Annotated in this window: 41 protein-coding genes and 1 CRISPR repeat array; of the genes, 25 read left to right on the top strand and 16 right to left on the bottom strand. The window is 45.6% G+C overall.

Features of this window, described 5'->3' with window-relative positions; genetic code table 11:
• Nucleotides 1-18 precede the first annotated feature (18 nt).
• A complete protein-coding gene (locus QUA74_RS12075; RefSeq protein ID WP_333328687.1) occupies nt 19-318 on the bottom strand; it encodes an antibiotic biosynthesis monooxygenase in 300 nt (99 codons plus the stop codon).
• A gap of 73 nt (nt 319-391) precedes the next feature.
• Here QUA74_RS12075 and menD point away from each other — a divergent pair, with 73 nt between their 5' ends.
• Nucleotides 392-2,308: a 2-succinyl-5-enolpyruvyl-6-hydroxy-3-cyclohexene-1-carboxylic-acid synthase gene (menD, locus tag QUA74_RS12070; protein WP_333328684.1), complete on the top strand. Its 1,917-nt coding sequence runs from the start codon at nt 392-394 to the stop codon at nt 2,306-2,308.
• A gap of 121 nt (nt 2,309-2,429) precedes the next feature.
• Here menD and grxC read toward each other — a convergent pair whose 3' ends face one another.
• On the bottom strand, nt 2,430-2,744 hold the full coding sequence (gene grxC / locus QUA74_RS12065) for a glutaredoxin 3 (RefSeq protein ID WP_333328681.1): 315 nt from the start codon (nt 2,742-2,744) through the stop codon (nt 2,430-2,432).
• Nucleotides 2,745-2,995: 251 nt separating this feature from the next.
• Between grxC and QUA74_RS12060 the strand changes: the two genes are divergently transcribed.
• Nucleotides 2,996-3,211: a hypothetical protein gene (locus QUA74_RS12060; protein WP_333328678.1), complete on the top strand. Its 216-nt coding sequence runs from the start codon at nt 2,996-2,998 to the stop codon at nt 3,209-3,211.
• A 173-nt stretch (nt 3,212-3,384) separates the two neighbouring features.
• Here QUA74_RS12060 and QUA74_RS12055 read toward each other — a convergent pair whose 3' ends face one another.
• On the bottom strand, nt 3,385-4,251 hold the full coding sequence (locus QUA74_RS12055; protein WP_333328675.1) for a WYL domain-containing protein: 867 nt from the start codon (nt 4,249-4,251) through the stop codon (nt 3,385-3,387).
• Between the two features lie 88 nt (nt 4,252-4,339).
• Between QUA74_RS12055 and QUA74_RS12050 the strand changes: the two genes are divergently transcribed.
• The 11 genes from QUA74_RS12050 to QUA74_RS12000 all read left to right on the top strand — a co-directional run bounded on the left by QUA74_RS12050 (nt 4,340) and on the right by QUA74_RS12000 (nt 23,559).
• The gene (locus tag QUA74_RS12050; RefSeq protein WP_333228775.1) at nt 4,340-4,549 is read left to right on the top strand and encodes a hypothetical protein; all 210 of its coding nucleotides are present in this window, start codon (nt 4,340-4,342) and stop codon (nt 4,547-4,549) included.
• Nucleotides 4,550-4,618: 69 nt separating this feature from the next.
• Nucleotides 4,619-7,159, top strand: a complete 2,541-nt coding sequence (locus QUA74_RS12045) for a hypothetical protein (RefSeq protein ID WP_333328672.1) — start codon at nt 4,619-4,621, stop codon at nt 7,157-7,159.
• 2 nt (nt 7,160-7,161) lie between these two features.
• Nucleotides 7,162-8,106 (top strand): hypothetical protein, encoded by a 945-nt coding sequence (locus tag QUA74_RS12040; RefSeq protein ID WP_333328669.1) that lies wholly within the window; start codon nt 7,162-7,164, stop codon nt 8,104-8,106.
• 3 nt (nt 8,107-8,109) lie between these two features.
• The gene (locus tag QUA74_RS12035) at nt 8,110-8,922 is read left to right on the top strand and encodes a hypothetical protein (protein WP_333328667.1); all 813 of its coding nucleotides are present in this window, start codon (nt 8,110-8,112) and stop codon (nt 8,920-8,922) included.
• Between the two features lie 4 nt (nt 8,923-8,926).
• The gene (gene cas3 / locus QUA74_RS12030) at nt 8,927-11,644 is read left to right on the top strand and encodes a CRISPR-associated helicase Cas3' (RefSeq protein ID WP_333328665.1); all 2,718 of its coding nucleotides are present in this window, start codon (nt 8,927-8,929) and stop codon (nt 11,642-11,644) included.
• A gap of 43 nt (nt 11,645-11,687) precedes the next feature.
• The gene (cas6, locus tag QUA74_RS12025) at nt 11,688-12,524 is read left to right on the top strand and encodes a CRISPR-associated endoribonuclease Cas6 (protein WP_333328661.1); all 837 of its coding nucleotides are present in this window, start codon (nt 11,688-11,690) and stop codon (nt 12,522-12,524) included.
• A 100-nt stretch (nt 12,525-12,624) separates the two neighbouring features.
• Nucleotides 12,625-13,218, top strand: coding sequence for a CRISPR-associated protein Cas4 (gene cas4 / locus QUA74_RS12020; RefSeq protein ID WP_333328658.1), 594 nt, complete (start codon nt 12,625-12,627; stop codon nt 13,216-13,218).
• A gap of 22 nt (nt 13,219-13,240) precedes the next feature.
• Entirely contained in the window at nt 13,241-14,245 is a 1,005-nt protein-coding gene (cas1d, locus tag QUA74_RS12015; protein ID WP_333328655.1) for a type I-D CRISPR-associated endonuclease Cas1d, read from the top strand.
• Nucleotides 14,246-14,260: 15 nt separating this feature from the next.
• Entirely contained in the window at nt 14,261-14,533 is a 273-nt protein-coding gene (gene cas2 / locus QUA74_RS12010; RefSeq protein ID WP_333328652.1) for a CRISPR-associated endonuclease Cas2, read from the top strand.
• A gap of 254 nt (nt 14,534-14,787) precedes the next feature.
• Nucleotides 14,788-22,052: a CRISPR direct-repeat array (repeat unit 37 nt; unit sequence GCCGAAAACAACCTAAAACCCTATCAGGGATTGAAAC).
• 108 nt (nt 22,053-22,160) lie between these two features.
• Complete coding sequence (locus tag QUA74_RS12005; RefSeq protein WP_445302143.1) at nt 22,161-22,316, top strand: transposase; 156 nt, start codon at nt 22,161-22,163, stop codon at nt 22,314-22,316.
• Nucleotides 22,317-22,440: 124 nt separating this feature from the next.
• Nucleotides 22,441-23,559, top strand: a complete 1,119-nt coding sequence (locus QUA74_RS12000; protein ID WP_333328647.1) for an alkene reductase — start codon at nt 22,441-22,443, stop codon at nt 23,557-23,559.
• A gap of 71 nt (nt 23,560-23,630) precedes the next feature.
• On the opposite strand, the gene QUA74_RS11995 is transcribed toward QUA74_RS12000, so the two are convergent.
• On the bottom strand, nt 23,631-24,065 hold the full coding sequence (locus tag QUA74_RS11995) for an ATP-grasp domain-containing protein (protein ID WP_333328644.1): 435 nt from the start codon (nt 24,063-24,065) through the stop codon (nt 23,631-23,633).
• Between the two features lie 7 nt (nt 24,066-24,072).
• Nucleotides 24,073-24,462 (bottom strand): hypothetical protein, encoded by a 390-nt coding sequence (locus tag QUA74_RS11990; protein ID WP_333328641.1) that lies wholly within the window; start codon nt 24,460-24,462, stop codon nt 24,073-24,075.
• A 207-nt stretch (nt 24,463-24,669) separates the two neighbouring features.
• Here QUA74_RS11990 and QUA74_RS11985 point away from each other — a divergent pair, with 207 nt between their 5' ends.
• The 3 genes from QUA74_RS11985 (at nt 24,670) to QUA74_RS11975 (ending at nt 28,487) form a co-directional block, all read left to right on the top strand.
• The gene (locus QUA74_RS11985; protein WP_333328638.1) at nt 24,670-25,677 is read left to right on the top strand and encodes a protochlorophyllide reductase; all 1,008 of its coding nucleotides are present in this window, start codon (nt 24,670-24,672) and stop codon (nt 25,675-25,677) included.
• Nucleotides 25,678-25,875: 198 nt separating this feature from the next.
• A complete protein-coding gene (locus tag QUA74_RS11980; protein WP_333328636.1) occupies nt 25,876-26,085 on the top strand; it encodes a hypothetical protein in 210 nt (69 codons plus the stop codon).
• Between the two features lie 338 nt (nt 26,086-26,423).
• Nucleotides 26,424-28,487 carry a ShlB/FhaC/HecB family hemolysin secretion/activation protein gene (locus QUA74_RS11975; protein ID WP_333328633.1) on the top strand — a complete coding sequence of 688 codons (2,064 nt, stop codon included), beginning with the start codon at nt 26,424-26,426 and terminating at the stop codon, nt 28,485-28,487.
• Between the two features lie 244 nt (nt 28,488-28,731).
• On the opposite strand, the gene QUA74_RS11970 is transcribed toward QUA74_RS11975, so the two are convergent.
• Together QUA74_RS11970 and QUA74_RS11965 are read right to left on the bottom strand one after the other, a co-directional pair.
• A complete protein-coding gene (locus QUA74_RS11970; RefSeq protein WP_333328630.1) occupies nt 28,732-30,180 on the bottom strand; it encodes a hypothetical protein in 1,449 nt (482 codons plus the stop codon).
• Nucleotides 30,177-30,392: a hypothetical protein gene (locus tag QUA74_RS11965; RefSeq protein ID WP_333328628.1), complete on the bottom strand. Its 216-nt coding sequence runs from the start codon at nt 30,390-30,392 to the stop codon at nt 30,177-30,179. Before QUA74_RS11965 ends, QUA74_RS11970 begins: the two co-directional genes overlap by 4 nt.
• A gap of 319 nt (nt 30,393-30,711) precedes the next feature.
• On the opposite strand from QUA74_RS11965, the gene QUA74_RS11960 reads away from it, so the two are divergent.
• The 7 genes from QUA74_RS11960 to cruG all read left to right on the top strand — a co-directional run bounded on the left by QUA74_RS11960 (nt 30,712) and on the right by cruG (nt 45,646).
• Nucleotides 30,712-31,329 (top strand): Uma2 family endonuclease, encoded by a 618-nt coding sequence (locus tag QUA74_RS11960; RefSeq protein WP_333328625.1) that lies wholly within the window; start codon nt 30,712-30,714, stop codon nt 31,327-31,329.
• A 52-nt stretch (nt 31,330-31,381) separates the two neighbouring features.
• Complete coding sequence (locus QUA74_RS11955; RefSeq protein ID WP_333328622.1) at nt 31,382-34,285, top strand: two-partner secretion domain-containing protein; 2,904 nt, start codon at nt 31,382-31,384, stop codon at nt 34,283-34,285.
• Nucleotides 34,286-34,350: 65 nt separating this feature from the next.
• Nucleotides 34,351-37,245 (top strand): two-partner secretion domain-containing protein, encoded by a 2,895-nt coding sequence (locus QUA74_RS11950; RefSeq protein WP_333328619.1) that lies wholly within the window; start codon nt 34,351-34,353, stop codon nt 37,243-37,245.
• 65 nt (nt 37,246-37,310) lie between these two features.
• Nucleotides 37,311-40,232, top strand: coding sequence for an S-layer family protein (locus tag QUA74_RS11945; RefSeq protein ID WP_333328616.1), 2,922 nt, complete (start codon nt 37,311-37,313; stop codon nt 40,230-40,232).
• 110 nt (nt 40,233-40,342) lie between these two features.
• Complete coding sequence (locus QUA74_RS11940; RefSeq protein WP_333328614.1) at nt 40,343-42,958, top strand: CHAT domain-containing protein; 2,616 nt, start codon at nt 40,343-40,345, stop codon at nt 42,956-42,958.
• Nucleotides 42,959-43,093: 135 nt separating this feature from the next.
• Complete coding sequence (cruF, locus tag QUA74_RS11935; RefSeq protein WP_333328611.1) at nt 43,094-44,035, top strand: gamma-carotene 1'-hydroxylase CruF; 942 nt, start codon at nt 43,094-43,096, stop codon at nt 44,033-44,035.
• A 399-nt stretch (nt 44,036-44,434) separates the two neighbouring features.
• The gene (gene cruG / locus QUA74_RS11930) at nt 44,435-45,646 is read left to right on the top strand and encodes a 2'-O-glycosyltransferase CruG (protein ID WP_333328609.1); all 1,212 of its coding nucleotides are present in this window, start codon (nt 44,435-44,437) and stop codon (nt 45,644-45,646) included.
• A 77-nt stretch (nt 45,647-45,723) separates the two neighbouring features.
• On the opposite strand, the gene QUA74_RS11925 is transcribed toward cruG, so the two are convergent.
• Nucleotides 45,724-46,362, bottom strand: coding sequence for a pentapeptide repeat-containing protein (locus QUA74_RS11925; RefSeq protein WP_333328606.1), 639 nt, complete (start codon nt 46,360-46,362; stop codon nt 45,724-45,726).
• A 57-nt stretch (nt 46,363-46,419) separates the two neighbouring features.
• Here QUA74_RS11925 and QUA74_RS11920 point away from each other — a divergent pair, with 57 nt between their 5' ends.
• Nucleotides 46,420-46,965, top strand: a complete 546-nt coding sequence (locus QUA74_RS11920) for a dual specificity protein phosphatase family protein (RefSeq protein ID WP_333328603.1) — start codon at nt 46,420-46,422, stop codon at nt 46,963-46,965.
• Nucleotides 46,966-47,228: 263 nt separating this feature from the next.
• On the opposite strand, the gene blaOXA is transcribed toward QUA74_RS11920, so the two are convergent.
• The 6 genes from blaOXA to rnhA all read right to left on the bottom strand — a co-directional run bounded on the left by blaOXA (nt 47,229) and on the right by rnhA (nt 51,492).
• Complete coding sequence (blaOXA, locus tag QUA74_RS11915) at nt 47,229-48,101, bottom strand: class D beta-lactamase (protein ID WP_333328600.1); 873 nt, start codon at nt 48,099-48,101, stop codon at nt 47,229-47,231.
• Nucleotides 48,102-48,252: 151 nt separating this feature from the next.
• Nucleotides 48,253-48,666, bottom strand: a complete 414-nt coding sequence (locus QUA74_RS11910) for an MAPEG family protein (protein ID WP_333328597.1) — start codon at nt 48,664-48,666, stop codon at nt 48,253-48,255.
• Between the two features lie 80 nt (nt 48,667-48,746).
• Nucleotides 48,747-49,007, bottom strand: coding sequence for a hypothetical protein (locus tag QUA74_RS11905; RefSeq protein ID WP_333328595.1), 261 nt, complete (start codon nt 49,005-49,007; stop codon nt 48,747-48,749).
• Nucleotides 48,973-49,437 (bottom strand): DUF3037 domain-containing protein, encoded by a 465-nt coding sequence (locus tag QUA74_RS11900; protein WP_333328592.1) that lies wholly within the window; start codon nt 49,435-49,437, stop codon nt 48,973-48,975. The genes QUA74_RS11905 and QUA74_RS11900 overlap by 35 nt, the downstream gene beginning before the upstream one ends.
• On the bottom strand, nt 49,415-50,203 hold the full coding sequence (locus tag QUA74_RS11895) for a HipA family kinase (protein ID WP_333328589.1): 789 nt from the start codon (nt 50,201-50,203) through the stop codon (nt 49,415-49,417). Before QUA74_RS11895 ends, QUA74_RS11900 begins: the two co-directional genes overlap by 23 nt.
• Nucleotides 50,204-50,586: 383 nt before the next feature.
• Nucleotides 50,587-51,492, bottom strand: a complete 906-nt coding sequence (rnhA, locus tag QUA74_RS11890) for a ribonuclease HI (RefSeq protein WP_333328586.1) — start codon at nt 51,490-51,492, stop codon at nt 50,587-50,589.
• An 81-nt stretch (nt 51,493-51,573) separates the two neighbouring features.
• On the opposite strand from rnhA, the gene QUA74_RS11885 reads away from it, so the two are divergent.
• Nucleotides 51,574-56,529 (top strand): CHAT domain-containing protein, encoded by a 4,956-nt coding sequence (locus QUA74_RS11885; protein ID WP_333328583.1) that lies wholly within the window; start codon nt 51,574-51,576, stop codon nt 56,527-56,529.
• Between the two features lie 287 nt (nt 56,530-56,816).
• On the opposite strand, the gene QUA74_RS11880 is transcribed toward QUA74_RS11885, so the two are convergent.
• On the bottom strand, nt 56,817-57,074 hold the full coding sequence (locus tag QUA74_RS11880) for a hypothetical protein (protein ID WP_333328580.1): 258 nt from the start codon (nt 57,072-57,074) through the stop codon (nt 56,817-56,819).
• A gap of 38 nt (nt 57,075-57,112) precedes the next feature.
• Nucleotides 57,113-57,550, bottom strand: coding sequence for a hypothetical protein (locus QUA74_RS11875; RefSeq protein ID WP_333328578.1), 438 nt, complete (start codon nt 57,548-57,550; stop codon nt 57,113-57,115).
• Nucleotides 57,551-57,671 lie beyond the last annotated feature (121 nt).

Raw genomic sequence — 57,671 nt, 5'->3', positions numbered from 1 at the left:
TAATTGATTGAGTCTGTGTTAATGTTTAATTTTCACCTCCTCAAAATGTTCTACTATGGGAAAAGGATCGTAAAAATGGTGAAGCATTCTTTTCCACTCTTGATATTCAGCGGAATTCCTAAATCTAATTGTATGAGCTTCTAAATTTTGCCATCTCACCAATAATAGATATTTTCCTTGAACTTCTGTGCAGCGATGAAGTTCGTGAGATAAATATCCATCTATAGACGCTATCAGACTAGAGGCTTCTCTAAAAGCTATCTCAAAATCACCCTCACAGCCCGATTTGACATTCAGCACAACCGCCTCAAGAATCATAACAATGTATCCTGATAACTATTTGGGTATAATATCCTAGCACAATACAGAGTTGAGCTACTCCGATTTAGCAATGCCAATAGATTTTTGCAACACAAATACCGTCTGGTCTTCTATATTAGCAGAGACATTGCAGCGTCTGGGACTAACTACAGCCGTGATTTGTCCCGGTTCGCGATCGGCACCGCTAACAATAGCCTTTGCTCAAAACAAAAAAATAGAAACTATTCCCATACTCGACGAACGTTCAGCTAGCTTTTTTGCATTAGGAATTGCCCAAAAATCCCGTTTACCCGCCGCACTGATTTGTACATCGGGAACCGCCGCAGCCAACTTTTATCCTGCAATAATAGAAGCCAGAGAAAGTCGAATTCCGCTGCTAATATTCACAGCCGATCGACCTCCCGAACTGCGGGACTGTCACGCCGGACAAGCGATCGACCAAGTGAAAATATACGGCAATTATCCCAACTGGCAAGCCGAATTAGCGATCCCTTCTGCGTCCAGAGGAATGCTAGACTATCTGCGGCAGACGATCGTGTATGCTTGGGAGCGATCGCAATTTCCAACACCAGGTCCCGTCCACCTCAACATCCCCTTTCGCGACCCGCTTGTACCCGTTCCAGACATAGCTGTAGAAGCTTTAGAAACACAATTCAATCCCGAAGATTTTTTTGCAGGATTAGAACCATTTTTTGCAGGAGAAAGCTCTACCCCCCCCAGCCCCCCCTTGTTAAGGGGGGGAGAAGAAAGTACAATGCAACAATGGCACAAGTGCAGCAAAGGGATAATTATTGCAGGCGTTGCACAGCCTCAATTTGCAGAAAAATACTGTAGTGCGATCGCTCAAATTTCCAAATCCTTAAACTGGCCAGTTTTAGCAGAAGGACTATCCCCAGTCAGAAACTACGCCCAACTAAACCCTTATCTAATTTCGACCTACGATTTAATCCTGCGAAACCGCGAACTAGCAGATAAATTAACTCCAGAAATCGCCATTCAAATCGGAGACTTACCCACAAGCAAAGAACTGCGAAACTGGCTAGACAAAACCCAACCAAAACGCTACATAATCGACCCCAGCCACCACAACTTCGATCCCCTACACGGCCAAACAATTCACCTGCGAACCTCCGTAGAAAATCTCGCAACTAATCTCGCAACTATATTAACTCTTGTCCCCCCCCTTATTAAGGGGGGGTTAGGGGGGGATCGAGCCCCTGCTACCACTGCTATTTCCCCTCAAATCCCCCCCCTAAACAAGGACGAATCAACTCTTGTCCCCCCCCTTAACAAGGGGGGGTTAGCGGGGGTTCAAACCTCTCCATCAAACGAATACCTCCAACTTTGGCGCAACACCGAAATCCAAGTCAGACAAACAATAGACCAAAAAATATCAGCAATTAACAACATAATCGAACCCAAAGTTTCCTGGCTGCTTTCCCAAATTTTGCCACCAGCAACACCGATATTTATTGCTAACAGTATGCCCGTCAGAGATGTAGAGTTTTTTTGGAAGCCGAACAACTTAGAAATAAAACCTTTTGTCAATCGCGGCGCTAATGGTATAGACGGCACATTATCAACAGCGTTGGGAGTTGCTCACCGCAATCAAAGCAGCATCATGCTAACAGGCGATTTAACACTTTTGCACGATACAAACGGTTTTTTAATTAAAAATAAATTTGTTGGTCATCTGACAATCATCTTAATTAATAACAACGGCGGCGGAATTTTTGAAATGTTGCCAGTTGCCAAATTTGACCCGCCCTTTGAAGAGTTTTTTGCCACGCCACAGCAGATCAATTTTGCTCAGTTGTGTGCAACTTACGGGGTGGAACACGAGATAATTGAGGATTGGGAACAGTTCAAAGAAAAATTAAATTTGCTGCCAAATAGCGGGATTCGCGTCTTAGAATTGCAAACAGACAGGCGATCGGATGCTAAATGGCGGCAAGACAATCTAAGTAAATTTGCCAAAGATTTGTAGTCAGGACTTTTGTCAATAAGCCTTTCGCGGGCGGGCTTTCCGGCCCACCCCACAAGCAGAAAATTCACTCTTTGTGGAACAGGCATCTTGCCTGTTCTTGCGAATGATGCAATATCTCAGTTTAAACTGCTGGTTGAGCTAGCAGCGGATCTAACTGTCCTTCTGCATCGAGTTTGTGAATGTCATCGCAGCCGCCTACGTGTTGCTTATTAATGAAAATTTGGGGTACGCTGCGGCGTCCGTTAGCGCGCTCGGCCATTGCCTTTCTAGCGGCTTCGTCGCCATCAATTTTGTATTCCGTGAAATTTACGCCTTTCCACCACAGCAAAGTTTTGGCGCGGATGCAGTAGGGACAGGTTTGCCAAGTATAGATTTCCACATTGGCTTTGATGCGATCGGGCTTGCGGCCCAAGATGGGATTGAGAAAATCAAGCATTTTCGGTACTGGGGTAAGGGTGGAACTCATTTAGAAATCATACCAAGTGTATAAATTCCGCTGGTATTGGCGCATCTGCCAGAGGTGGGTTTTAAGCTGTGGGGCGATCGCCCTGTGACCGAAGTCACAACTTTACTCTACTCGGATCACTTGCTTTCACCCTAGAGAATCACCTTCGCGGCCTCATTAATATCACCGATCTTTTCGGGAAACAAGGAGATGATAAATATATCGAATTCAACCGCACTGCCATGCACCCCGTACAACTCCTCCCCGGCGCTATCTCTGAAATCCTCGCTTCTGTAACCGATACAGGCGTTTTGACTCTGGCGGATCGCTACGGTTTGATGGCCGCCACCTTCGACGACTCTCTGAATGACGAAGACAGAGGCTGTGTCAACCGCTTGTTGCGGGCGGTGCTCAGAGGCCGAGTGACAGTAGTCAACGAACTTTCAGCAGCATTCTAATCGGGATTTGAAGTTTTGTTCTGAAGGCAAGGTGAGTCAGCGGTAGATGAAAATAGTGGAAACTCAGGCAGGAGTTGAAACAGCAGTAATTTGAATTCGATTTAAAGTTTTCTCCTCTAACTCAACAACGGTTTATTTGTCAAAGCAGCCTTTACAGGCTGCTTTTTTTTGATCTAATCGCGGATTTCGAGGTTGTACTGGCGGCAGAGGGCGATCAGTTTTTGTTGGAAGCGATCGCGCACGCTGTCTGGAGACACAATGACGCAATCTTCGCCGTAACGGAATACCTCCCGAATCAGCCAAAAGGGATTAGAGACGCGCCGCACGACTTGGCGGACATCTGCGATGACTTGATCTTCCTCACTGATATCTTTTTGCCTGCGTTCGTAAGCTTTTACCATGCCACGGTAAAAGTGTAAGTACACTTTTACAAAATCTAAGCCTTCCTCGCGCCACAGTCCGTCCATTGGCTCAATAGCCTTGATGCGATCGAACCGCAAACACCGATTGTGAACAAGTTCGGGATAGTCGGGATTTTTGAGATCGTTAGTCTCTTCGCACCAGATTTCCAAGTAAAAGCGCTTTTCTTCAAAGGAAATCTCCGCGTAGCGCACTCTAAACTCCAGTTCCTCGTCTTGAGCGTTCAGGTAGAGCAGGCGGAAAGGTTGCTGGTTATTGATGTGTCGATCGACGTGAGTTCGCCATGCCACGCTAGGCTGATTAGCTAATTGCCAAAGCGATTGGCGCATCGGCGCTTCAAGCTCTCCTTGGTCTAACAGCAGGCTTAAAAGGGTTTGAGCTTGTCCGGCGTGACCTGAATCTGTCAGGATTTTAGTGGCTTGCAGTAGCGCTTCCACCTGAGTCGGGTTCAGGGTAAAGAGTTTGCGGACTTCCGGCGTTTGTTGGGCGATCGCGACGATCAACCCCGAAGGACTGGGACTTTTGCCCCAGAAAATGTTCAAGCGGCGAGCTAGCTCCTCTAGCTGCTCCTTGGTTCCCGGCGGAACTGACAGTGTAAGTGTTTCTTTTTTCCTAGACATTTTTAAAATATACTTGCATTATTCATAATAATCTGCAATACTCTACTTATTGTACTTAAGAAAGCCTGACAGCTTAAGGCAGCCTGCCATGAAAGAAAGTCTTACTGATCGCCTACTGCAACTGATGTCCGATGGGCAGTGGCACTCAACAGAGGAACTGGTGGCAAAAATCAGTCATCGGTTTTCCGCAACGCAGCACGTTTTGAAGAAGCGGGGTTACAAGTTTGATAAGCGACGGATAGAAGGACAGCACCACGAATATCGGTTGGTGACGAGTCCGAAAGCGAGCGCTTCTTAAATAAACTTTCTCAGATATTGGGGGTAGTATCTACTACTCCTAATATTCAGCTACTGGAGGTAAATGACTGTGAATTGGAAGCAACTCTCTTTGTTTGATGATTTGGATGAACAGCCTCAAAAAGTCTCAAATGAAGACGCTATGGATGAGATTACTAACTCTGACATCAGCATTCTTTTGAGTGCCTTAGCTGCTAAAGTTATTTCTGACCGTCAAAAATCAGAAGTAATTAGTAAATTAGCAAATCAGTCAGAGGCGGTAGCGATCGCGCATTCCTTCAGCGACTCTGGTCTAGTTAGAGAACTCAGACTCAGGCGCAGTCAAGAAAAAACTCAGCTACCAAAACTCACTTTCACAGGTGATCGCGTTATCTATCAAAATCAAGAAATTGGCAAAACTCAGATTCTGTACAAATCGGCGTTACCAGGAGAGCTACAGGCAAGATTATCTATTGAAAGCGCCATAGATAGATTTTTAGAGTATTTGCAGAAGCAATATCAAATAGCGGTACTCCATGAAAGTGACTATCACGTACAGGTTTTTATTCCTCATCGAAAAGCACCAGCCGACTTTAGTCAATATTGGCGAGAGTTCATCGAAAACATTGCTTTCTCAACTTATGGTCATACCAAGCACAATTTACCAGGATTAGTACAGACATTCATTGTCATGCTCAATAGTGTCACTCTAGCCGGACGCGGTTTCAGTACCTTGGAAATTCCGATTTTGACACAAGAGCAATCTAATGTTTTAGCCGCTTGGTATTTGGCAGTTGTTAGGGAGGTAAAAAAGCGTCAAACAGAGCGTCAGAAGCAAATTAAGTCTCTCCAAATAGAAATAGATAATCCTGATACAACTGATAAAGACCGCAATTCTTCAGAAAAAAAATTGCTAGAAAAGGAGGAGATGCAGTTAAAGGAAGCGAAAAAGTACAACGAAGCTTTTCAAAAGTCCTTTGGTAAAGTCCTGGAGGATCAACAGTCTATAGGGCAAGAGCTAAATCAAATTAAAAGTGAATTGGCCGACTCAGGGTTAACGAAAGCACAGAGGAATAAGTTACACAAACAGCAAGACAAGCTAGTTCCTCAAATTATTTTTACTCAAGAGTCAGTCCAGCAAAAAATTCGATTGCTCGCAGAGTCAGATGGTGAACCATTTAAGTTTATTCAGTGCGATCGCCAACAAAACCCCGCTCGGTTCAAAGACATTGTTAACATTTCTAAAAGTTTCACTAAAACGGCTACAGACCAGATCAATGCAACTCGTGGAGATATTTTTACTCAGTGTATTTTAGAGATGTATCGCCTGTTGGAAAATCCGCCAAGCGATCCACGCCCTGAACCATTGCTGAGTGAACAGCCAAGTATCAAAGAAGTGCGCTCGGCTGGAGATGACGGGAAAGATTTTTGCTATTCCTGCGGCGTTACTCTCCCAAATGCTAAATGGAAAGTGGCCAGATTTATGTTCGAGCGACCCTCCCAGCGTCGTCAATCGTCATCAAGCGAAGATCGACCCTATATTTGTGCTTCCTGTTCAGCTTTAGCATTTGCTTCACCCCTAAAAGTTACTGATGAAAGCATCATTTTGAAACTTGAACCTGTCAATCAAAGGGAGGCAGAAAAGTTAAAAGTTAAAGACTACATTAGAATGTTAACCAATAAAGAGTTACATTTAAGTGCAGGTCGATATGTAGTCCTAGCCTCAGATCGAACAGGTGGCGGTGATTTAGCATCCCAGAAACTCGGTCAGGTTCAATATGCACTAGCCAAAGTAGCTTCAATTTTTCCCCTTGAGGTTTTAGCTGATTTTAAATTCTCGCTAATTATTCAGGGAAGTCAGCCAAAACAGTTAGCCAGCAGACATCTAGTTTTTATTAAGGGATTTATTGAAGGCTACAACCAATCAATTGTAATTACTGGCAAGGAAATTAATATGACTCTAGGCGATGCTGTTCGTTATATAGAGGATGATTTACCATTTCTGGCTGAATATGCTGTGACAAAGGCTGCCACTAAAGTTAACTATTTGCAACTAGAGAAAGTTCGCCAACGTTACTGGGAAATCTTTGAAAACAACTTAGAATCACAACGAGTAAATATGAATTCATCAAATCAACCGGCTCCACGAGCAAAATTATATAGGGATGTCACGGCTTTAACTGGCTTAACCTATGCCTTTGCTCAATCTTTAGAAAGTACAGCTAAAAAGGCAATGAAAATAGAAGATGCAGAAAGAGAAGTAAGTAAAATCATTGAAAAAGTGGATGATGCCGTTGCTTTTTGCTACTACGCCACCCTTGGCGATGAGAAAAAAACAAATGTCCAAGCAAGACTTTATTGCAACCCTGAAAACTACTTTGTTTATGAACAGACAAAGAAATTATTGGAGGAATTGAAAATTTTCAACCGAGAAGACAAAGATAACGAAAAACAGCAAACGTGGCTAACGCTCTACGCTGATGATGTCATGAAAGCTTATACCTACTTTGCTGAAAATGGCTACAGTCAAGAGCGAGAGTGGAAGGAGTTAACTTATAACTTAAAACTTTCTCTCTACACTCGTTTTCCTGAATTGGTTCGCCCAGTGAAATCTACAACGGATAAAAACTAATCATGGCTGCTAAAAAATCTCAAACAACTAACGATCAAACTGAAAACGGTTCTGAGACGGCTAAGGAATTCAAAGTAACCAGTGGATTACCCAGAACAGATGAAAAGAACCCTCGTATGCACTTTGATATTTATGCCATTCTTGAAGGTTCGCAGGAGCTTTATTTTGGACATGAAGTACAAGTCAATGTCAATTTAGTGGAGATAGTGAAGCTAACTACTAAGGATGGGAAATCTATCGAAAAATGTTATATTTCCCCAACGAAACGGCGAGGCGTGGAGCGACGTTGCTTGCTTTGGGCACCTGTGAAAAGTGGGGAATTGCTAGGAGATAAACAACAGTGTGGCATTCCCAAAACTTGCGCTAAACCTGCCTGTCCTATTTGCGCTTCCTATGGCGCACTTGACCCAGGAAAAAGCACTTTAATTGGTCGTGTTACTCACGGTGGCGGTGTTGCTGTCCAAGATATCTACCCAGTAGAGAAGCAACGGGCAATGCACCCGGCACGTCTAGTAAATCAAAAAGATGAAACGCCGATACCATTTAAGCGTCAGTACAATCAGCCCGGTATCCTCTATCCAGTTTCTAACCATGCGTTGAGTGTTACTGATAAAGATTTTTCCTCTGTTGCCTATGCTTTTCTGGATTCCTTACCACGCATTGGTTCAGGAAATCCCAAGGGAATCGCGATCGCAGAATCTGAGAACCAAACGCCTCTGCTAGTTATCGATCGCTACTTAGTACCCAGAGGAAAACGCCCGATTATTTCTCCATCTGTAACCGATCCAGAACAAGCGATCGCAGACTTTATGCGCCTTGCCCAATATCCAGAAGATAATACCGATCGCATCCAAGCAACTTACTTCGATCGCTGGATTGGAAATGCAGCATTAGAGAAATTACAAGAATACGCCGCGAACTTCGTTGAAACTGTTTTACAGGCGTGATCTATGTATTGCATAAAACTCACCATCACACCTACGGCAGCCATGACATTCCGCATTCTGCCGGGATCAATTCTCAATATTACCACCTATCCTTTTGTCCCACCGACAACTCTATCGGGATTCTTACGAAGGCTAGGAATGCTCAGTGTAGGGTTAGAAATTCCTGAAACTCGAATCAACAAAGATGACCCCCCATTTTATGCTTTACCCCGTCATTATGTTGCGCTAGGAGCCTATCCTAGCTTAAACACTTGGCGGGGAGTGCATAAAACCTATCGCAAAGGAATGCGCGAATTTAATCACGATGTATTTTCCCGCTTGTATGTGGAAAAAGACAAAGCAAACTTTCAACTTCACACTTGGGAATATTTAATTGTAGAGGAACTGACGGGCTATGTCGTCAGCGCATCTTTACAAGGTTTAGAACATTTCCAAGACTTAGAAACCTACGGCTGCAAACTGGGTAAAGAAGGCTTTGCCGTTGTGACAGAAGTTTTTCAGCCCATTGAGTTAAAGCGCGAAACAGTTACAGCTTATCCATCAACAATTGTCCCGATGGAAGCACTGTTACAGAGTTCTCAGTTTGTTGGAGGTTGCGATATTTACAACTTGTACCGTTACAACTGGTCTGCTGGTTCTGAAATTGATTCAGAAACAGAGGGATTTTTAGACCAAAATCGCACTCCTGTAGATGGATTTATTCCTTTTGTTGCCGCTTACTACCCGCAATCTTTTAACTCTCCACCTACTCTTGATTGCTACACCGACGGAGAAATTTATATCCCCGTTTCCCTTATCAACCTGCTAAGAGATTAAGTTTATGGCTAAGTCAGAACGTCAGCGTCCCTATAATTTTGGTCGTGTCTTTTTTCCTAGTGACCCCAATCCAGAGCCCGCAATTCCTAATGAAATCCGTTTTCAGCCTCTGGGCAATCATGTGGGGAATGTCATCAAGTTAGTTGAATACTGGGATCGAGATGACTTTCCTTGTTCCTCATCCTTTGAACGGGTTAAGGAAGCAGCCAAAATTCACGACAAAGGCAAACCACAAAAGTTTGATCTGCGAGTTGAAACTACCAGCAAAGGCATTTTCCAAAAATATATTTACTCTTTCAGAGGACATCGGTATTTAGCAGAAAGCAAAGATGCGTGGGCTGAGTCTTTGGCGAAAGGACACCACGATTTTTCGGTTAAAGATATCTGTCGTGATACTTATGAATTAAAGAAACATCCAGAGTATGTAAAAAATCTCGCCAAAGAACCTTTAGCTTATGCACGAGAACTTTACATTTTAGAAATGTGCGATCAAATAGAAGCTGAGTTAGCTTGTCGGGTAATTGGAGATGACGAGCAAGCCGAGTCGCGCACTTTCATGGATTATACCATTGCTAAGGATGATTCCGAGCAAAATGTTTATCGAGTTGACCCTTGGATTTTCTCGCCAGACCAAATTGAATTAACTTTTGACTATTGGTTGTTTTGTCTTTCTGAGGATGACAAGGCTGAGTTGAAAAAATGTCGCACAGAAAATCGAGATATTGACTTAGGGAAAAAGTTAGACGCAATTGCTAAACAATGGTGGCAAAAGCAGCAAGGTCAGCCAGAAAAAGCAGAACCTCGAAAAGTGACCCTCAAACCTTATGTGTCAAACAAGCAGTTTCAAAACCGAGATTGTGAGTTTTGGTATCAGCAGTTAGCTGGATTTGCACCTAACCCCATGCAAAAAATGATTTTTGAGGTAATTGAACAGGCAGAAAATCCCGCTTTTTTGCTCAAATCGGCTACTGGTTCGGGAAAGTTTGAAGCGATTTTATTTCCGGCATTATCAAAAAATAGTCGTTTAATTTTGCCACTACCTGCTAGGAGTTTAATAGAAGACCAAAAACAGCGAATTGAAAAGTATTTAAAACGTTTTTCTGAGCTGAATCCAGACCGTGAAATCTCTTTAGTCATCGATACTGGCTCTCAAATGCAACGCTGGGTTTATCGCAATGGAAAAGAGGAACCTAAACCGAGGACTTACAACCCCAGACGGCATCTTTACAAGGCAGATGTCATTTTAACGACATTGGACAAATTTCTCTACCGTTATTTCGCCTTTGGAGACCAGCAAAAGTCTTTTGTATTTCCCTTGAGAATTCACCGGGACAAAACTGGCGATGAAAAAACTCTCATCTGTTTTGATGAGGCTCACAGTTACGATGAGATAGCATTTACAAATTTTCAAAGTTTAGTAAAGTCACTTTATGAAGCTGGGCGATCGCTCATTCTGATGACAGCTACCATGCCACCAGAATATATAGACCGCTTCGATTACTTGGATGTAATTGATTTCATTGATAATCCTAGTAACGCTGAAGCACTCCGCCAATTTCAGCAGCGAACATTAAAGCAATCTTATCCAGAAGAAAGAAGCTTTGAATGGCTCAGCAACATTAAAAGAAATGTACATAATCCTCAGATTTTCCCGGAGCAAATTGCTCAACTTGTTCTCAAAGAATGGAAAGCTAAAATTAATCGCAGGATAATTGCTGTTGTTGAAACGGTCAAAGATGCAGCAGTCATTTACCAGCAAGTTCAATCGGAGTTAATTTCTAGCACCGACGATTGGGGACAATTATTGTTCTTGTATCACGGCAGGATTGACCACCATCTTAGACCCGAACTATACCGACAATTGAAAAGTAGAGATGACGACGAGCGACCTTATATTTTGATAACTACCAGTGCGATCGAGGTTGGTTGCGATTTGAATAGTGAGGTCTTAATTTCGGAAATTTGCCCGCCGGAAAACCTGATTCAAAGAGCGGGACGCTGCAACCGTCGAGGTAATATTTCTGATGCTAAGGTGATTTTGGTGGGGAATGCTATCCAAGAATTTGCTAATATGCTGGATGAGTCTGGATGGCTAACTTATCAAGATACTCTGCAACAGCTAACTCAATTTGAAACTCAGAAAATCGCTAAATGTATTTCGCGATCGCACTACGTTGATGACTACCGAGTAGTCGAACTATTCTCCATGCTCCATGACTATGTTTATAGTGCTGACTTAACTTGTCAACCCGCTCACGAAAAAGGGTTAGTCGTTACTCGGAGTTGGACACCATCCGCAACATTAGTTTATGACGATGGAACTCACGGCGACAAAATTGAAAATATGCCTCAAGTGACAGTGCCCATTGATCGTTTAACCATCAAAAAAGACAATATCAATCAGTATGCCAATACTCATGTTTATGAACGCTATTATGACCAAGAAAATACACGATGGAAACTGGGAGACTTACGCTGGGGCTTTGCCTATCAAAAAGATATTATCATCAAAATAAATCGAAGTAATGATGGTGCATCCATGCTAGATGGCAATCCAGAATATTCCTATAACCCAGAACTAGGTTTTGTAGAACTGCCGGGAGTTTTTATCAAGATGAGAACAAATGGGTTTGAGGAAAAATTATTATATCAGTATGGCAACACGGCTCAGAAAAAATCAGTAATTATTACCTACACCAAGGCATTAGAGGAGACGAGTTAACAGCGATCGCACCCTAATCAACAATCACCAACCATTAACCAATATGCCACACAGCCTCGTCCTAAACATCCTTCCCCTGGCCCCAATTCCCCCCGGATACCTCACCGGAAGACACCTGCACGCTCTCTTCCTCACCCTCGTGAGTTCCGTTGACAAAAAACTCGGCGATTACCTCCACGAAGCCACCGCCCAAAAATCCTTCACCCTCAGCCCTTTGCAAACTAAAAAATGCCCTTTCAAAAAACACCATTTCCTGCAATGGGAACACACAGAACCGATTCCAGAACACACCCTCTGTTGGTGGCGGATTACTCTGCTGGATGACTCTTTATTTGGCAAGTTAACTAACCTTTGGCTGAATCTCAATCCCTCGAAGCCTTGGCATTTGGGCCCTGCGGATTTGCTGATTGCAAAAATCTTAGGCACTCCTCAGTTAGATCAACCTTGGGCTAATGCTTGCACTTACTCTCAACTTTACGAACAAGCTTCGGAAACTAACCGCTTAATTGCTTTCAGTTTTGCGACTCCTACTACCTTTCGACAGGGAAAATTTGATTCGGTGATTCCTACTAGAGACTGCGTTTTTAATAGTCTCCTCAGTCGGTGGAATAAGTATAGCCCGATCGCCATTCCGGATCTTTCCTTCGATGCACTTTTTTCGACATTTGTCAATATCCGAAGTGAAAAGTTGACTAACTATCAAAGCGATTTTGTCGGCATGGTTGGAGAGGTTAGTTATCGGATTTTGGGAGATGTGGAGCCTTTAGTGATTAAGCAAATTAATGCTTTGGCTGATTTTGCTGTTTACTGCGGGGTGGGGAGGAAAACTCCGATGGGGATGGGAATGACTAGGCGAATAGTTGTTAAAAAAAGTTCTTGAAACTTAACGTAAAACCCATAGTCCGGCAGGGGTTGAAACCCCTGGTGGACTGGCGGATAACTAATTCCCAATTACTAATCTCCTACAAACCATCACAATTATGAACGATTATGATTACATTTCGATCGCAACTCTCAACCAGTATTCTTACTGTCCTCACCGCTGTTGGCGAATGTCTTGCGCTGGAGAATTCACGGATAATCAGTATACCATTGAAGGGACAAGTTTGCACGATCGCGTTCATACGATGGGCGAAATTAACCGCGATGAAACTTGGCAGGTTCGGGCGATTTGGCTGAAGTCTGAGAAGTATAAACTGATTGGTAAATCGGATTTGATTGAGTCGGCTGAGGGTGAGATTTATCCCGTGGAATATAAGCGGGGACGGAAGGGGGAATGGGATAATGATGAGTTGCAAGTTTGCGCTCAAGCGCTTTGTTTGGAGGAGATGACGGGGAAAACTATTGCGACTGGATATGTGTATTACGCGCAGTCGCATCAGCGGCAATTAGTCGAGATTTCTGAGGGTTTGAGACAGGATGCGATCGCAACTATTGAAAAAGTCGGTGCTCTTTGGCGATCGGGAAATATCCCTTTACCAGTTTACAGCGCTCGGTGTACGGGATGCAGTCTTTTTCCCCAATGTCTGCCCCAAGCTGCGGCCAAAGTCAACCGCTATCAAGAAGCAAGTTAACCTGCAAATAGGAGATTTCACAATGGGAACAGTTTACATTACTCAAGAAGATGCTTTTATTGGCAAAGTGGATGAACGTCTGACCGTTAAAGCTGATAAAAAAAATCTCTTGGACGTGCCATTAATTAAGATTGATGGTGTTGTTGCATTGGGACGGGCTACAGTTTCGCCGGCTGTTGTTGTGGAACTGTTGGAACGTCACATTCCTTTAAGTTTTTTGACTGTAAACGGACGTTATTTGGGGAGGTTGGAACCGGAAATGACGAAAAATATTTTTGTGCGAAAAGCTCAGTGGCAAGCGGCTGGGGAATCGGAACAAGCCGTGCATTTAGTTAGGGGATTTGTACGGGGAAAACTCAAGAATTACCGCAATACTTTGTTAGAATGTCAGCGAAAATATTCTCCCCAGGAATTTGAAAAGCCGATCGCCCAATTGAAACAAGTAATTGCGTCTATTGACAAAACTTCCAGTATTAATTCTCTGCGAGGATTGGAGGGGGCGGGTAGTGCGACTTATTTTGGCTGCTTCAATCAACTGATTCGGGTGCCGGATTTTAGCTTTGAAGTTCGCCGCCGCCGTCCGCCTACTGACGCGGTAAATTCTCTGTTAAGTTTGGGATATTCTCTGCTGCGGCACGATGTTCAAAGTGCGGTGAATATTGTGGGGTTTGATCCGTATTTGGGATATTTGCATTTTGAGCGCTATGGCCGTCCTTCCTTAGCGCTGGATTTGATGGAAGAATTTCGGCCTTTGGTAGTTGATGCTGTAGTGTTGACGGCGATTAATTTGCAGAAAGTTTCGCCTAATGATTTTACAGCAGAACCGTTGAGCGGGGCGGTTTCTTTGACAAAAGAAGCGCTGCACAATTTTTTGCGACTTTACGAACAAAAGAAACAGTCAAAGTTCAAGCATCCAGTGATGGGAAAGTTGTGTACTTATCAAGAAGCTTTTGAAATTCAAGGGCGGTTGATGGCTAAGTATTTGATGGGTGAAGTTGATAAGTATCCGCCTTTGATTCTTAAATAGGGAGGCGATCGAGTTATGTTTGTTTTGGTTTGCTACGATATATCTGAGGACAAGCGCCGCACTAAGATTCACAACATTCTCAAGTCTTATGGGGAATGGAAGCAGTATTCGGTGTTTCATTGCGAGGTGACGGATACTCAGTATGCCCGGATGCGCCAACGTTTGAGTAAGGTGATTAAGTCAGAAGAAGATAGCATCCTGTTTCACTATTTGTGCGCTTGCTGTCAGGGCAAGATCGAGCGGATTGGCGGCCGGGCACCGCTGGATACTACGATTTTTATGGTTTGATTTTGCGTCTGGCTGTAGGTGTTGAACGGAGGGGGTGAATTTTAAGGGCTGAGAGCTTTACTAGGACTGGGTTTGCGGTGGTTTGTACCTCATGAGGCTCAGACGCAAATGCTGAAAGCTTTACGGGAAGAGAGTTTGAGGTCTATTTGAATTTTACCCCCTTGACAGAGCGATCGCTGAAACGGTATATTGATTGCAGTCAGACGCAACTGAACCTTGAAAACCTTATATTTCAAGCCTCCCAGACCCCGGCAGCCGAAAACAACCTAAAACCCTATCAGGGATTGAAACAGAAGCTCGCAGCATAGCGGCAATTTCCGAAGGCCGAAAACAACCTAAAACCCTATCAGGGATTGAAACTACCGCTGCGAATGCTTTAGATTATTTTTTAGAGGGCCGAAAACAACCTAAAACCCTATCAGGGATTGAAACTCACTCAGAACGAGTTGACGGGCGCTTTTGCCGTGCCGAAAACAACCTAAAACCCTATCAGGGATTGAAACTCGACGAATCAATTCCTGTGCTGCCCCATCCACAATCATTCATCATGCCGAAAACAACCTAAAACCCTATCAGGGATTGAAACCGTGAGCGAGGCATTGTTTCCTACCAGTTCGTAGTCATGCCGAAAACAACCTAAAACCCTATCAGGGATTGAAACGAAAAATACTTCAACGAATTAAACTTTGCATTTTATGGCCGAAAACAACCTAAAACCCTATCAGGGATTGAAACGAGGTCTATCTGTCGCTCATTTCCTTCGCCGAAGCCGAAAACAACCTAAAACCCTATCAGGGATTGAAACATCAAAAACAAATTGCCCAAACCGAGCCTCGGAGCCGAAAACAACCTAAAACCCTATCAGGGATTGAAACACCTCGCTGCTGGGTGAACAGCGCCGATCGCTTCCGCCGAAAACAACCTAAAACCCTATCAGGGATTGAAACAACCCCCGCAACCTGTGCCAGAAGGCGCTTTGTGCCGAAAACAACCTAAAACCCTATCAGGGATTGAAACCGATTAAATTTGCCTTTAAGGTCGAACCATTTGTGCCGAAAACAACCTAAAACCCTATCAGGGATTGAAACTCCCACAACCTGAGCTAAGTCAGCGCGCGAAAGGCCGAAAACAACCTAAAACCCTATCAGGGATTGAAACTTCAAAATATTAATTCGATCTATCGTCATTTCTCGCCGAAAACAACCTAAAACCCTATCAGGGATTGAAACGATCGGCTTAAAGTGGGAGCAAGTCGAACCCGAAGCCGAAAACAACCTAAAACCCTATCAGGGATTGAAACAAAAGCGCTTTACCAAAGGCGGGGGTGTTAAGCTTGCCGAAAACAACCTAAAACCCTATCAGGGATTGAAACGGCAAATTACTGAGTACGAGTGCCAAAGCTCTGAGCCGAAAACAACCTAAAACCCTATCAGGGATTGAAACTTGAGTGTGAAAATTATCTGTTCTAGTTGTCATCAGGCCGAAAACAACCTAAAACCCTATCAGGGATTGAAACATCAACAACGGTGAGAGCGATCGCCTGCTGGCACAATGCCGAAAACAACCTAAAACCCTATCAGGGATTGAAACACTCAGGTCGGAGACTCTTTTGTGGTGTAGCTAGAGCCGAAAACAACCTAAAACCCTATCAGGGATTGAAACAATCTCCCCCAACTCATCGCACTGCTTTTAGTCGCGGCCGAAAACAACCTAAAACCCTATCAGGGATTGAAACTCGCTGTCGGTATGTTAATAGCTTGGTTTATCTGCCGAAAACAACCTAAAACCCTATCAGGGATTGAAACGCCAGAATATTAGCTAAAAGTGACATCACATTTACCGCCGAAAACAACCTAAAACCCTATCAGGGATTGAAACAAATTCTGAAGAGTCGAATGCTGTGATACTCATGCCGAAAACAACCTAAAACCCTATCAGGGATTGAAACGCTCATATCCAACCCCCTTAATTAACCTGGTACAGGCCGAAAACAACCTAAAACCCTATCAGGGATTGAAACTTTGCCGTGGATGCCTCTTGCGTGACATTGCAGAGCCGAAAACAACCTAAAACCCTATCAGGGATTGAAACCACGACGGCACACACAACATTGACAAATCGGTAGTGAGCCGAAAACAACCTAAAACCCTATCAGGGATTGAAACGCTGCTGCTGTGCACTTTTAGATTGAAGCAGTAAAAACTGGTTGCAGTAAGCCGAAAACAACCTAAAACCCTATCAGGGATTGAAACTGGAGCCGAATAATTATGACACAGGATGTCGATCGCAAGCCGAAAACAACCTAAAACCCTATCAGGGATTGAAACTCTACATTACACGATGTAGTACAGCTCATGCCTAGAAAAAATGCCGAAAACAACCTAAAACCCTATCAGGGATTGAAACCTAACCTTCTAAGTTCCATTAGTTCGCCCCCTGCAACGCCGAAAACAACCTAAAACCCTATCAGGGATTGAAACAAGGCATGACAAAGGCGATCGCAATCTTCAACAATGCCGAAAACAACCTAAAACCCTATCAGGGATTGAAACATGGGCCGTCAATGTCGACTGCCAGCAATCCATGCCGAAAACAACCTAAAACCCTATCAGGGATTGAAACGAGTGATTCGTTTCGACCAATTGGTAAGCAGTTGCCGAAAACAACCTAAAACCCTATCAGGGATTGAAACAAATCTCCAAGCAGCCGGCCACCATTTCCAGGCAAGCCGAAAACAACCTAAAACCCTATCAGGGATTGAAACTCTGAATAGTATTCGGGCAAGGTGATAATAATTGAGCCGAAAACAACCTAAAACCCTATCAGGGATTGAAACGCCACCGTAGGTAATGAAGTCGTTAGTCCCGATCGGGCCGAAAACAACCTAAAACCCTATCAGGGATTGAAACAGAAATACAGCCGATTGGCTAACGAGCCGATCGGGGCCGAAAACAACCTAAAACCCTATCAGGGATTGAAACCCAAAAATACCAGAAATTGCAATCAACGCAACCACAAGCCGAAAACAACCTAAAACCCTATCAGGGATTGAAACGCAGCAGTCGCACCAGTTACCCCGGCTAAAAAAGCCGAAAACAACCTAAAACCCTATCAGGGATTGAAACGCCGAGGGTGCGCTCTGTTGTTGCTTGCTTGCAAGCCGAAAACAACCTAAAACCCTATCAGGGATTGAAACTCCGCTGGCGCTTCGCCTTAACTGGATGCGTGTGCCGAAAACAACCTAAAACCCTATCAGGGATTGAAACATACGCGATAGGCTCGCTCTAAAGCCTCAATATATGCCGAAAACAACCTAAAACCCTATCAGGGATTGAAACGACTCTCACCCGCTACCGACTTAGTAGGGTTCCTGCCGAAAACAACCTAAAACCCTATCAGGGATTGAAACAAAATATTGGCGATCGGGCTTGCCATTGCCACATCCGCCGAAAACAACCTAAAACCCTATCAGGGATTGAAACACCTTGATACAGCGCTGCAAACCTTATACAGAATGCCGAAAACAACCTAAAACCCTATCAGGGATTGAAACCACTTAAAATCCTGTAGTCTCGCTATCGTACTGGCCGAAAACAACCTAAAACCCTATCAGGGATTGAAACATTTTTTGCGGCCAGTAGCCCATATCTTTGTCACGCCGAAAACAACCTAAAACCCTATCAGGGATTGAAACTCTCCTGTGGACATTCCTGCTAATATTTAGAAGGCCGAAAACAACCTAAAACCCTATCAGGGATTGAAACATGGTGTGACAAAGATATGTGGAATCAGACACGCCGAAAACAACCTAAAACCCTATCAGGGATTGAAACGCGAAGAAAAGCTAGTAATCCGTGACTATTTCGATGCCGAAAACAACCTAAAACCCTATCAGGGATTGAAACGTGTAATTACGCTGGCATCTGTCGGGGCGGTTAAGCCGAAAACAACCTAAAACCCTATCAGGGATTGAAACCAGACTGAGCACCCATCACGAGCAAGAGTTCTGCGCCGAAAACAACCTAAAACCCTATCAGGGATTGAAACAAATTTTTGGCTTTGTATCTCCTAGTTCAAACCTTGCCGAAAACAACCTAAAACCCTATCAGGGATTGAAACTTTTTCTAAAGTCCAGCTTTCCTCGATCGGCGCACGCCGAAAACAACCTAAAACCCTATCAGGGATTGAAACTCTCTCAGTATCAGTCCCAAGAAATTACTATCCAGCCGAAAACAACCTAAAACCCTATCAGGGATTGAAACTGGCACAGATAACCTGTGGCTGGTGTTTGCTGAGCCGAAAACAACCTAAAACCCTATCAGGGATTGAAACCACTGGCAAACCGAGACAACACCAGCCCCAAAAAGCCGAAAACAACCTAAAACCCTATCAGGGATTGAAACCTATCCCGCGAGATTGAACCGATGCAATTAAGCGATTAAAAGCCGAAAACAACCTAAAACCCTATCAGGGATTGAAACCCAAGGTAGCCCTAACGCCAATAATAACCCTAAATCAGCCGAAAACAACCTAAAACCCTATCAGGGATTGAAACCCATTTTTAATTGCAACGCTCTCGTCGATCTTGAGAGCCGAAAACAACCTAAAACCCTATCAGGGATTGAAACTGGAACGTCAATTTGCCACCGTCTTTGCCGTCGCGCCGAAAACAACCTAAAACCCTATCAGGGATTGAAACTACAAGAGAAGTGGAAACGGGAGTGGGGATTATGCCGAAAACAACCTAAAACCCTATCAGGGATTGAAACCTCACATTCATTGCGCATAAATTTCGACCATTGGGCCGAAAACAACCTAAAACCCTATCAGGGATTGAAACTGTGCTCATCACGAACGATATCGACGTTGTTGACTTTGGCCGAAAACAACCTAAAACCCTATCAGGGATTGAAACAATGTAGTTGGCCTTTTACTTCACTTCCTCTTATGGCCGAAAACAACCTAAAACCCTATCAGGGATTGAAACAAACACCTGGTGATAAGGATCGAAGTCAGGCTCGCAGCCGAAAACAACCTAAAACCCTATCAGGGATTGAAACTCAAAATATTAATCCGATCCATTGCCATTTCCCGGCCGAAAACAACCTAAAACCCTATCAGGGATTGAAACTATCACTACTGCATTATTCGCTCTCGTGCGATCGTCGCCGAAAACAACCTAAAACCCTATCAGGGATTGAAACATGGCGCGTTGCAGGGGAACTGGTGCAAGTTTTCGGCCGAAAACAACCTAAAACCCTATCAGGGATTGAAACAATTTCGAGGTAGTGGCGGCGGTACAGTTCGCAAAGGCCGAAAACAACCTAAAACCCTATCAGGGATTGAAACTAAATGTGGATGAGAAGGAACTTTTAGGGATGTGCCGAAAACAACCTAAAACCCTATCAGGGATTGAAACAAAAACTCCAATTCCCAAGGCGATTATCGATCGACCGCCGAAAACAACCTAAAACCCTATCAGGGATTGAAACGATCAGGAATTTGGGAGTATTGTGTTCGTCAGAGCCGAAAACAACCTAAAACCCTATCAGGGATTGAAACCTTGTGCTGCCGAATACCATCGACAAATCGATTCGCCGAAAACAACCTAAAACCCTATCAGGGATTGAAACATTGTATTTGATGGCAACGGTGCGCCTTTGCAGCCAGGCCGAAAACAACCTAAAACCCTATCAGGGATTGAAACGAAACAAAGGTAGTCTGCCAACTTCAACAGAATGCTAGCCGAAAACAACCTAAAACCCTATCAGGGATTGAAACGCCACTAAAATCCTGAATTACCTTGAGACAACGGATGCCGAAAACAACCTAAAACCCTATCAGGGATTGAAACAGAGAATTAAAAGCTTTATCAGGAGCAACAACGGGGCCGAAAACAACCTAAAACCCTATCAGGGATTGAAACGGAGAAAAGCCGTAAAGAAAAACTAACTGTGCGTAAGGCCGAAAACAACCTAAAACCCTATCAGGGATTGAAACCTTTTCTTCAATTAATAAGGTGTATTGATCGATGGCCGAAAACAACCTAAAACCCTATCAGGGATTGAAACGGGCTCGTGATGTTCTCTACTACATCCGCACTTCCGAGCCGAAAACAACCTAAAACCCTATCAGGGATTGAAACTACCTCACCAAACTTTAAAATGCGATCAATTAATGCCGAAAACAACCTAAAACCCTATCAGGGATTGAAACTAGCATTGTCTAGCGCTGCACTAGACATGATGCCGCCGAAAACAACCTAAAACCCTATCAGGGATTGAAACACTATGCGTGACTTGCCAATTGAGCAAAAACAACTTGCCGAAAACAACCTAAAACCCTATCAGGGATTGAAACGCTAGATTAGCGGCACTGACTAGGGATGTAATACGCGCCGAAAACAACCTAAAACCCTATCAGGGATTGAAACTCATTTGATTGACTGTGAGATAGGGAATTACAAAGCCGAAAACAACCTAAAACCCTATCAGGGATTGAAACGATGAATTGACGCTTGCACGGCTATGTCGTGAGCGCCGAAAACAACCTAAAACCCTATCAGGGATTGAAACAATTGAACCATGAAAACTCAAGAATTAAGCTACGGCCGAAAACAACCTAAAACCCTATCAGGGATTGAAACATTTGAGTATTTGGCTGTCCCAACAAAATAATGTGCCGAAAACAACCTAAAACCCTATCAGGGATTGAAACGTAGACGCAGCCGGTATCGCGCAAAAACTCGCTTCAGCCGAAAACAACCTAAAACCCTATCAGGGATTGAAACTAACCGATGCAGTACGCTACACGGTAGAAGCAATAGCCGAAAACAACCTAAAACCCTATCAGGGATTGAAACAGCCCCTATTTTTGATTGCCATGCCTAATCTTCCGCCGAAAACAACCTAAAACCCTATCAGGGATTGAAACAACTACTTTCACAGCAACAATCATCGTTGCTGAGCCGAAAACAACCTAAAACCCTATCAGGGATTGAAACCCAAATATGTTTTTAACGCTATCTTTGCCACATTAGCCGAAAACAACCTAAAACCCTATCAGGGATTGAAACAACTCCGCGAAGCTCTGAGAATAGAATTAGACAAAATAGGCCGAAAACAACCTAAAACCCTATCAGGGATTGAAACTGAGATGCTCAATGCGACGACGTGAAAGCATAGGCTCGCCGAAAACAACCTAAAACCCTATCAGGGATTGAAACATCTTTTGGGGCCAGTAACCCATGTCTTTGTCACTGCCGAAAACAACCTAAAACCCTATCAGGGATTGAAACGTTGTGCGGCTTAGGGGGAGAAACCAGCAAACCGCCCAACAGGCCGAAAACAACCTAAAACCCTATCAGGGATTGAAACGTTGTGCGGCACTTCGTGGGAAATTTCGGATTCAAGCCGAAAACAACCTAAAACCCTATCAGGGATTGAAACGCAGCTTCCAGTTTTTCGAGCCTAGCAATTTGAGGCCGAAAACAACCTAAAACCCTATCAGGGATTGAAACTTTCGGAAGTATTCACCAGAGGAGGAGACAGGAGGAAAGAGGGTATTCTTCTCCTGACTCCTTCGCTCGCCGGAAACAAGTTTACTTCCAACACTTGTCACAGCACAGGTGGTGCTCATGGAGAATCTCACATTTGATAAAAGTGGTCGGATTCAGGAATTGATTCAAACAGCAGGGTGTAGACTATTATATTTACCGCCCTACTCTCCAGAGTTTAACAAAATTGAACAAAGAAGAGTCTTGGCTAAAAAGTCAAATTCGTAAACAGCTTGATGAGTTTGATTGCTTACGTTTTGGCAACCCTTGGATGTCTTGCGCCTTGCGTCCTAACACGAGCGGTTGGTATATGTGATTTCCCAGATTATTCAGTTGAGAAAACCTCAAAATTATGACGACTCAAACAACTTCTCCACTCCTACTAAGTTCATTCAAAATCGGAGATTTACCCTTAAAAAATCGGGTAGTCATGGCACCCCTAACGAGAGCCAGAGCCGGTGAAGCGCGGATGCCCAACGCCTTGATGACAGAGTATTACACTCAGCGAGCCTCCGCTGGTTTAATCATTACAGAAGCCACAGTGGTTTCTACTCAAGCTAAGGGTTGGCTCAATACGCCCGGTATTTATTCAGACGAGCAAGGCGAAGCTTGGAAACAAATTGTGACTGCGGTTCATGCCCACGAAACGCCGATTTTCATGCAGCTTTGGCACTGCGGACGAGCTTCCCACAGCAGTTTTCATGAAAACAATCAATTGCCAGTTGCAGCCTCTGCCATCAAAATAAACGGAGAAGGCATTCATACCCCTCTAGGCAAACAACCCTACGAAACCCCCCGCGGTCTAGAAACCGATGAAATCTCCCTGGTTGTAGAAGATTATCGCAAGGCGGCCGAACGGGCAAAAATGGCAGGTTTTGACGGTGTAGAAATTCACGCTGCAAACGGCTATCTCATTGACACATTCCTGCAAACCAAAACCAATCACCGCACTGATTCCTATGGCGGTACAGTGGAAAACCGTTACCGTTTTCTTAAGGAAATTGTAGAAGCGATTATCACAGTATTTCCGGCCAACAGAGTAGGAGTTAGGCTGTCTCCCAACGGTAATTTCAATGACATGGGTTCTCCCGAATATCGAGAAGATTTTCTGTATTTCGCAGGGCAGTTAAATGCCTATGATTTAGCTTACCTTCACTTGGTGGACGGTCTAGCATTTGGCTTTCATGAATTGGGAACGCCGATGATGATAGCAGAGTTTCGCGATGTGTTTACAGGGCCGCTCGTCGGAAACTGCGGATATACTCAAGAACAGGCTGAAACGGCCCTGAGCAGCAAAGTTGCGGATTTAATTGCTTTTGGTCGAGATTTTATCAGCAATCCCGATTTGGTAGAGCGTTTTACTAATGGTTGGCCACTCAATCCGCCTGCTGAAGTCAGCGTCTGGTATTCTTTTGGGCCTGAAGGTTATATCGATTTCCCTAGCTATCAGGAACCGGCAGCTATTTCCTGAGCATCAGATTACATGGATGACACCTGCTGTTAGAGCCCAGATTTCTTTAAGAAGTCTGGGCTCTGGGTAATCTAAAATTGATTGACTGCTTGGTAATCTTCCCAAGCTGCTTTTGCACCAAATTCGACGATCGCACTCAAATCGCAAGCATATTCTCCAGCACAACTAAAAGAACCAAGTTCCAAGACATAAAGCTCTCCCTCTGACTCGCAGATATCGATCGTGTAGACAGATTCTGGATACCAACTCACTTGTTTGAAAACTTCGCTAAGATACTTTTCTAAATATCCTCCCCTGATTGTTTCATCAACTCTTTCTTCTCCCACTAAATACAGAGAACCAGTAATAATTTGATTTTTATAAACAAAAAATCTCCATTCTTTCGTAATTGCTCGCTTACCACTGACTAATACCAATGTAGTTTCATCTCTTTTTAATTTGCTTCCAAGAGATTGCATAGTATTTAAAATATTCAGGTTAAAAACCCCGGCTCGAAATGACTTCATATTGCTGTCAGGTCGCACAAACAAATTTCCATCGGATTTGAAGTATTCCAGAATTTCGGTTTTTCTTCTGACCAATTCGCCCAAAGAAAGAAAGAAGGAAATATTTATTATTTAACAAGTATTGACCGAAATAAGTGTAGTAACTGGAACAACGGAGATTCTTTTCGTCCATATAAGCTCCCGGAATCCACGAAGTTCTTAAGATATCCCGACCTAAATTTAGGGTTCCCATGAATAAAACACAATCATCAGGGGAAAAATATTGATGAGCTGCTTCGGGGCGAAAAGTCAGATATTTAGTTTCTTGGTAAATGTATCCTTGTTTCTGCAATTCTGCTAAAAATTCTGATTCGCGATCGTAAATATCTTTTTCAATCAACCAATTTACGTTTTTCATGACAGTCTTATGTTCGATCGGTGTTTGAGGGGCAACTCCCGCAAAGAGAGCGAAAATGACTCGATCGAGCCCAAGGGCAAAAAGGCAGTTGAGATCGAGAACGTTTCCTCATATCCTAATAAGCGTAGGACATTTCAAAACATCCGAGCTGCTAGCTCAGCTTTTGAGAGCCTGAAAATAATCAATAGCGGAAGCGCTTTTAACAAGATGGCACAAAATCACAAGTCAACGGTTATCATCACCGGCGCTTCCTCCGGCGTCGGTTTGTACGGCGCGAAAGCTCTCGCAGACAAGGGATGGCACGTAGTCATGGCCTGTCGGGACGTGCGGAAAGCTGGAGACGCCGCCCAAGAGTTGGGCATACCTGAAGGCAGTTTCTCAATCATGGAGATTGACTTGGGCGATTTGGAGAGCGTGCGCCGATTTGCTCGGGCATTTAAGGCCAGCGGCAGGCCTCTGGATGCTTTGGTGTGCAACGCGGCCATTTATATGCCTTTGATTAAGGAACCGCTGCGGAGCCCGGAGGGTTATGAGTTGACGATGACTACCAATCACCTGGGTCATTTCCTGCTGTGCAACCTGATGATGGAAAATATGAAGCCTTCCTATTATTCCGATGCGAGAATCGTGATTTTGGGAACCGTGACTCACAATCCAGACGAGTTGGGCGGGAAGATTCCGCCGCGCCCGGATTTGGGCAAGTTTGAGGGTTTTGAAGCGGGTTTCAAAGACCCGATTTCGATGGTTGACGGCAAGAAGTTTGAACCGGTCAAGGCTTACAAAGATAGCAAAGTTTGCAATGTGCTGACGATGCGAGAATTGCACCGCCGTTTTCATGAATCTACGGGGATTACTTTCACTTCGCTGTATCCGGGATGCGTTGCGGATACGCCGCTTTTCCGCAATCACTATCCTCTATTCCAGAAGCTGTTCCCGCTGTTTCAGAAGAATATCACCGGGGGTTACGTGTCGCAGGAGTTGGCGGGCGAAAGGCTGGCGATGGTGGTTGCCGATCCAGAATACAAGCAATCTGGGGCTTATTGGAGTTGGGGGAACCGCCAGAAAAAAGATGGTAAGTCTTTTGTGCAAAAGGTTTCTCCCCAGGCCCGCGATGATGAAAAAGGCGAGCGGATGTGGGAGTTGAGCGCTAAGTTGGTGGGATTGGCTGACGGGGCTCAAATTGGTGCTGCGACTGGTGCGGGCCGCTCTGCATAATTCAAAGTTACAAATCCTCTTGATCACAGGGCGGTTGAAACGGCGTCTACGCACAGGATGTGGGTAGACGCTGACTCAATAATAAAGGGGGTATTAAAGTCGGATTTGGTATGATGCACCAAAATCAAAGAAACCGGGTTTTTTAGTGGCTTTGCGGGTTGTCACTCACACCTTGCACTATTCTTAAGAACGGGCAAGATGCCTGTTCCACAAGAAAATTTATCTCTTGTGGAACAGGCCGGAAAGCCTGTTCATAAAAAAATTATTGAGAATGTGCCAGATCTCATTGCACGATTCTCAAGAACGGGCAAGATGCCCGTTCCACAAGAAAATTTATCTCTTGTGGAACAGGCCGGAAAGCCTGTTCATAAAAAGATTATTGAGAATGATGCCAGATCTCATTTGTAGCGCGTCTTTTCGGACACAACCCGGTTTCTGGTTTACCCTGGCGTGCAGGGCTATTCTGGTTGCTGCATTAGCATGAAAGCGTAGGTTTTGCAAAAAAAAATTGGTTTTTTTTACCGTTTACGATCGCCTTACACGATATTTTTTCTGATAAGAACCGGGTTGGTGCGTAAGTCTTGGGAAATGAACAGTCGTCGATCGATCTTTTGGTTTGTAGCGTCGCCGAAACTGTTGGCTGCGACGGCTGTTTCCTTTTTTGCTGTTAAGATTGATTTTTACTCTTAGGTGCTCACTTCCTAAAAATATTTTTCCCCACTTAAGCGAGATAATAATTAGATCCTATGGCTTGTCGCTCACAAAAACTATTTTTACTCGCTGGAATTTTTGGGTTAGTTTGGCTGGGAAAACCAGCGAAAACATCCGCTAGCACAGTTGAAATTTTGACCTCAAATGTTGAGGATTTGGCAGCAGTCAGCAGCGGAGGCGATCGAGCTTTAGCCCCCAACGATACCACTTTTGACAAACGCGAAGACTTGCCCGTAAAAGACGAGGAAACGAAGTTACCGGCTGAATCAGAACGATCGGCTTTGGCGACAACTCTACCCTTATCCCCACCTGCGGAAATTCCCGACTTAGAGCCGGAAGCGGCTAATTCAGCCGATCGCACATTTAGCACAAACACTCAAGAAACCGAGCTTTTTAACCGAGGTCAAAAACTAGAAGAAAAGATTGACCGAAAAAAAACCGATTTGGGTATCGCTCAACCTTTGCAATTAAGCCAACTGCCCAACCCAATTCTGCCCAGAGAGCCGGAATTACCTGCACCAACAGCACCGCAACCGCCTGCGCCGTCTCCCCTTCAACCAACGCCGCTAACACCTGTTCCCGGCGATTCTAGACCAAGCATTCTGGGTACAATTAGGGTCGATGGCTTTGAATTTGAGGGCAACACGGCTTTTAGCGATCGCGAACTAGCAGAAGTTACGCAACAGTTTGCGGGGCGCGAAATCACCTTTGCTGAACTGATCGCAGCCGAAGCAGCCGTCACTCAAAAATATGTAGCGGCAGGATACATCAATTCCGGCGCTGTAATTACAGCCAACCAAACCTTTCCGAGAGACGGAGGTGTGGTGAAAATTCGGATTGTAGAAGGCGGATTAGATGAAATTGTGATTACTGGAAACAGGCGCTTGAATTCAAATTACGTGCGATCGCGCCTTGAGCGCGCTACCAGACGGCCCCTCAATCGCGATCGCCTGCTGGAAGCGTTGCAACTGCTGCAACTAGACCCCTTAATTGGCAATATTTCCGCCGAACTCCAAGCCGGAAGCCGCCCGGAAAACAGCCGCTTAGAAGTGCGGGTAAAAGAAGCAAACAGCTTTAACGGTGAAGTGTTCGCAGACAACAACCGATCGCCCAGCGTCGGCAGTTTTCGCCGCGGTGTTCGCATCAATCAAGCAAATTTGCTCGGTTTGGGCGACGGATTAGAGGTATCTTATGCTAACACCGACGGCAGCAACGAATTCAACGGCAGCTACACCGTCCCCGTCAACGCACGCAACGGCACGATTGCGTTCGCTGCGAGTGCTGCTAGCACCAATATCATCGAGGAACCGTTTGATGCTGCTGAAATTGAGGGGAAATCGCGGACTTACGAGTTAACTTACCGCCAGCCGATTGTCGAAAAGCCCGATCGCACTTTGGCTTTGGGACTGAGTTTTTCGCGGCAAGAAAGCGATACATTCCTGTCGGGGGAACGATTTGCGCTTTCGGCGGGAGCAAATGAGCGTGGCGAAACGCGAGTTTCGGCTGTGCGCTTTTTTCAAGAATACGTGCAGCGGAGTTCCAGCCAAGTGTTCGCGGCGCGATCGCAATTCTCCGTCGGTACTAATCTGTTCGGCGCTACTGCGAACGATAGCGGGCCCGACAGCCGCTTTTTGGCATGGCGCGGACAAGCGCAGTACGTGCGGCTGTTAGCGCCAGAAACCTTGCTGATAGTGCGTTCCGATATTCAATTAGCCGATCGCCCTCTGCTTTCCCTAGAACAAATTGGGATCGGTGGCGTTCAAAGCGTGCGCGGATATCGCCAAGATTTGCTGTTAACTGATAGCGGTGCGATCGCGTCTGCTGAAGTGCGAATCCCGGTTTGGCGTGTCCCGGAAGTCCAAGGTTTGTTGCAAATCGCTCCGTTTATCGATTTTGGGGTAGGGTGGAACCATTCGGAGGAAAAGCCGAATCCTGACTCGGATAAACTGCTGGGTGCGGGTTTGGGGCTGGTTTGGCAGATGGGCGATCGGTTGAATGTGCGTCTAGACTATGGTATTCCTTTGATAAATGCTCGATCGGGCGATCGAACTTTGCAGGAAAAAGGCCTATACTTTCGGATTAATTATTTTCCGTTTTAAATTGGAGGTTGGGTTGAGCGCGATCGAATGCTTCGCTTCGCCCAACACTTTCATCTTTAGCGCTGACTGTCAAATTTTATTAAGTGGCGGCCTCGATCGCACGATTAAACATTGCTATTCAGCGAGAGTTTGTACCACTCATAACGTTCGTAATCACCGGACTCAGACAATTTTTGTCAGTAACCATCATTCTTCAAAGTTCCGGTGCATTGCGGTTGTTGGGCTGTTTTGTCACCTTATTGAATTATCTAATTTTGGTACGGTTGTCATTTTCAAAACTCATAGCTTTATACTCTGCTTCCGAACATACTGTTATATCAAGCTGCGATGATTTTTCTTTAAATGCTTGATTGATGCTCTCCACTATTGAAAAGAGCACTCCTTCAGCCGCTCCTACTGGATAGACCAGAATGAGATCAATATCTTTGTAAATTTCTCGTCTCAAATACGAACCAAATATATACACTTGAAAACCTACAGGAACTGAGGCTTTATCAAGCAGAGATTTTAAGTAGCTAAGACGACTAGATTTGTCTTCTTGTAGTAGATAGTCCAGGAACTCATCACCATTTTTACGGATGGCACCCATAAATGTCCTAAGCGTGAATAAGCCGATCTTATGGTCTATACAGAGGGCCTTGGCTTCCCACGTATACCTCCCATAGGGGTTAGAGCAAATGATTGCATCAACCCCTGGATCAATCGCCATGATCTTCTCAAACGTATATTCGGTGAAGAAATAAGTATTTGTCGCAAATACTCGAAGGCTGCGCTCATCCTTCAGATCAACATCAAACATGGCTATATTGAGTTTCTCCATTCGCTCAATAAACGAGTGGTTTGCCAAGAACTTTTCGATGTAGGCTGAAACTGTCGCCTGTCTAAATTCAATCTCTTCTTCGGGTCTGTTCTCTCTATTTTCTACAGGTAGACCAAGGCTCTGTTTGATAAAGTTATCAAATTCTCTGGGAAATAGCTTGTAGTCGTTGACTTTCTTTTCCAACAGGCAGTTGTCTCGAAAGGAATCTGCATGAAGTTTGTAACCCATCATTTGCCTATAAACTTCCCACGGATAAGGGAAATTTTTCTTATTAGCCTCAATTAACCCAATTATCCTCTGGTTGTTCGGAAGAATCGTGTCTAAGCAGCGTCGTCGCCAGAGGGTCAGTGCATCACCAGAGGTCCCCTCCAATGCCTTATTTGAGAAAGGACCATATTCTTCAAAGATAACTTTATTCTCAACCAAAAGGTCGTTGACTTGTTCAAGTAGCTCTCTTTCATTGTAAATCTGAGGATAATCAAAGAGTGAATTTATCTCCAGTTCGTGGGATGACTTCCATTCCTGCATTTGCTCGACAGGAAATTTATCCTCTAGCTCATCAACAACTTTGTGGCACTCCAGGCAAAGCATTACCAGATTAGCCATACCATCTTTGTCAATATAGTCAGCTAGTTCGTGCTCGCTTCGAGGACCGTTCTTACCGTGACCGATTATGTGAGCTACATTCGCAAGGCTGACTACATCATCCCCGACTTTAGCGAAGAGGTATTTATTGCAATTTGGATTTTGACAGAAGCCACCACACTGTGCCCAAAGTTTACGAGCAACATTTGTTGCGATGCTTTTGCGGTTCATGCTTGCTCCTGACTTGCTCGGCGACACATAGTGGTCTGTATCCAGTAAATATTTCATAGCTCATCTTGAGCTTCGAGGAGAAACTCATCTCCTTGGCGAATCGCTCGTCCATAGGCAAGTAGCTCCTCAAAGGCAGGTTCATCTTTGAAAGACCCTATAATTTGTTGCAACCAGTTCGTCGGTTGAGAAGCCACAATTTGCTTCTGCAACGGGGCGATCGCTGCTTCCACTGCTGCAAGCCGTTCCTCTAAAGAAGTGTTAATTGCCATTTGAGTTTCCCTAATTAATTCTTCCTATCTAAAGCCTATCTAAAGGATAGCGAGTATCGTGATGTGGTTTCGGTAGTTCATAAAAAAGCTTGGTAAGATTGTGTTCTCGACCTTTGCAAAATCTTAGCCTATGGCTGTGGATCTGGCAAGGTTGTCAGTTATTTTTAGCGCTGACGGTCAAATTTTATTAAGTGGCAGTCTCGATCGCTACTTGGGTCGCGAGCGGGGACGATCGCACTGATACGATCCAAATATATAATTATGAGGGAACCGGAAACGATATAAATCCTAACCTAGTTAACACAAGAGGGCTTGTCTTATGGTTCAGACACAAACTAAACTAACATTTGCAGACTTTCTCGAAAACTACCCAGAGGGATCTGGCATCTACGAACTGGTAAATGGAGAGATTGTCAAAGTGGAAGCAACCAGAGCTCATAAAAATGGGGCACGATTTCTTGTTAAGTCTTTCGACAGAGAAAGCGATCGCTTGGGGCTTGACTATATCGTTGACAAAGATATAGTGTTGAGGACTGTAACAGCTTCAGGACAAGAACAAGGCAGAAATCCTGATATTGGTGTGGTTAAGGCATCTGTATGGAACAGTAATGTACGTGGCTACGGATCTCTTACCGAACCTATCCAATTAGCAGTAGAAGTTACCTCAACTAACTGGGAAGACGACTATGTGGATAAGCTAGATGAGTATCAAAGGCTCGGCATTTGTGAGTATTGGATTGTGGACTATTTAGCGATCGCTTCTAGGGCTTATCTAGGAAATCCCAAAATTCCCACAGTTTTCGTTTACTCTTTGGAAAATGGTAACTATTTAGTTCAAAGTTTTAGAGGTAATGAGCGCATTATCTCTAAAACTTTTCCCGAACTAGAAATCACAGTCGAGCAACTTGTACTCAGCAGCCAAATTCAAAACATTTAGAGAAACGAGATGAGCTTACACCGAAAATTTTTATCTTTAAAAGAGTTTTTTTATGCCTCGCTTGCATTACGGCCTACAGTTTGCTTTACTGTTGCTATTTCCCACTTCCGCGATCGCCCAAATCATTCCCGATAATACCCTGGGGGCGGAAAGTTCACGCACAGTTCCCGATACTATCAACAATTTACCCTCAGATAGAATCACTGGCGGCGCAACTCGCGGCGTTAACCTCTTTCACAGCTTGCGCGAATTTAACATCCGTGAAGGGCGGGGAGCTTATTTTGACAATCCCAGCGGAGTCACCAACATATTCACCCGCGTTACGGGCCCAAACTCTTCAAATATTTTAGGAACTCTGGGAGTTTTAGGCAACGGCAATTTATTCTTAATTAACCCCAAAGGAATTATATTCGGACCGAATGCGCGGTTAGATTTGCGAGGTTCCTTTATCGGTTCAACGGCTGACAGTATTGTGTTTAATAACGGCTTTGAATTCAGCAGCACCAACCCGCAAACATCCCCGCTGTTAACCGTTAATATTCCCGTTGGTTTAAGATTTAGAGACAATCCCGGTGCAATTGTCAATCAATCGACGGCTATAGGAAAGGTAAACCTGCCAGCCTCTGCTGTGCCAATTCCGATTAGCGATCGAGTTGGTTTAGCAGTAGACCCAGGTCAAACTTTAGCACTGATTGGCGGCGACATCCAACTCCAAGGTGGCAATTTAACTGCCAGCGGCGGACAAATTTTACTCGGTAGCGTCGCCAGTCCCGGTTTAGTTAATTTTGCACTGACTCCTCCTGTTGCTCAGCAAGGAAATTTAACTGTTAATTATGACAATATTCAGAACTTCGGCAATATTCAAATATCTGATGGAACACTTATTAACACCAGTGGCACAGGTGGGGGCAGAGTAGAGTTAAAAGGTGGAAATGTCACCCTCAGCGGGGCGCGAATTTATGCGCTGACACTGGGAAATATTGATGGTAGAGGTATCGATATCAGCGCTCAAAAGTTGCGAGTAGAAAACGGCACGCAATTTTCTACCCTGACTCTAGGAGATGGTGCAGGAGGTAATATCAACTTCCGGGCTGCTGATTCAGTAGAAATGAGCGGGCTGGGAGTTGAGGGCTATCAACAGCTTGCAATTAAATATTTGGTATCGGGAACTACAGACCCGTTTGACCCGCTAATGATGCTGTTTAATGCTAGTGCTGGTGCTGGTTCGGGGGGGAATATTACGATCGACACCGGCCGCCTGCTCTTCAACAATGGGGTAGTAGGTAGCGGCATCACTTTTGGCGGTGGAAATGGCGGAAATTTAATCATTCGCGCCAATACTTTTGAGATGGTGGGTTCTGGAATTAACAACGGGACAGCTAAAGAAAGTAGCGGTGCGGGAGGAAGTATTAGTGTTGATGTCGCCAGATTAATTATGCGCGACGGTTCTATTCTCGGTACGACGAGCTACAGCAGCGGCCCGTCGGGGAATATCAACATTAAAGCTGCTGAATCAGTAGAATTGTCTAACAGCGGCCCGACAACAGTTGTGTCAAGCGGAATTAGTACGCTCAGTATCGGCTCTAACGGAAGGGCGGGGAATATTAACGTTGATACCAAGCGGTTGACTCTCTCTGGGGGTTCTGCGTTTACAGTAGGATCGGGTGTTTTAGTTGGGAGGTTTTTGTTTTCTAGGGAGGGCGGACCTGCTGGAAATTTAACAGTTAGGGCTACTGAATCAGTAGAAATTTCAGGTATTTCTCAACTTTTGAGCAGCGGAATTCAGAATGCGAGTGGGCTGACTTCTGGAACTTTGAGTTCGAGTCGGGGTGGGGATATTCGCATTGATACGCCCAGCCTAACAGTGCGGGATGGGGGAATAGTTTCTACGAGTTCTTTGGGTGTAGGAGATGTGGGGAATATTACTGTTAATGCCGATCGCATTGAGGTCAGTGGCAGCGGAAATAATGGTCTGTTTGTCAGTACAATTGATGCTTCGGTAGGCAAGATATTTGGTACTAATCCCGATGCTACGGCGAATGCGGGTTCGTTGAATCTGAATGCCGATCGACTAATTGTCAGAGATGGAGCTACAGTAACAGTGCAGGCTACGGGAACCGGACGCGCTGGTAATATCAATATTGTCGCAAATTCGATCGCTCTTGACAACAAAGCGAGGATTGACGGTACGACTGTATCCGGTACAGGAGCAAATATTAACCTGCAAGCGCGAGACATCCAATTGCGCCGCAACAGCCAAATTACCACCGATGCAGGCAGTTCAGACGGCGGCAATATCAACATCAACAGCGACATTCTTGTCGCCCTCCCGCAAGAAAACAGCGAGATTACAGCCAACGCCCGCACAGCAGGCGGCGGCCGCGTCAATATCAATGTCCCCAATGTCTTCGGTTTTACAGCAGTCGGCCGCGAACAAGTCAGAAACAGGTTGGGGCTAAGTGACGGCGAATTTGCAGCGTTGCAAGTAAGTCCTACATCTCTGCTTCCCAGCAGCGACATCGCGGCTATTTCCCAAAGTGGTGGCCCGGCTTTGCAAGGGGCGGTAACATTTAGTTCTGTTGGAGTCAATCCCGTTCAAGGTTTAGTGGAACTGCCACAAAATGTGGTCAATCCGGCTGCGTTAATTGCTGCAAATCCCTGCATCCAAGGGGCCGAGAACGAGTTTACTGTGACTGGGCGGGGGGGATTGCCACCGAGTCCTCACGATGCCCTCAGCAGCAATTCTAACGAGTTTAATTGGGTGGAACCAGCGGTAGGTGGAAGTCAGCAAATAGAAGACCAAAGAGCATCCATAGAAGTTCGGTCAACAGAAATTATGCCCGCTCAAGGTTGGGTAATGGACGATCGAGGACAAGTAACGCTGTTAGCGTATAATTCTGGTGGTGGTGCATCTCTTCGCAGTCCGAAACCGACGGGTGTTTGCGTACCTCAATAGGTACTCTTCAGGTTTTAGCTAACCCCTCGCTATTTTTCTAAAATTAAATTAACCAGACTTAAAAGATGCCCCGCCAATCTTCCGCCCTATTTTTTGCATTCTTACTGCTGTTTCCTTTCCGTGCGATCGCCCAAATCATCCCCGATAATAGCTTGGGCGCAGAAAGTTCGCGCACAGTTCCCGATACGATTAATAACTTACCATCGGACAGAATAGAAGGCGGTGCAACTCGCGGAGTAAATTTATTTCACAGTTTACAACAATTTAACGTGGGTGAAGGCAGAGGAGCATATTTTGCCAATCCTAACGGAATTACGAATATTTTTACCCGCGTTACGGGTGGCAATCCTTCTAATATTTTAGGTGTGTTGGGAGTGCAAGGAAATGCTAACTTATTCTTACTTAATCCCAAAGGAATTGTCTTCGGCCCCAATGCGCGGTTAGATTTGCGCGGTTCATTTTTAGCAAGTTCTGCTGATAGCGTAGTTTTCGATAATGGCTATCAATTCAGCAGCAGCAATCCACCATCACTACCGCTGTTAAATGTCAATATACCTATCGGTTTAAACTTCCGAGAAAATTCGGGAAAAATCATTAACTCTTCAGCAGCACCAGCCTGGAATTTACCACAATTACCCGCCGGAATCCCACCGATTTTCAATAACATGGGCTTAGCAGTTCCTCCCGGACAAACTCTCGCCCTAGTGGGCGGAGATATTGGATTAAATCAGGGAACACTCACTGCACCTACCGGACAGATTTTGCTGGGTAGCGTCGCTAGTCCGGGGATTGTTGGATTGGGGGCAACGCCATTTGGATTAAGTTTAAACTATGACAATATTTCCAACTTTGGTAATATTCAAATGACCAACGGCTCACAGATCAACACCAGTGGAGTCGGTGGCGGCAAAGTCGAGATTCGAGGTGGAAATGTCAACCTCAATAATGGGCGAATTTATGCCCTGACTTTGGGAAATATCGATGGCAGGGCGATCGATATTAACGCTCAACAGTTTCGGGCCCAAGGTGGAGCGCAAATCTCCACGCTGACAGCAGGAAGTGGTGCCGGAGGCGCTATCAACATCCGCGCTACCGACTCAGTAGAAACGCTCGGAATTGGATTAGATAACTATAGAGTGTTTGGTGGTCAGTATACGGTATCTGGCTCTTTCGACCCTTTTGACCCACAACTTCTGCTGATAACTGGCACTAATAGCATGGGAGCCGCCGGAAACATCACGATTGATACGGGAAAACTGTTGATAGACAATGGAAGCGCATTGACTACCACCACGTTAGGTGCTGGCAACGCCGGAAATATTACCATCCGTGCCGGGGTTTTAGATATGGTCGCTTCTGCAATCCACAGTGGCCCACTTTTGGGGAGTACGGGTAGCGGAGGAAATATCACCTTTGAGGGAGAACGTTTAACCGTGAGCGATGGTGCTGCTCTGATTAGCATCACCCGCGGTGAAGGAGGAGCGGGGAATATCAACATTAAAGCGAATGAATCAGTAGAAGTGCTGCGGACTCCCACTGGAAGTCCCGTAGCAAGTTTAATTGGGTCAACTGCGAGCGGTGTGAATGGGCAAGCCGGGGACATTAATATCGACACGAAGCGGTTGAGGATCTCTGACGGAGGCGGAATTAGTTTATCTAGCGGAGCAGTTGTGGGCAACCAACCGTTGAATACAACTGGGGGGCCTGGAGGTAATTTGACAGTTAGGGCCACTGAGTCAGTAACAGTCGAGGGTTTTTCTGGAGTTTTGGCGAACGGCAGTCGGAATCCCAGTTTCATCTGCGCTGATGCCAATACTGCTAATCGGGGAGGGAGTATTAACATTTCTACACCTGTACTGACTGTCCGGGGTGGAGGAGTTATTAGCACTGCATCTTTAGGCCAAGGAGATGCCGGAAGCATTACGATTGATGCGGGTCGTGTAGAAGTTATTGGGAATGGGGGTCAAGGTGAATTTAACAGTCAAATTCAGACTTCCGTTGGGATTGCATCTGACCTTATAGATCCCAATGCTACGGCTAACGGAGGTTCGTTGAATCTGAATGTCGGGCAATTGATTCTTCGCAATGGGGGAACACTCAATCTGCAAGCATTGGGATCGGGACGGGCTGGTAACATTAACGTCAAAGCAGATTCAATTTCCCTTGACAACCAAAGCAGCATTGACGGTAGAACGGCATCCGGTCCCGGAGCAAATATTAACCTTGAAGCACGAGATATCCAGTTGCGCCGAGGGAGCAGAATTACAACTGATGCAAGTATTTCTGATGGTGGCAATATCAACCTTAAAAGCGATATTCTGGTGGCTTTACCCAAAGAAAATAGCGATATTACTGCTAATGCGCGATCGGCCCAAGGTGGTCGCGTTAATATTAATGTCCCCAATGTTTTTGGGTTTACCTCAGTCACTCGTGAACAGGTTCGAGGTAATTTGGGATTAACAGATGCTGAATTTGCAGCGTTGCAAGTAAGTCCTACATCTTTAATTCCTACCAGCGATATTGCGGCGATTTCCCAAAGTAGCGGCCCGGCTTTGCAAGGTACTGTAACATTTAGTTCTTCTGGGGTGAATCCCGCTCAAGGTTTAGTGGAACTGCCGCAAAATGTGGTAAATCCGGCTGCATTAATTGCGACCAATCCCTGCATCCAAGGAGCCGAGAGCGAGTTTACCGCTACTGGGAAAGGAGGAGTGCCACCAAGTCCTAATGATGTTCTCAGCAGCCCTCTATCGCCGTTGCCGTGGGTGGAACCAGCGGTAGGTGGAAGTCAGCAAATAGAAGGTCAAAGAGCATCCATAGAAGAAAATCGCCCAACAGAAATTATTCCCGCTCAAGGTTGGGTAATGGACGATCGAGGGCAAGTAACGCTGGTAGCGTATAATGCTGGTGGTGGTGCATCTCTTCGCAGTCCGAAATCGACGGGTGTTTGCGTACCTCAATAGGTACTCTTCAGGTTTTAGCTACCCGATCGCTATTTTCCTAATACTAAATTAACCAGACTTAAAAGATGCCCCGCCAATCTTGCGCCCTATTTTTTGCATTCTTACTGCTGTTTCCTCTCCCTGCGATCGCCCAAATCATCCCCGATAATTCGCTGGGCGCGGAAAGTTCACGGACTGTTCCCGATACTATCAACAACTTACCCTCAGATAGAATCACTGGCGGTGCAACTCGTGGCGTTAACCTATTTCACAGCTTGCGCGAATTTAACGTCCGTGAAGGGCGGGGAGCCTATTTTGCCAATCCCAGCGGAATTGCCAACATCTTCACCCGCGTTACTGGTGGCAACCCTTCTAATATTTTAGGAACTCTGGGAGTTTTGGGAAACAGTAACTTGTTTTTAATTAACCCAAAAGGGATTGTCTTTGGGCCGAATGCTCGGTTAGATTTGCGCGGCTCATTTATAGGTTCTACTGGTAGCGGAATTCTCTTTGACAATGGCTTTGAATTTAGTGCCGCTAATTCTAATGCAGTGCCATTGTTAGCGATCAATATTCCTGTGGGTTTAAGATTTAGAGAAAATCCCGGCACAATTATTAACTCTTCCCAAACACTGGCTCCTAAATCAGCCTTACCGCCACTCCCCATAGAAATTCCTGCTTTTGAAAAACTCGGTTTAGCAGTAGACCCCGGTCAAACTTTAGCATTAATTGGCGGTGACATTCAACTGCAAGGAGGAAATCTAACGGCTTATACCGGACAAATTCTTCTAGGTAGCGTCAACAGTCCAGGTTTAGTGCAATTTGAACCAACAGCTTTAGGTCTGAATTTAAACTATCGCAATATTCAGAACTTCGGCAATATTGAAATGAACGGTGCATTTATAAATACCAGCGGATTAGGAGGCGGGAAAGTCGATATTCGAGGTGGAAATATTGCTCTTAATGGTTCAGGAATTTATGGACTGACACTCGGAAATATTGATGGTAAAGGTATTAATATCAATTCCGAAAACTTGCGACTAGAGGGAGGGGCGCAAATTTTCGCCTCCACACTGGGAGAGGGGAGAGGAAGCGATATCAACATCCGCGCTACTGACTCAGTAGAAATGATCGGGTTGGGAATTGAGGGTTATCAGCAGCTTACAGAAAATTTTCAGACATCTGGAACAGGCAACCCCTTTATTTCGCAAATTGTTCTGTTTACTAGCGCTATTGGCAGTGGAGCCGCCGGAGATATTAACATTGAAGCCGGACGGCTGTTGATGAGCAATGGGGTAGTGGGCGGCGCCCCCACCTTTGGTGCTGGGAATGGCGGAAATCTGGCTATCCGCGCCAACACGGTCGAACTCGTCAGTTCAACGCTCTATAACGGAACAACGAACGAAAGCACTGGTCAAGGCGGAAACATCACTGTTGAAGCCCAACGGTTAATACTGCGCGATGGCGGTGCTTTTGCCAGCTTCAGCCTTAGTGATGGAGCATCGGGGAATATCGCGATTAAAGCGAGTGAATCTGTGGAATTGTTGGGTAGTCTTCCTGTAGGTCTAGGGCAAACTCGGCTCGGCACGAATACTTTTGATGGGAATGGAAAAGGTGGGGATATTACGATCAACACTAAGCGGCTGAGTGTTTCTAATGGAGCCACAATTAGTTTAACGACGGGTGCAATTTTTGGCGACCTCGTGTTTTCTACAAGTGGGGGGACGGGAGGAAATTTAACTGTGAGAGCCTCCGAGTCTATAGAAGTGAGTGGCGAGTCAAGATTTTTGGGGAATGCGGGCTATGTAGCAAGTTCTTTTGTTACTCAAACTGCAAGTTCTGGTAGAGGTGGAGATATCCGCCTCTCAACACCTAAACTAACTGTGCAGAATGGCGGCGTTATTTCTGCGGCTTCTTTGGGTATAGCAGATGCAGGAGATATTACAATTAATGCCGATCGCTTACAAGTGCGAGGTATTGGGAGTAACAGTGGGTTGATGAGTGGAATTGAAGCCTCGGCTGGTAGGGCGTTTAATGCTGTCAATTCCACTGCTAGCGGAAATGCAGGCTCGTTGAATTTGAATGCTAATCAATTGATTCTTCGGGATAGTGCAGTGGTTAACGTTCAATCTTCAGGAACAGGTAGGGCGGGCAATATTAACGTTGTAGCTAACTCAATTGCCCTGGATAATAAAAGCATAATTGATGGCACGACTGTCTCTGGTACAGGGGCAAATATTAACCTGCAAGGGCAAGACATTCAGTTGCGGCGCGGCAGTAGAATCACCACAGATGCAGGTATTTCTGAGGGCGGTAATATCAGAATTAATAGCGATATTTTGGTAGCTTTACCGCGAGAAAATAGTGATATTACAGCTAATGCTCGCACAGCTAGGGGCGGACAAGTTACGGTCAATGTACCAAATATCTTTGGCTTTACAAGCCTTAACCGCGACCAAGCCCGGAGTAGTTTAGGACTGACTGATGCTCAATTTGCAGCGTTGCAAGTAAGTCCTACTTCTCTAATTCCTACCAGCGATATTGCGGCTATTTCCCAAAGTAGCGGCCCGGCTTTGCAAGGTAGTGTTACATTTAGTTCTGCTGGGGTGAATCCCGCTCAAGGTTTAGTAGAACTGCCGCAAAATGTGGTAAATCCGGCTGCGTTAATTGCTGCCAATCCCTGCATCCGAGGGGCCGAGAGCGAGTTTACTGCTACTGGGAAAGGAGGAGTGCCACCGAGTCCTAATGATGCCCTCAGCAGCCCTCTATGGCCGTTGCCGTGGGTAGAAGAGGCAGGAAGTTCGGCAACAAGCAATGTAGAGGATTTAACCGATGTAACCGATCGAGGGAAGAAGAAGGAAGAAAGGGAAATCCCCGATCGGGAAGTTGTTCCGGCGCAAGGTTGGGTGGTGAATGCGAAAGGAGAAGTTACGCTTGTTGGATACAATCCGGGTAATGCTGCGGACGATCGCAATCCTCGACCGAGTTCAGGTTGTGTGCCGCGTTGAAATTAGGTTGTTTTTGACCGCAGATGTAGGCGGATTAACGCAGATAAAGAATAAGATGTGTTTGGGTTAATTAGTATGTGTGTCTGCGGTTGTAATTTTATTTTTTAAATATGAACTTTACCCGATCGCTCCGGCAAGTAATTCTGTTATTTGTGATTTCCTGTCTGCTATCCGTTGCGATTCCTCCCGGAGTTGCTCAGATTAATCCACCACAAGCGGTGCAGCTTGTCCGACAAGCTCGAACTCTGTACGGAGAGGAACGTTTTTCGGAAGCTCTACCTTTGTTGCAGCAAGCGGTGGCGCAGTTTGAGGCAAAAGGCGAAAATCTCGATCGCGGCGCGGCTTTGAGTAATTTAGCTGCAACCTACGGGCAGTTGGCGCTTTGGGAAGAAGCAGAAAAAGCTGTAAATTCGAGTTTGGCGGCTGTGCGAACACAGGCAAAAACTCCCGAACAGCAGCGGATTTTGGCTGAAACTCTTAACATTCAAGGACAGTTGCAACTTGAACGGGGGCAGACTCAAGATGCGATCGATATTTGGACGCAAGCTGCTAAAATTTTTGAGCAAATTGATAGAAAGAACCAACTTTTTCAAGTTCAAATTAATCAAAGTCGGGCTTGGGAAATTCTCGGACTTTACCCCAGAGCTTGCAAAATTCTGTTAGCTTCTTTCAAGCTGGACAACCAAACTTGCGAAGTTTCGGCCGCGGGTTTGGAAACTTTGAAAAATCAGCCAGTTTCTCTCGAACAAATCCGGGCAATTCATGCTTTAGGGCGGGTGCTGCGGGTTTTGGGACAACTGGAACGTTCCGAGGATGTGCTGTCGGCGGGACTCGAAGCAGCCCAAAAATTAGGTGCCCGGCCAGAGGAGGCTGCAATTTACCTCAATCTGGGGAATACGGTACGGGCTAAAAGCAATAAACCGGGTTTGACACCCAAACAGCGGGGTGATTGGGAACGCTTTGCCCTAGAGTATTATGCTCGATCGACGGAGGCGATGCCCGATCGCTCTCTCTTACAAATTCAGGCGAAGTTAAATCAATTGAGTTTGTTGGTCGATCGCAAAGATTGGTCTGAAGCAGAGGCTTTGTGGCGTTCTATCCAACCTCAAACCGATCAATTTGGGTCGAATCGCGCCGGACTTTACGCTCAAATTAATCTTGCTCAAAGCTTGATGAAATTAGCTCAGTCGCCTGCGAAAACTTTGAGTTTAAGCGATATTGACAAAATGCTCGATCGCTCTGTCGAACCAGCAAACAGTTTGGGCGATAAACGAATACAAGCTTATATTCTGGCAGCGAAAGGCAAACTATCGGAAATCCAAAATCAGTATCAGAAAGCGGAAAATCTCACAATTCAGGCTTTGAGTTTAGCACCAGCGTTTCAATCTCCCGATATTGCTTACCAATTGTTTTGGCAACTTGGACGGATTGGGAAAGCTCAGGGGAATACAGAAGGGGCGATCGCTCAATATACTCAAGCTGTGAATGTACTGTCTTCTTTGCGGGGCGATTTGGTGACAGTCAATCCCGAAGTGCAATTTTCGTTTCGGGAAAGTGCCGAACCGGTTTACCGGGAATTAGTCGGGCTGCTTTTGCAAGACGAATCTCCCAGTCAAGCTAAGTTGAAACTAGCGCGCCAAACGGTGGAATCTTTGCAGTTGGCGGAATTGGACAACTTTTTTCGGGATGCTTGCGCTGATGCTAAACCAAAGTCGATCGAGGAAATTGATCCGACAGCGGCGGTGATTTATCCGATTATTTTGAGCGATCGTTTGGAGGTAATTTTGTCAATTCCCGGCAAACCCCTGCGCCGCTACGCTACTCAGAAGTCTCAAGCCGAGTTGGAAACTGCCTTCAGACAAGCCAAAAATACCATCAGGCCTGCTTCTTTCCCCCGCGACAGGAGGCTACCCGTCGAACAGGTTTACGACTGGTTAATCCGCCCCGCAGAGGCGGATTTGACCGCCAGCGGGATTAAAACCCTGGTATTTGTGCTCGACGGTTATTTGCGGAATCTGCCGATGGCGGTGCTGCACGACGGTGAAAAGTTTTTGGTAGAAAAATACAGTATTGCTTTAGCGCCGGGACTGCAACTGCTGGCACCGAAACCGCTGAGCCAAGTAAAGTTAAAAGTGCTCACCGCTGCCCTCTCCGAAGCGCGTCAAGGCTTCTCGGCTTTGCCGGGGGTGAAGGAGGAAGTTCAGCAAATTGCTGCCGAGATGCCGGCGAGTTCGCTGCTGAATGAAGATTTTGTCAGCGGGCGGTTGCACGATCGAATTAAAGCTTTGTCTTACCCGATCGTCCATTTGGCAACTCACGGTCAGTTTAGCTCGAATGCGGCGGATACTTTTATTGTGACTTGGGATCAGAAAGTGAATGTTAAGGAGTTCGATCGACTGCTGCGAGCCCGCACTGGGGAGAAACAACAGCCGATCGAACTTTTGGTTTTGAGTGCTTGCGAAACTGCTTCGGGCGATAACCGCGCCGCTTTGGGTTTGGCGGGGGCGGCAATTCGATCGGGTGCCCGCAGCACCGCCGCCACCCTTTGGCAAGTCAACGACGAATCTACAGCTATGTTTATGACTGAGTTTTATCGGCAGCTTGCTTCTTCTAAAACCAGCAAAGCTGAAGCCCTCCGCAACGCTCAATTAACGCTGCTGAAAAACCCACAGTATCAAAATCCCTATTTCTGGGCGCCTTTCGTGCTAGTGGGGAATTGGCAATAAGGCAGGGGATTTGGGATTTGAGATGGTGGATTTTAGATTGGGAAAGACTGATGCTCTATTCGTGTTGGTTTTTTGTTAAAGATTGTAAACTGTTAACGAGTGCTTTCTGCATCTAATATTTTTTCGAGGAGTCCCATGAAGCAACTTTTGATTGCTGAGCGCTTTTGCCTAATTGCCCACGTCTTGTCAATGGCTTTTGGATTGGCAGGGTTGCTGCTGATTTTACCCCGTCCCGAATTGGTGATGAGTTTGCCACCAGCAGGGCAAACGCTATTCCAGTGGGGGATGGCTGGGGGTGGAGTAGTTTATATCATCTTTGGTGCTGCAGCGGTTGCTCTCTATGCCTTGCGGACGTTGGGTTGGGGTGCAACTCTGGGTTTTTTAGTGCCTTCTGTGTTTTTGTCCTTGAGTAGCGAGTTGTTGGGAACGAGTACGGGTTTTCCCTTTGGCCACTACCATTATTTGAGCGGTTTGGGTTACAAAATTGCAGGGCTGGTTCCGTTTACAATTCCCCTGTCGTGGTTTTATCTGGGACTGGTTTCATACATAATTGCTCGCGCTGGAGTAGCGGTTGGTAAAGGTGAACTCAACTGGGTGCGCCAAATAGGGGCGATCGCCCTTGGTGCTTTGCTGCTAACAGCTTGGGATTTTGTACTAGATCCGGCGATGAGTCAAACTTCTGTGCCTTTTTGGGAGTTTGAGGAAGTTGGGGCTTTCTTTGGGATGCCTTACCGCAATTTGGCTGGCTGGATGGGTACGGGGGCGCTATTTATTTCTGTAGCAGCTTTCTTGTGGAGAAAAACACCGATTAAATTAGAGCGATCGGAATTGGGTTTGCCCTTAATTGTTTATTTGGTAAACTTTGCTTTCGGAGCAATTATCACTGTAACTTCGTTGGATTCTCGGTTCTGGTTCCCGACATCGCTAGCGGTGCTTCTGGGTGTAGTTCCGGCGATCGCGTTAAGCTGGATCGCTAAACCCGCAACAGGTGACGTAACCGAAACAATGCCGTCTTTGGATACATCTGTTCTCACGGCTGAAATTCCACCTCAGCCCGTGGGCGTTTTGCGTAAGTGAGTTGCTAGTGAGCAACCCCGGCTGATTTAGCAAAAATTTACACTAAATTTTGAGCTAGTTTAAAAACCCGGTTTCTACAAGAAACCGGGTTTTTCAGTGGCGATTTTTTCATGCCCAATTCCTGTAATATGTTTGAGGTCAAAATTTTATTAAATTTTTTAAATTGATATCAGTTATCAAAAAAATCAACTGTAAATAAGCTCCCAACTCATATCCCAATACGGTTCAGTTAAGCTCGATCCCCCCTAACCCCCCTTAAAAAGGGGGGGACAAGAACTTACTCAAAGTCCCCCTTCTTAAGGGGGATTTAGGGGGATCTCCGAGGAATAAATAGTTTTAACCCAAGCGTATTGACCCATATCCAGTAAGTCATCCCCAATTCTTCAATTATTCAATAGTATGGTTTTCCCGATCGCCCCTCACCTGTTATCCCAACCGCTGACAACTATCATCCCTGTCGCACTCTTGCTGCTGCAATTACCCGCCGCAGCCATTCTTATGTCGCGTTTGATTAAAGGCCCATCGCGCATCCCGCCCCTGGAACCGGATTCGCCGACACTGGATTTGTTAGGTGCTTGTACTGCGGTAGTACCGACTTTGAACGAAGCCGATCGAATTTCGCCTTGTTTGGAAGGATTAAGCCACCAAAGTTACGAACTCCGAGAAGCGATCGTGGTTGACAGCTATTCGGTAGACGGAACCGGAGATTTAGTCAAAGCAGCAGCACAAAAAGACCCCCGGTTTCGCTTGATTAACGACGATCCGCTGCCGGCGGGTTGGGTTGGGCGTCCGTGGGCGCTGAATGCGGGTTTTTTGGCAAGTTCCGAGAAGTGCGAGTGGATTTTGGGGATAGATGCGGATACTGTGCCGCATCCGGGCTTGATTGCGAGTTTGCTGAAGACGGCGGCGGCTGGAAATTACGATTTGATTTCGCTGTCGCCGCAGTTTATCCTCAAGTATCCGGGGGAGTTGTGGCTGCAACCTGCTTTGTTAATGACTTTGGTTTATCGGTTCGGGCCGACGGGGACTGGCGGGGATGTGCCGGAACGGGTGATGGCGAACGGTCAGTGTTTTCTCTGCAAGCGCGAGGTTTTGGTGGCATTGGGGGGCTATGAGGTCGCGAGGGGTTCGTTTTGCGATGATGTGACTTTGGCTCGCTATGCGGCTGCTAAGGGCTTTAAGGTGGGCTTTTTGGATGGGGCTAAGGTGTTGAAGGTGCGGATGTATGAGGGGGCGATCGAGACTTGGAATGAATGGGGTCGATCGCTCGATTTGAAAGATGCTGCTTCTGGCGGTCAAATTTGGGGCGATTTGTGGCTGTTGCTGGCGGTTCAAGGTCTGCCGGTGCCGATTGTGTTGTGCTATTTGTTGTTTGGTTCGCTGCCGCCGGTTGGTGTATTTCCGCACTTTTGGCTGTTGGGATTGAATGTATTTTTGGTTGCAGTGCGATCGGCTTTGTGTTTGGCGATCGCACCTTCCTACGATACAACTGGGGCATCGGGTAAATGGCTGTTTTGGCTGTCACCTTTAGCCGATCCGTTGGCGTTTTTGCGAATTCTTATTTCTGCTTTAAATCAGCCTACTCAGTGGCGCGGCCGAAAGTATGAATAATCATGGGAACGTGGGGCAAAAATAAGTCGCTTATTTTGTGGGATGGGCATCCTGCCCGTCCCGATGTTTCCCAAATTTTACTCAAAAATCGCCCCATCTAAGCTTGTTTTTCTTAAGTCTGTTCTAGCTAAATTTGCACCTCTTAAATCAGTACCTGTTAAACAAGCATTGCTTAAATCTGCATAACTCAGATCGGCACCTCTGAGATTAGCCTCCGATAAATTTGCTCCTGATAAATTCGCCCTGACAAGTTGGGATTTACTCAAGTTACAGCCACTCAAGTTTGCCGATTGCATTTGTGCGGCCATTAAGTTTGCTTTGCTTAAATTAGTGTCGCTGAGGTTAGCCAAATTCAATTTAGCATAACTCAAATCAATGTTTTCCAAGCAAACTTCGCTCAATGGCGCGCATCGCAAGTTAGCATTAATAAAAAACCTGTCTCCAACCGCATAACGGCGCAGCAATTCGTCAACTTCCAGCCGAATTAAAACTGGTTCGCAAGTATTTTGGTAGCACCACGATGTCTCCAGCAAACTAGCGGCTGCTTCAATTGCTACCTTGTCGCATTTAGGGAGCACCAAACTATTGCACCCATCCCACTCACCGTTGAGCATGAATGCCATCTCAGAAGCTGCTGCACTTGAGTCGCATAGCAAAACGGTTTCTTGTTTGGGTTGTAGCCAGTTCATTAAAGCGATCGGGCTCTTGTTTTTCACTGTTGATTCAGGATTTGTGTGTCTTTCTTAATTATAAGTAAAAATATTGAAAACAGTATGCACAAATTCGCTGCGGCTTCAGAGAATGAATTAATTGTGTTTGGTGCAGCCAGACCAGGATACTGCGATGCAGAAGTTGCTCGCTGGATTGAATTTATGCAGGGGCATAATATCAAGCAAGTTTGCTGCTTACTTGCTCAGACGCAACTCATCCGCTACTGTGACTTACTGGGAACATATCGGAAAATATTTGGGTGCGATCGAGTTTGCTGGGCGCCGATGGCAGACTTTGAATTGGTCGATCGCGATATTTTAATCGATCGCATATTGCCATTTTTGGAATCTGCAAATAGCAAAGGCGAACGGGTGGTAGTTCACTGTTCTGGGGGGATCGGACGTACAGGACAGGTTTTGGCTGCTTGGTTGGTCAGCGGGCGGGGATTGTCTAACAAACAGGCGATCGCAGCAGTAAAAAAAACTGGCAGAAATCCCTATGAAGCAGCAATCGTAGCTTGTTTGAAAGGTCGAAACCCCTGGCTAGTCGTTGAAAAACTTAATGCTCTCTTAGATGATTGTCGCCTTGCTGCGAGAACTGATATATAGCACTATAGCAACTATATATATGGGCCAATTGCGTAAGTCCTAAAAGATTTAAAAGACTCGGCTTCCTGTGATCGAACTCAGGCATCGCATAAATGGGTGTTTTGGCTAAACTACTACGCACTTAAATTTAATCCAGAAACGGGCAGGATGTCCGTTCCACAATAATTGTAGAAAAATTGACTGTCAAATTAGATGCACAACAGCTTATCACCTTTAGCCGGCCCGCTGGCGTTTTTGCGAAGATTAGAGAACAAATAACGCACTTACAGCAACGCAAGATCCTTGAAGCAACGGCGCGTTAACTCGATTCTTGCAGATGCGTCATTATTGGTGCGGATGTCAATGTTTGTAGCAAAAAAGTACACATTTTTATCCTTTTCTAAATAACCTACATACCAGCCAATTTGAGGCTTTGTTTGTTCTCCAAAATTTGCCCAGCCTGTTTTTGCCCTAATTGTGTAATCGGGAGTTTGTTCAACAATTATGATATCTTTCACCAGAGACAGCGATCGCTCTGAGAAGGGTAAGTCATTTTTGTAGAGACGGCGGAGAAATTGAATTTGCTCGTTGGGTGTGATTCGCAGTTCTCCCTCTAACCAGAATTTGTCAATATCGTCTGTGTTACCGATTTTTTGGTTGCCATAACCGACTTTAGCTACCCATTTTTGCATTTGATCATGTCCGACTCGGCGGGCGAGAACTTGGTAAAACCAAACGGCGGAAAGTTTGATGGCTTCTCTCATATTCAAGTCTCGATTCCATGCGGGAATTTGCCTTTGAATTCCATCCCAAGTTAGAACGGCAATCTCATTTGAAATCACCCCTGTTTCTAAGGAAATCAGAGAGTTGAGAATCTTAAATGTAGATGCGGGTAAAAAAGCTGTGGCGTTACGTTGCGGGTTGTGTTGATAAAGCCGATCGCTATTCAAATCGTAAATTGCGATCGAGCCTTCAACTCCTAGCTCTTGAAAGTGCCGTCCAAAATTAATTGTCTCAGCAACATCTCCTCCGTGTCGTGGAGATTCTTGCACGGGAGGTGGCACGGTTAAGGCTGATTGCGGTGGCTGAACTAAAACAAAAGTAATGCAGCCTAATACAATTAAAATAACAGTGATCGCACGAGATATTCTGTTCATAAACTTTGATAAGTTAGCAAAATCACAGGCATTAATGTCACAGGCGCGATCGACTTGTAAGGTGCGTCTGACTTACGCTGTCTGCGAAACAATGAGGATTTGCCCCTGACGCACCCTACTATATAGAGGTTGCAATTGCGTAATTCCCCAACTATAAAACTGCCATAATAGTTAAGGCCACCCAGCAGCTTAACTGAATTACTAAGCTGAACAACCGAAACTTTGGATCGAGGCCAGCAATGTGAATCGCTGAATGTACAAGCCGAAATAGGATGTACACAACAATCAGCAAATCTACTGCTGTTCCTGAAACACCCCTAACTGTTAGAAGAAAAACAACTCCCAAATACAAAGGCAGGTTTTCTATCAAGTTGGATTGTACTCGAAATAGTCGCCAAAGCAAGCTGTCGTCGTTTTGTGTGCCGAAATCTTTTACTGATCCGCCCGCAGATAGATGCCTAATCCTGACTGTTAACAGCAGGATAACAACCGCGATCGTCCACAAAATGAAAATTGCTAAACCCCAGAGAGGGAAAGTCATATTTGTCGGTTCAATTTGCATCATCTTTCTACCTTGCGAAACTGCGGCTAAGACCTTAGAAAAGTTATCGGTCAAGACTCTTGTTCTGGCATTCTCATTTTTAGCTAAAACAGCTTGAGGATGCTTCTATTCTGACTGTTTTCCGAAATGGATAGAGCGCCCACTAAGCTCAAAGTAGCATCTAACTGAGATATTTTACCATTCTCAATTACTTGTTTAGGAACAGGCTTTTCGGCCTGTTCCACAAGAAAAATCATTCTTTGTGGAACGGGCCGGAGAGCCCGTTCTTGACAATGGTGCAAGATATCAGATCTAACCCACAAGCTGACGCTAACTAGAGTGCGATCGCATCTCGTGAGTGTCATTTCCAACCGCTAGCAACTGAGCCTTTACAGATGGTTTTAGGCAAGACGATCGCACCATTGTATCGAGCAAGTGTTCGATCGCACCCGGTAGATTCTGGCAAAAACCAGTGTGTACCCGCGATGTCTGAACGATCGTACTGCGGGGTGCTACGAGCCAGTGAAAGCGCTCTCTGTGCGGAAGTTGACCGATCGCGCCAGATTCGGAGCCGCCTGCACAAATGATGGGAATGACTGCTAGGTGATTGCGAATCATTTCCAGATCCAACGTTGAGTCGATCGCCATCAAGCGCTGTTCATCAATTTCGATACGGGCTTCGAGGAATTTTTTCGTACCGCAGGAAACGATCGCCCCCACGTTGATAAACTCCTCGCGCTCAACTTTGGGAACGACGCGGATAATGGCGTAATCATACAGAAATCGATCGGGCACTAATCGCTTCCTCCAAAAAAATATGTGGTGATTCTAGCCGATTTAGGAGGTACTCGATATAAGCATTCCGATGTTCGTTGCTATCGCTGAAAGGAGAATCTCCCACAAGCCAAGTATCAGGAATTAGTTTAACGATGTTGCGAATGATGTCCGGCGTTAGCGTTTGAGTCATCTTTGAATTTGCCGCTTCCAGCGTACTCGCAAAACGCAACAGAACGTGGTCTTTGATTGGGGGGAAACGATCGCGGCTGCGCGAGAGATAATCTTTCCAGGTGTGGTGGAAATAGAGGGCTGCACCGTGATCGATCAGCCAAAGTCGGCGGTGCCATACCAGCATATTTGCATTGCGCGACGTGCGATCGATGTTGGTCACAAAAGCATCGAACCAGACGATTTCTGAGGCCAAATCCGCCTCGGACTTCCCCGCTATCGGGTCAAATGTGATGGAACCGGGGAGATAGTCGAGGGCGAGGTTGAGGCCAGCACTTGCTCGGATCAAATCTTGAATTTCCGGGTCAGGCTCAGTGCGAGCCAGTTCGGGATCGAGTTCAACAAAGACAAGTTCGGGGATTGGGAGCCCGGAGGCGCGAGCAATCTCTCCCGCCACTAGCTCGGCGATCAGAGATTTGGCTCCCTGGCCCGCACCGCGAAATTTGAGCACGTACATACCATCATCATCTGCTTCGACGATCGCCGGTAGCGACCCGCCCTCGCGCAAAGGAGTGACATACCTGGTAGCAGTGACTGTTCGCAAGCTGATACTCATGCTATTTTAGATTTTCGATTTGAGATTTTAGATGCAAAATCACTGATTTTATGGGCGTTGCATAATTGCGGGATGATTTTGATTGTTTTGTGGGATGGGCGTCCCGCCCGTCCGCTTTATTTTCAAAGCAGGCGGGAGGCGTAACCCCTACTCCCCACAAGAATCCTCCTCAAATTGTGCAATGCCATTTTATGAGGGTTTTGAGCACGAGTTTACAGTTCGATTCTTGATTTTAACTAAGACTGATGTTAAGTAGTTTGTTTAGTAAACTGATGACCAAAAGGACACAACATTGTTGTGTCCCTACGGAATTTGGCCAAATCTTGCTTTGAGACAGTCATTAGTCATCAGTCATTAATCAACTAATAACTCATGACTAACCACTAATCAGTTGTACTAACGTGGTCGATTCTCTCTAATTGCCAGAGAATTTGGTTGCCTTCGCGCCGCACCCGCGACACTACCCAATTTCGCCAAACCCAGTTGTCTCCCCGACTGGTGACAGCGCTGGCATTTACATCCATCAAATCAGCCAGTTCAGAACTGGTAATCAAGTAGCCTTTCGTAGCAACCTCGTCGGCGATGTGCAACGTTTCGATCAGATTGCGGAGGTCTTGAACCCTCACCTCGCGGGGCAAGTTCTCCAGGGTATCGGCAGTTGAATCCATCATGGTAGAGTTGGAGATCGGAAGGTCAGAAGTTATGACATAGGATTCTATCGTTTTGTTACCAGTTGCGTCCGTTTCTTCCGAAACAATTGTGTTGTCAAAATGTAGGGGCGGTGCCCCCGTGCCCGCCCCGGCCTCGTCTCCCGTTGGTTTGCGCTGTTGCAGTTCGGGAGTGAGATTGTGGGAGAAAGTGCGGGCGATTTCATCGCACCTGTCGTTGTAGAAGTCGCCGGAGTGGCCGCGGACGTGTTCCCACTTGACTTGTCGGGAATTCAGCTTGTCTAGCAGATGCCAGAGGTCTTGGTTGACAACATCTTTGCCCGTTGAGGTTTTCCAGCCTTTATTTTTCCAGCCTTGAATCCATTTGGTGATGCCGTTTTTAACGTATTCGCTGTCGGTGTAAACGGTGACTGGTTCGGTTTGACCGGAATTGGCAAAAAATTCCAGCGCAGCGACGGCGGCCTGCATTTCCATGCGGTTGTTGGTGGTTTGGGGGTCTGCACCTCCGAGTTCGTGACAGTTGCCGTCGGCGAAACAAACTACTGCACCCCAGCCACCTGGGCCTGGGTTGCCGGAACAAGCGCCGTCTGTGTAGAGGCTTTTGATTTGGGGAGTTGTCATGAGCGAATTAATGTGTAATTTACAGGTAAGTTGTTTGCAAGTGCGATAATTAAGGCAATTAGGATAGTTTTACTTGCTGCTATGAAAAATGCCAACTTAAAGATTAAAAAGGTTGCGCTATTTATTTGTCCCTTTTCTTTGTTAATTTTTAATACTTTCGCGCAAGCACAGCCCATAGTGCCTGCTGCTGACGGTACGGGTACTGTTGTCACCCCCAGCGGCAACCGCTATGATATCAACGGCGGCAGTTTGTCGGGAGATGGCGCGAATCTTTTTCACAGTTTTGGGCAGTTTGGCTTGAATCAAGGTCAAATTGCTAATTTTCTGACTAATTCGGCTATTCAGAATATATTAGCTCGAATTGCTGGCGGGGACGCTTCGCTCATTAACGGTTTAATTACTGTCACGGGCGGCAATTCTAATCTTTTTCTAATTAATCCTGCGGGGATTGTGTTTGGCCCGAACGCGAGTTTGAATGTGCCGGCGGCTTTTACTGCAACTACTGCTACTGGTGTGGGTTTTGGTTCAAATTGGTTTAATGCTGCGGGTACAAATAATTTTAGCGCCTTGGTGGGTACGCCAAATGCTTTTTATTTTAGTGCGGGTGTACCGGGAAGTATTGTTAATGCTGGCAATTTAGCGGTGACTTCGGGGCAAAATTTGGCTTTGCTTGGCGGTACGGTTGTTAGTACCGGGCAGTTGTCGGCTGCGGGCGGACAAATTACTGTTGCTGCGGTTCCGGGAGATCAGGTTCTCCGCATTAGTCAACCGGGGCATTTGTTGAGTTTGGAAATAGCAACGGGCGGAAATTTTGGTAATTCTCAACAGACTTTGAATCCTGTTTCTTTGCCGCAGTTGCTGACAGGTACTGGGCAAAATCAGGCGGCGGGTGTTGCGGTTGCGGATGACGGTTCTGTGCGGCTTGTGGGTTCTGGTTTGCAGGTGAATTCTGGGGATGTGGCGATTGCTGCTAATGTGTCTGGGCTACCGCAGTTGAATGCGGGAAGTGCGAATTTATGGGCTGCGGAAAATCTCACGTTAGCGGGCGCTAGGCTGCAAACTACGGGGGATTTGAGTTTGCTGGGCCCGGATGCGGTGCGGGTCAGGGACAGCGCCCAGAATCCTTTTTTGGCGCAGGCTGGGGGGAATTTATACATTCAAGGCGATCGCACGATCGACATTCTCACTCAAAATGCGATCGGCGGCTTATATCTTCCCCCGCAATTCCAAAGCGGCGGCAATTTGAGTTTGGTTAGCAACGGCGTTATTTCGGGGGATTCTCACTTTGCTTCGGGGGGCAATTTTTCGGTGCGGAATCTGTCGGGAATGCCGGGAAATTTTGTCAGTTTATTTGACCCGATTATCAGTGCGGAAGGAGATGTTTTCTTGGGAGATTATACTGGTGTTTCGCTGAAAGTGGAGGCGAAGGGGAGCATTGTTGCCGAGGAGATTACAATTACCGGCCCCGATATTGCATTGGGTAGGGAAAATGTGAGTGGTGATCCCGATATTGCTATTTTAAGCAGCAGTCCGGCCTTGATTCTGCGGGCTGGAGTGGCAAATCTGCTAAATCCTGCTAGTGACAGTTTAGGTGAAGATTCAATATTTACAAGTCCACTTTTATCAAGCAATTTGATTTCTGTTGAAAATATTTCTGTCGGTGGGCCTGTAATTTTCTCAGCGCCGGGAAGTATTACAACTAGAGATATTAACGGCGGTCAAATTAGTCTCGAAAGCAGGGAAGCAGGAGTGATTGTTGGGGGCAGATTAACGTCTAGTTCGACAATTAATATTCAAGCTAATGACAATATTATATTGACAAGTGACATTTCTCGTGCTGATATCAACGGCAGTATTAGTCTGAATACTGTTCGGGGTAATATCGTCACAGGATCGATCGATACTGGGGCTTCCGGGGCGATCGAACTCAGAGCTTTTGGCAATGTGAATTTTGGGACTTTGCAGGGATCTAATGTTGATATTACCAGCAACTCCGGGGCATTGGGAGTTTTGACTGATGCCAATACCATTGTGCCTAATACTACACCTGTCAATATTACAGCAACTGAGAATATCAATTTGACAGCTTTTAGGGACTTAACGGTAGGCAATCTCACCGCTGCGACTGTCAATGCTAGCAGCAGTAATGGGAGTGTTAATACGGGTGCGAGCGCTACTTCGGGAGATGTCAGGATTGTAGCGGGACAGGAAATCAACGCTGGGGCAATAACTGTTACTCCTTTCGTCCCAAATCCAGTTAATCCCATCATTCCTACAGTTAATCTGGACGCCCAAACTAATATTACCGTTGATTCGATCAATGCTCAGGGGGCTACGATTGCTTTGAGAGCAACTAGCAACTTAAATGCAGGGAGTTTGCTGGGGGGTTCAGTCGATATCAATAGCGATCAGGGAAATATTGTGATCGGTAATACTACATCTCTTGGGAATATTAATATAACAGGTTCGGAAAATGTAAATTCTGGGGATTTGGTGGGAGAAAGAGTTAATATAAATAGCAATTCGGGAAGTATTAATATTGAAACCGCTACAGCAACAGAAAATACTGTCAATTTAACAGCGCTGCTAACTGTAAATTCCGGGGATTTGCGGGGAGTTGGAGTTAATGTAAACAGCAATGCGGGAAGTATTAATATTGGCAATACCGACGCCACAACAGGAAATGTCAATTTGACAAGTTCTGGGAATGTAAATTCCCGAGATTTGCGGGGAGTTGGAGTTAATGTAACTAGCAATACGGGAAGTATTAATATTGGCAATACGGACGCTACAACAGGAAATGTCAATTTAATAGCGCCGCTCAATGTAAATTCAGGAGACTTGCAGGGAGTTGCAGTTGATGTCACTAGCAGCAGGGGAACAGTCAGCACTGGTAATATAAGTGCTGCCGAAAGTGTCGGAATTTTAGCCGGAAACGAAATCGCAATTGGGCGAATAAATGTTAATCCTGTTGTTAGTGTCGATCGCACTTCTACAGTAAATCTTAACGCTCAAAATGATATCAGTGTTGCATCGATCAATGCTCCGGGCGGTAATGTTGAACTCGCAACTCCGGGTTTAGTTCGAGTGACGGGTACTTTTGACCAAAACGGCACTCCTGTTAGCGTCTCGACTCTTGGTGGCACTCAACCCGGTACAGTTACGATCCGCCACGGCGGCGGCGATGTCAATCCGCCGACGCCTTTTGCGGTGGGAGATGCGACGACTAACGGTACTGCTGGGGCGATCGCCAGCAATGCTTTAGGTACGATTACTCAAGGGCGATCGTTCATAAATTCTTACACTCAAGGCAATAGTGCGATCGTCACTACCAATCAACCCACTAATCCCGACAATCCGAATAATCCCATCAATCCCGACAATCCGAATAATCCCATCAATCCCGACAATCCCATAAATCCCATAAATCCCATAAATCCCATAAATCCCATAAATCCCATAAATCCCGACAATCCAAATAATCCAAATAATCCCATCAATCCCATCAATCCCATCAATCCCATCAATCCCAATAATCCCATCAATCCCAATAACCCCAATTCGCCCCCAATATCACCAAGGGATAGATTTCCATTAGATCGAGGGCGATTGCTTTTCCCCGATCGCAACCAACCCTTTAGTCGCGAACAGCGGCAGAACCAAAACAGAATATCGCGAGATATAGGAAAACCCGGAGAAAGGATGCCGCCCGAAAGAATGCAATCTCCCAGAGGACTGAGAAATTTCATCAATTCAAATATCAGAGATTCAGTTATTCAGTCAGCATTTCGCGGCGACATCGGCAGGAATTTGGAGGCAGGGAAAATATCGGCAGCTTTGTCTCTACTGGATCAATCTTTCAGCCAAGAATTCGGGGAATATTTCGGCATCAACATCAGCAACGAGTTGGTATCCCCAGAGGAAATTCAAAAAAAGTTAGCATCGGTAGGCGCACAAACTGGCACAAAACCCAGCTTAATTTATCTGTTCTCGCAGCGGGAAGAATTAAATTTAATGCTGATCACTTCTTGCGGTGAAGTGGTTCACAAAAGTGTGCCGTCAGCGAATCGGCAAGAACTTCTGAAAGTTGTAACTCAGTTCAGGGATGAGATTACCAAACCGGGGGTGCGCGCTACTACGAGTTATCTACCATCTGCCCAACAGCTTTATAAGTGGATGATTGCGCCTTTAGAGGACAGTTTGAAAAGCTGCGAAACGGATACTATTTCCTTTGTTGTCGATCGAGGTTTGAGAGGTATGCCCTTTGCTGCTTTGCACGACGGACAGCAATTTTTGGTGGAAAAGTACAATCTTAGCCTGATGCCCAGCATTAATTTAACAGATACTCGCTACGTAGATATCAGAAATTCTCAAGTTTTAGCAATGGGTGCCTCGGAATTTTCCGAGTTGAATCCTTTGCCTGCAGTTCCTGCTGAAATAGCCGCTATTTCCCGAGAGTGGCCGGGAGTTAGTTTTCTGAATGAGGAGTTCACTTTGGATAATTTGAAGCAACAGCATCAAAGCCGGCCTTTTGGCATTATTCACTTAGCTACTCACGGCGAATTTCGACCGGGAGCACCGAATAATTCTTTTATTCAGTTATGGAATAGTCGGCTACGAATGGATCAATTGCGGGATTTGAGATTGAATGATCCGCAGGTGAATATGTTAGTTTTAAGTGCTTGTCGGACTGCGGTGGGAGATGCACAGGCGGAGTTGGGTTTCGGGGGTTTGGCGCTGCAAGCGGGGGTGCAAACGGCTTTGGGAAGTTTGTGGTACGTGAGTGATGAAGGTACTTTGGGATTAATGAGTGAGTTTTACCAGCAGTTGAAGACAGCGCGAATTAAGGGGGCGGCGCTGCGACAAGCGCAAATTGCGATGTTGCGGGGGGATGTGCGTTTGGAGGGTGGCCGATTGCGGGGTTTGAGTCGGGGTGAGGGGGTGGAGTTGCCGGCTTCGCTGCAAGGGTTTGCGGATTTAAAGTTGTCGCATCCTTATTATTGGTCGGCTTTTGTGATGATTGGGAGTCCTTGGTAATTGGTGATTGGTGATTTGTTATTGGTTGGATATCAATGCTTTTAGTGTAATTTTGGCTTGATGCCTTAGTAGCTTGAGTCCTACTTGATGCCTTACTAGCTTGATTACTGCTTGATGCTTGTGACACTAGGAAGTAGACAACTACAGCCAGCACAATTAAAATAAACATCCACATTGATAGTTTCCTTGATTAGGTAATCAGGAGAATTGCAACTCAATCCCCTGATAGTTGTGTCTACTGGTAAAAATTAAACAAAATTGCTTTATCCGCCATAATTGCCGCTACCCTAGCCTGTTTCTTTAGCTATCTCTAGCATAGTCGATTGACTTGATTTTACTTTTTTTAGTTTCCTTTCTACTCTCTCTCTTTCTGCCTGGTCTGCTATTCCGATTTGCTCTCCAAATTGAGCTATTATTGTCGAGTTGGGAATATCAGAAACCTGTGAGGGGGATAAAATTCCTTGAGCCAAAGCCAAAGTAGCCATAATATTCCGAATTGTCTCGGCAAGGTTGTATGGTAAACTCACTTTTGTTAACGGTTGCATCTCACTTTTGCAAATATCTGGGGGGGTGACAAAGAGGTCTACGAGATAGACTGTATAAGGGTTGCGGCCCGCATACCTTGTTGATAAAAGCGGCGTTTAGAAGGAGTTAACTTCATTAACTGTTCTACCTCGTCAGAATATTGTTCGAGATAATTAACCCACTTTTTTCCATCTAAACCAACACCAAATGTACTCCGTCTTCGATATCTTTTTTTAGGTTCTTTGCGGCGAGATACATATTTTTGCACCTGCTTTTTCCTCATTTCGCTGCCTTGAAATATTCCCGAACTGTAGGCGAGCGTCATGAGCAAAATCATGTTAATAAGTCGGTCTCCTTTTAAGCTGGTTCCTTCAAGATCGTAGCCTCCTGTTTTACAGTCTCGGAACATTTCTTCAATACCCATCCGCTGCTTATAAGCATTGATGGCTGCTGGCAATGAGCCTAAATCTGTGAGAATAAACCATGCTTCATCCACCTTCCACCCCCCGTAGTTCCTTTTCCACTTACAAGCAAGATCAAATGGGAGCATCCCACTTTGGCGATCAGTATAAATACTCAGGCAATTGTCTGGCTAAGCTGATGGCATAATAGAAAGC

The organism is Microcoleus sp. LAD1_D3 (assembly GCF_036702135.1).
Taxonomy (GTDB): Bacteria; Cyanobacteriota; Cyanobacteriia; order Cyanobacteriales; family Microcoleaceae; genus Microcoleus.
The sequence above is the reverse complement of the archived record's forward strand: the minus strand, read 5'-3'. Positions and strand labels throughout refer to the sequence as shown.

What these genes read in the sequence shown, in the direction of transcription:
- QUA74_RS12075 (WP_333328687.1), bottom strand. Translation starts at nt 318, where the DNA reads ATGATTCTTGAGGCGGTTGTGCTGAATGTCAAATCGGGCTGTGAGGGT.
- menD (WP_333328684.1), top strand. Translation starts at nt 392, where the DNA reads ATGCCAATAGATTTTTGCAACACAAATACCGTCTGGTCTTCTATATTA.
- grxC (WP_333328681.1), bottom strand. Translation starts at nt 2,744, where the DNA reads ATGCTTGATTTTCTCAATCCCATCTTGGGCCGCAAGCCCGATCGCATC.
- QUA74_RS12060 (WP_333328678.1), top strand. Translation starts at nt 2,996, where the DNA reads ATGCACCCCGTACAACTCCTCCCCGGCGCTATCTCTGAAATCCTCGCT.
- QUA74_RS12055 (WP_333328675.1), bottom strand. Translation starts at nt 4,251, where the DNA reads ATGTCTAGGAAAAAAGAAACACTTACACTGTCAGTTCCGCCGGGAACC.
- QUA74_RS12050 (WP_333228775.1), top strand. Translation starts at nt 4,340, where the DNA reads ATGAAAGAAAGTCTTACTGATCGCCTACTGCAACTGATGTCCGATGGG.
- QUA74_RS12040 (WP_333328669.1), top strand. Translation starts at nt 7,162, where the DNA reads ATGGCTGCTAAAAAATCTCAAACAACTAACGATCAAACTGAAAACGGT.
- QUA74_RS12035 (WP_333328667.1), top strand. Translation starts at nt 8,110, where the DNA reads ATGTATTGCATAAAACTCACCATCACACCTACGGCAGCCATGACATTC.
- cas3 (WP_333328665.1), top strand. Translation starts at nt 8,927, where the DNA reads ATGGCTAAGTCAGAACGTCAGCGTCCCTATAATTTTGGTCGTGTCTTT.
- cas6 (WP_333328661.1), top strand. Translation starts at nt 11,688, where the DNA reads ATGCCACACAGCCTCGTCCTAAACATCCTTCCCCTGGCCCCAATTCCC.
- cas4 (WP_333328658.1), top strand. Translation starts at nt 12,625, where the DNA reads ATGAACGATTATGATTACATTTCGATCGCAACTCTCAACCAGTATTCT.
- cas1d (WP_333328655.1), top strand. Translation starts at nt 13,241, where the DNA reads ATGGGAACAGTTTACATTACTCAAGAAGATGCTTTTATTGGCAAAGTG.
- cas2 (WP_333328652.1), top strand. Translation starts at nt 14,261, where the DNA reads ATGTTTGTTTTGGTTTGCTACGATATATCTGAGGACAAGCGCCGCACT.
- QUA74_RS12000 (WP_333328647.1), top strand. Translation starts at nt 22,441, where the DNA reads ATGACGACTCAAACAACTTCTCCACTCCTACTAAGTTCATTCAAAATC.
- QUA74_RS11995 (WP_333328644.1), bottom strand. Translation starts at nt 24,065, where the DNA reads ATGAAGTCATTTCGAGCCGGGGTTTTTAACCTGAATATTTTAAATACT.
- QUA74_RS11990 (WP_333328641.1), bottom strand. Translation starts at nt 24,462, where the DNA reads ATGAAAAACGTAAATTGGTTGATTGAAAAAGATATTTACGATCGCGAA.
- QUA74_RS11985 (WP_333328638.1), top strand. Translation starts at nt 24,670, where the DNA reads ATGGCACAAAATCACAAGTCAACGGTTATCATCACCGGCGCTTCCTCC.
- QUA74_RS11980 (WP_333328636.1), top strand. Translation starts at nt 25,876, where the DNA reads ATGCCTGTTCCACAAGAAAATTTATCTCTTGTGGAACAGGCCGGAAAG.
- QUA74_RS11975 (WP_333328633.1), top strand. Translation starts at nt 26,424, where the DNA reads ATGGCTTGTCGCTCACAAAAACTATTTTTACTCGCTGGAATTTTTGGG.
- QUA74_RS11970 (WP_333328630.1), bottom strand. Translation starts at nt 30,180, where the DNA reads ATGAAATATTTACTGGATACAGACCACTATGTGTCGCCGAGCAAGTCA.
- QUA74_RS11965 (WP_333328628.1), bottom strand. Translation starts at nt 30,392, where the DNA reads ATGGCAATTAACACTTCTTTAGAGGAACGGCTTGCAGCAGTGGAAGCA.
- QUA74_RS11960 (WP_333328625.1), top strand. Translation starts at nt 30,712, where the DNA reads ATGGTTCAGACACAAACTAAACTAACATTTGCAGACTTTCTCGAAAAC.
- QUA74_RS11955 (WP_333328622.1), top strand. Translation starts at nt 31,382, where the DNA reads ATGCCTCGCTTGCATTACGGCCTACAGTTTGCTTTACTGTTGCTATTT.
- QUA74_RS11950 (WP_333328619.1), top strand. Translation starts at nt 34,351, where the DNA reads ATGCCCCGCCAATCTTCCGCCCTATTTTTTGCATTCTTACTGCTGTTT.
- QUA74_RS11945 (WP_333328616.1), top strand. Translation starts at nt 37,311, where the DNA reads ATGCCCCGCCAATCTTGCGCCCTATTTTTTGCATTCTTACTGCTGTTT.
- QUA74_RS11940 (WP_333328614.1), top strand. Translation starts at nt 40,343, where the DNA reads ATGAACTTTACCCGATCGCTCCGGCAAGTAATTCTGTTATTTGTGATT.
- cruF (WP_333328611.1), top strand. Translation starts at nt 43,094, where the DNA reads ATGAAGCAACTTTTGATTGCTGAGCGCTTTTGCCTAATTGCCCACGTC.
- cruG (WP_333328609.1), top strand. Translation starts at nt 44,435, where the DNA reads ATGGTTTTCCCGATCGCCCCTCACCTGTTATCCCAACCGCTGACAACT.
- QUA74_RS11920 (WP_333328603.1), top strand. Translation starts at nt 46,420, where the DNA reads ATGCACAAATTCGCTGCGGCTTCAGAGAATGAATTAATTGTGTTTGGT.
- blaOXA (WP_333328600.1), bottom strand. Translation starts at nt 48,101, where the DNA reads ATGAACAGAATATCTCGTGCGATCACTGTTATTTTAATTGTATTAGGC.
- QUA74_RS11910 (WP_333328597.1), bottom strand. Translation starts at nt 48,666, where the DNA reads ATGATGCAAATTGAACCGACAAATATGACTTTCCCTCTCTGGGGTTTA.
- QUA74_RS11905 (WP_333328595.1), bottom strand. Translation starts at nt 49,007, where the DNA reads ATGACACTCACGAGATGCGATCGCACTCTAGTTAGCGTCAGCTTGTGG.
- QUA74_RS11895 (WP_333328589.1), bottom strand. Translation starts at nt 50,203, where the DNA reads ATGAGTATCAGCTTGCGAACAGTCACTGCTACCAGGTATGTCACTCCT.
- rnhA (WP_333328586.1), bottom strand. Translation starts at nt 51,492, where the DNA reads ATGACAACTCCCCAAATCAAAAGCCTCTACACAGACGGCGCTTGTTCC.
- QUA74_RS11885 (WP_333328583.1), top strand. Translation starts at nt 51,574, where the DNA reads ATGAAAAATGCCAACTTAAAGATTAAAAAGGTTGCGCTATTTATTTGT.
- QUA74_RS11880 (WP_333328580.1), bottom strand. Translation starts at nt 57,074, where the DNA reads ATGCAACCGTTAACAAAAGTGAGTTTACCATACAACCTTGCCGAGACA.